General features: G+C 72.6%; 51 protein-coding genes. 22 read left to right on the top strand and 29 right to left on the bottom strand.

What is annotated here, in order from left to right; genetic code table 11:
• Positions 1-186 precede the first annotated feature (186 nt).
• Both Q7L65_RS27465 and Q7L65_RS27460 read left to right on the top strand, forming a co-directional pair.
• On the top strand, positions 187-2,226 hold the full coding sequence (locus tag Q7L65_RS27465; RefSeq protein ID WP_304726656.1) for a histidine kinase: 2,040 nt from the start codon (positions 187-189) through the stop codon (positions 2,224-2,226).
• 92 nt (positions 2,227-2,318) lie between these two features.
• Positions 2,319-3,020 (top strand): YaaA family protein, encoded by a 702-nt coding sequence (locus tag Q7L65_RS27460; protein WP_304726655.1) that lies wholly within the window; start codon positions 2,319-2,321, stop codon positions 3,018-3,020.
• 94 nt (positions 3,021-3,114) lie between these two features.
• Here Q7L65_RS27460 and Q7L65_RS27455 read toward each other — a convergent pair whose 3' ends face one another.
• Positions 3,115-3,399 (bottom strand): hypothetical protein, encoded by a 285-nt coding sequence (locus tag Q7L65_RS27455; protein WP_304726654.1) that lies wholly within the window; start codon positions 3,397-3,399, stop codon positions 3,115-3,117.
• Between the two features lie 106 nt (positions 3,400-3,505).
• Entirely contained in the window at positions 3,506-3,733 is a 228-nt protein-coding gene (locus Q7L65_RS27450) for a hypothetical protein (protein ID WP_304726653.1), read from the bottom strand.
• Between the two features lie 65 nt (positions 3,734-3,798).
• On the opposite strand from Q7L65_RS27450, the gene Q7L65_RS27445 reads away from it, so the two are divergent.
• Positions 3,799-4,239: a DUF488 family protein gene (locus Q7L65_RS27445; protein WP_304726652.1), complete on the top strand. Its 441-nt coding sequence runs from the start codon at positions 3,799-3,801 to the stop codon at positions 4,237-4,239.
• A 55-nt stretch (positions 4,240-4,294) separates the two neighbouring features.
• On the opposite strand, the gene Q7L65_RS27440 is transcribed toward Q7L65_RS27445, so the two are convergent.
• Positions 4,295-4,777 (bottom strand): hypothetical protein, encoded by a 483-nt coding sequence (locus tag Q7L65_RS27440; protein ID WP_304726651.1) that lies wholly within the window; start codon positions 4,775-4,777, stop codon positions 4,295-4,297.
• Positions 4,778-4,920: 143 nt separating this feature from the next.
• On the opposite strand from Q7L65_RS27440, the gene Q7L65_RS27435 reads away from it, so the two are divergent.
• Entirely contained in the window at positions 4,921-5,103 is a 183-nt protein-coding gene (locus Q7L65_RS27435; protein ID WP_304726650.1) for a hypothetical protein, read from the top strand.
• A gap of 16 nt (positions 5,104-5,119) precedes the next feature.
• Here Q7L65_RS27435 and Q7L65_RS27430 read toward each other — a convergent pair whose 3' ends face one another.
• Positions 5,120-5,626: a hypothetical protein gene (locus Q7L65_RS27430; RefSeq protein WP_304726649.1), complete on the bottom strand. Its 507-nt coding sequence runs from the start codon at positions 5,624-5,626 to the stop codon at positions 5,120-5,122.
• A gap of 115 nt (positions 5,627-5,741) precedes the next feature.
• Positions 5,742-6,401 carry a TetR/AcrR family transcriptional regulator gene (locus Q7L65_RS27425; RefSeq protein ID WP_304726648.1) on the bottom strand — a complete coding sequence of 220 codons (660 nt, stop codon included), beginning with the start codon at positions 6,399-6,401 and terminating at the stop codon, positions 5,742-5,744.
• A 165-nt stretch (positions 6,402-6,566) separates the two neighbouring features.
• Between Q7L65_RS27425 and Q7L65_RS27420 the strand changes: the two genes are divergently transcribed.
• Positions 6,567-6,926 carry a DUF2339 domain-containing protein gene (locus Q7L65_RS27420; protein ID WP_304726647.1) on the top strand — a complete coding sequence of 120 codons (360 nt, stop codon included), beginning with the start codon at positions 6,567-6,569 and terminating at the stop codon, positions 6,924-6,926.
• A 29-nt stretch (positions 6,927-6,955) separates the two neighbouring features.
• Here the strand turns inward: Q7L65_RS27420 and Q7L65_RS27415 are convergent, their stop codons facing one another.
• The 6 genes from Q7L65_RS27415 to gnd form a co-directional block, all read right to left on the bottom strand.
• Positions 6,956-7,537, bottom strand: coding sequence for a GNAT family N-acetyltransferase (locus Q7L65_RS27415; RefSeq protein WP_304726646.1), 582 nt, complete (start codon positions 7,535-7,537; stop codon positions 6,956-6,958).
• A 99-nt stretch (positions 7,538-7,636) separates the two neighbouring features.
• Positions 7,637-9,232: an FAD-binding oxidoreductase gene (locus Q7L65_RS27410; protein ID WP_304726645.1), complete on the bottom strand. Its 1,596-nt coding sequence runs from the start codon at positions 9,230-9,232 to the stop codon at positions 7,637-7,639.
• A gap of 106 nt (positions 9,233-9,338) precedes the next feature.
• The gene (gene pgi / locus Q7L65_RS27405) at positions 9,339-10,988 is read right to left on the bottom strand and encodes a glucose-6-phosphate isomerase (RefSeq protein ID WP_304726644.1); all 1,650 of its coding nucleotides are present in this window, start codon (positions 10,986-10,988) and stop codon (positions 9,339-9,341) included.
• A 16-nt stretch (positions 10,989-11,004) separates the two neighbouring features.
• Positions 11,005-12,084: a transaldolase gene (tal, locus tag Q7L65_RS27400; protein ID WP_304726643.1), complete on the bottom strand. Its 1,080-nt coding sequence runs from the start codon at positions 12,082-12,084 to the stop codon at positions 11,005-11,007.
• Entirely contained in the window at positions 12,081-13,472 is a 1,392-nt protein-coding gene (zwf, locus tag Q7L65_RS27395; protein WP_304726642.1) for a glucose-6-phosphate dehydrogenase, read from the bottom strand. Before zwf ends, tal begins: the two co-directional genes overlap by 4 nt.
• 2 nt (positions 13,473-13,474) lie before the next feature.
• A complete protein-coding gene (gnd, locus tag Q7L65_RS27390) occupies positions 13,475-14,488 on the bottom strand; it encodes a phosphogluconate dehydrogenase (NAD(+)-dependent, decarboxylating) (RefSeq protein ID WP_304726641.1) in 1,014 nt (337 codons plus the stop codon).
• A gap of 214 nt (positions 14,489-14,702) precedes the next feature.
• Here gnd and glsA point away from each other — a divergent pair, with 214 nt between their 5' ends.
• From glsA to Q7L65_RS27375, 3 genes are all read left to right on the top strand, one after another.
• Positions 14,703-16,550, top strand: a complete 1,848-nt coding sequence (gene glsA / locus Q7L65_RS27385) for a glutaminase A (protein ID WP_304726640.1) — start codon at positions 14,703-14,705, stop codon at positions 16,548-16,550.
• Positions 16,551-16,651: 101 nt separating this feature from the next.
• Entirely contained in the window at positions 16,652-17,131 is a 480-nt protein-coding gene (locus Q7L65_RS27380; RefSeq protein WP_304726639.1) for a MarR family winged helix-turn-helix transcriptional regulator, read from the top strand.
• Between the two features lie 57 nt (positions 17,132-17,188).
• The gene (locus tag Q7L65_RS27375; RefSeq protein WP_304726638.1) at positions 17,189-18,667 is read left to right on the top strand and encodes a DHA2 family efflux MFS transporter permease subunit; all 1,479 of its coding nucleotides are present in this window, start codon (positions 17,189-17,191) and stop codon (positions 18,665-18,667) included.
• A 130-nt stretch (positions 18,668-18,797) separates the two neighbouring features.
• Here the strand turns inward: Q7L65_RS27375 and Q7L65_RS27370 are convergent, their stop codons facing one another.
• The 5 genes from Q7L65_RS27370 to Q7L65_RS27350 all read right to left on the bottom strand — a co-directional run bounded on the left by Q7L65_RS27370 (position 18,798) and on the right by Q7L65_RS27350 (position 23,252).
• Entirely contained in the window at positions 18,798-19,841 is a 1,044-nt protein-coding gene (locus tag Q7L65_RS27370) for an LLM class flavin-dependent oxidoreductase (protein ID WP_304726637.1), read from the bottom strand.
• Between the two features lie 59 nt (positions 19,842-19,900).
• Complete coding sequence (locus Q7L65_RS27365; protein ID WP_304726636.1) at positions 19,901-21,268, bottom strand: NAD(P)/FAD-dependent oxidoreductase; 1,368 nt, start codon at positions 21,266-21,268, stop codon at positions 19,901-19,903.
• Between the two features lie 131 nt (positions 21,269-21,399).
• Entirely contained in the window at positions 21,400-21,645 is a 246-nt protein-coding gene (locus tag Q7L65_RS27360; RefSeq protein ID WP_304726635.1) for a hypothetical protein, read from the bottom strand.
• Positions 21,646-21,647: 2 nt separating this feature from the next.
• Positions 21,648-22,658 (bottom strand): hypothetical protein, encoded by a 1,011-nt coding sequence (locus Q7L65_RS27355; protein WP_304726634.1) that lies wholly within the window; start codon positions 22,656-22,658, stop codon positions 21,648-21,650.
• A gap of 198 nt (positions 22,659-22,856) precedes the next feature.
• Positions 22,857-23,252, bottom strand: coding sequence for a hypothetical protein (locus Q7L65_RS27350; RefSeq protein ID WP_304726633.1), 396 nt, complete (start codon positions 23,250-23,252; stop codon positions 22,857-22,859).
• Positions 23,253-23,361: 109 nt separating this feature from the next.
• Here Q7L65_RS27350 and Q7L65_RS27345 point away from each other — a divergent pair, with 109 nt between their 5' ends.
• A complete protein-coding gene (locus Q7L65_RS27345) occupies positions 23,362-24,285 on the top strand; it encodes an NADP-dependent oxidoreductase (protein WP_304726632.1) in 924 nt (307 codons plus the stop codon).
• An 8-nt stretch (positions 24,286-24,293) separates the two neighbouring features.
• Here Q7L65_RS27345 and Q7L65_RS27340 read toward each other — a convergent pair whose 3' ends face one another.
• Complete coding sequence (locus Q7L65_RS27340) at positions 24,294-24,635, bottom strand: luciferase family protein (RefSeq protein ID WP_304726631.1); 342 nt, start codon at positions 24,633-24,635, stop codon at positions 24,294-24,296.
• An 86-nt stretch (positions 24,636-24,721) separates the two neighbouring features.
• Between Q7L65_RS27340 and lspA the strand changes: the two genes are divergently transcribed.
• The 3 genes from lspA (at position 24,722) to Q7L65_RS27325 (ending at position 26,482) form a co-directional block, all read left to right on the top strand.
• Positions 24,722-25,276: a signal peptidase II gene (lspA, locus tag Q7L65_RS27335; protein ID WP_304726630.1), complete on the top strand. Its 555-nt coding sequence runs from the start codon at positions 24,722-24,724 to the stop codon at positions 25,274-25,276.
• Positions 25,277-25,350: 74 nt separating this feature from the next.
• A complete protein-coding gene (locus Q7L65_RS27330) occupies positions 25,351-26,028 on the top strand; it encodes a hypothetical protein (protein ID WP_304726629.1) in 678 nt (225 codons plus the stop codon).
• A gap of 61 nt (positions 26,029-26,089) precedes the next feature.
• Entirely contained in the window at positions 26,090-26,482 is a 393-nt protein-coding gene (locus Q7L65_RS27325; protein ID WP_370552637.1) for a DUF2237 family protein, read from the top strand.
• Positions 26,483-26,524: 42 nt separating this feature from the next.
• On the opposite strand, the gene ligA is transcribed toward Q7L65_RS27325, so the two are convergent.
• Positions 26,525-28,624: an NAD-dependent DNA ligase LigA gene (ligA, locus tag Q7L65_RS27320; RefSeq protein WP_304726627.1), complete on the bottom strand. Its 2,100-nt coding sequence runs from the start codon at positions 28,622-28,624 to the stop codon at positions 26,525-26,527.
• 96 nt (positions 28,625-28,720) lie between these two features.
• On the opposite strand from ligA, the gene Q7L65_RS27315 reads away from it, so the two are divergent.
• Entirely contained in the window at positions 28,721-29,509 is a 789-nt protein-coding gene (locus Q7L65_RS27315) for an SDR family NAD(P)-dependent oxidoreductase (protein WP_304726626.1), read from the top strand.
• 86 nt (positions 29,510-29,595) lie between these two features.
• On the opposite strand, the gene Q7L65_RS27310 is transcribed toward Q7L65_RS27315, so the two are convergent.
• The gene (locus Q7L65_RS27310; RefSeq protein WP_304726625.1) at positions 29,596-29,904 is read right to left on the bottom strand and encodes a hypothetical protein; all 309 of its coding nucleotides are present in this window, start codon (positions 29,902-29,904) and stop codon (positions 29,596-29,598) included.
• Between Q7L65_RS27310 and Q7L65_RS27305 the strand changes: the two genes are divergently transcribed.
• Positions 29,903-30,661 (top strand): alpha/beta family hydrolase, encoded by a 759-nt coding sequence (locus tag Q7L65_RS27305; RefSeq protein ID WP_304726624.1) that lies wholly within the window; start codon positions 29,903-29,905, stop codon positions 30,659-30,661. The genes Q7L65_RS27310 and Q7L65_RS27305 overlap by 2 nt on opposite strands.
• 109 nt (positions 30,662-30,770) lie before the next feature.
• Here the strand turns inward: Q7L65_RS27305 and Q7L65_RS27300 are convergent, their stop codons facing one another.
• The gene (locus Q7L65_RS27300; protein ID WP_304726623.1) at positions 30,771-31,934 is read right to left on the bottom strand and encodes an HD-GYP domain-containing protein; all 1,164 of its coding nucleotides are present in this window, start codon (positions 31,932-31,934) and stop codon (positions 30,771-30,773) included.
• Positions 31,935-32,050: 116 nt separating this feature from the next.
• Between Q7L65_RS27300 and Q7L65_RS27295 the strand changes: the two genes are divergently transcribed.
• Positions 32,051-32,488, top strand: a complete 438-nt coding sequence (locus tag Q7L65_RS27295; RefSeq protein ID WP_304726622.1) for a hypothetical protein — start codon at positions 32,051-32,053, stop codon at positions 32,486-32,488.
• 21 nt (positions 32,489-32,509) lie between these two features.
• Here Q7L65_RS27295 and Q7L65_RS27290 read toward each other — a convergent pair whose 3' ends face one another.
• Positions 32,510-32,716: a hypothetical protein gene (locus Q7L65_RS27290; protein WP_304726621.1), complete on the bottom strand. Its 207-nt coding sequence runs from the start codon at positions 32,714-32,716 to the stop codon at positions 32,510-32,512.
• A gap of 19 nt (positions 32,717-32,735) precedes the next feature.
• Entirely contained in the window at positions 32,736-33,683 is a 948-nt protein-coding gene (locus Q7L65_RS27285; protein ID WP_304726620.1) for a hypothetical protein, read from the bottom strand.
• 217 nt (positions 33,684-33,900) lie between these two features.
• On the opposite strand from Q7L65_RS27285, the gene Q7L65_RS27280 reads away from it, so the two are divergent.
• The 3 genes from Q7L65_RS27280 to Q7L65_RS27270 are packed head-to-tail and all read left to right on the top strand — an operon-like array spanning position 33,901 to position 34,569.
• The gene (locus Q7L65_RS27280) at positions 33,901-34,104 is read left to right on the top strand and encodes a cold-shock protein (RefSeq protein WP_304726619.1); all 204 of its coding nucleotides are present in this window, start codon (positions 33,901-33,903) and stop codon (positions 34,102-34,104) included.
• A 1-nt stretch (position 34,105) separates the two neighbouring features.
• A complete protein-coding gene (locus Q7L65_RS27275; protein ID WP_304726618.1) occupies positions 34,106-34,294 on the top strand; it encodes a hypothetical protein in 189 nt (62 codons plus the stop codon).
• A complete protein-coding gene (locus tag Q7L65_RS27270) occupies positions 34,291-34,569 on the top strand; it encodes a hypothetical protein (RefSeq protein WP_304726617.1) in 279 nt (92 codons plus the stop codon). Before Q7L65_RS27275 ends, Q7L65_RS27270 begins: the two co-directional genes overlap by 4 nt.
• Positions 34,570-34,659: 90 nt before the next feature.
• Here Q7L65_RS27270 and Q7L65_RS27265 read toward each other — a convergent pair whose 3' ends face one another.
• The 4 genes from Q7L65_RS27265 to Q7L65_RS27250 all read right to left on the bottom strand — a co-directional run bounded on the left by Q7L65_RS27265 (position 34,660) and on the right by Q7L65_RS27250 (position 38,925).
• Positions 34,660-35,034: a glyoxalase superfamily protein gene (locus Q7L65_RS27265; RefSeq protein WP_304726615.1), complete on the bottom strand. Its 375-nt coding sequence runs from the start codon at positions 35,032-35,034 to the stop codon at positions 34,660-34,662.
• A gap of 68 nt (positions 35,035-35,102) precedes the next feature.
• Positions 35,103-36,674, bottom strand: a complete 1,572-nt coding sequence (locus Q7L65_RS27260) for a GGDEF domain-containing phosphodiesterase (RefSeq protein WP_304726613.1) — start codon at positions 36,672-36,674, stop codon at positions 35,103-35,105.
• Positions 36,675-36,794: 120 nt separating this feature from the next.
• Entirely contained in the window at positions 36,795-37,883 is a 1,089-nt protein-coding gene (locus Q7L65_RS27255) for a diguanylate cyclase (RefSeq protein WP_304726611.1), read from the bottom strand.
• Positions 37,884-38,196: 313 nt separating this feature from the next.
• A complete protein-coding gene (locus tag Q7L65_RS27250; protein WP_304726609.1) occupies positions 38,197-38,925 on the bottom strand; it encodes a TetR/AcrR family transcriptional regulator in 729 nt (242 codons plus the stop codon).
• Between the two features lie 136 nt (positions 38,926-39,061).
• Between Q7L65_RS27250 and Q7L65_RS27245 the strand changes: the two genes are divergently transcribed.
• Entirely contained in the window at positions 39,062-39,862 is an 801-nt protein-coding gene (locus Q7L65_RS27245) for an SDR family oxidoreductase (protein WP_304726607.1), read from the top strand.
• Between the two features lie 120 nt (positions 39,863-39,982).
• On the top strand, positions 39,983-40,498 hold the full coding sequence (locus Q7L65_RS27240) for a cupin domain-containing protein (RefSeq protein WP_304726605.1): 516 nt from the start codon (positions 39,983-39,985) through the stop codon (positions 40,496-40,498).
• A 47-nt stretch (positions 40,499-40,545) separates the two neighbouring features.
• Here Q7L65_RS27240 and Q7L65_RS27235 read toward each other — a convergent pair whose 3' ends face one another.
• The 3 genes from Q7L65_RS27235 to Q7L65_RS27225 form a co-directional block, all read right to left on the bottom strand.
• On the bottom strand, positions 40,546-41,940 hold the full coding sequence (locus Q7L65_RS27235) for an MFS transporter (protein ID WP_304726603.1): 1,395 nt from the start codon (positions 41,938-41,940) through the stop codon (positions 40,546-40,548).
• A gap of 177 nt (positions 41,941-42,117) precedes the next feature.
• Positions 42,118-42,324 carry a hypothetical protein gene (locus tag Q7L65_RS27230; RefSeq protein WP_304726602.1) on the bottom strand — a complete coding sequence of 69 codons (207 nt, stop codon included), beginning with the start codon at positions 42,322-42,324 and terminating at the stop codon, positions 42,118-42,120.
• The gene (locus Q7L65_RS27225) at positions 42,324-42,749 is read right to left on the bottom strand and encodes a DUF6529 family protein (protein ID WP_304726599.1); all 426 of its coding nucleotides are present in this window, start codon (positions 42,747-42,749) and stop codon (positions 42,324-42,326) included. Before Q7L65_RS27225 ends, Q7L65_RS27230 begins: the two co-directional genes overlap by 1 nt.
• Before the next feature lie 151 nt (positions 42,750-42,900).
• On the opposite strand from Q7L65_RS27225, the gene Q7L65_RS27220 reads away from it, so the two are divergent.
• On the top strand, positions 42,901-44,658 hold the full coding sequence (locus Q7L65_RS27220; RefSeq protein ID WP_304726597.1) for a hypothetical protein: 1,758 nt from the start codon (positions 42,901-42,903) through the stop codon (positions 44,656-44,658).
• The coding region (locus Q7L65_RS27215; RefSeq protein ID WP_304726596.1) for a sigma-70 family RNA polymerase sigma factor at positions 44,655-45,537 on the top strand (883 nt) is incomplete at its 3' end. The genes Q7L65_RS27220 and Q7L65_RS27215, both read left to right, overlap by 4 nt.

Below are 45,537 nucleotides of genomic sequence, written 5' to 3'. Positions count from 1 at the left end.
GCAGCGGACCCGGTCCAGTGCCAGGCACCGCCGTCGTCGACGAGCGCGTCGAGCTGCGGGCGGGCGCGGGCGGGCGCGGGCGGGCGCGGGCGGGGGCGGGCGGGCGCGGGCGGGCGCGTGGGGGAACTCCCTCGCCCAGTCCCTCACGGGCTGGCGCGGGCGTTCGGCGCCGGTACCGTCGGTGCGGTGAAGCGGCTGCTCGGGTCGAGGCTGGAGGTTGCGTTCTCGGCCGGTCTGCTGGTATGGGCCGTCGCCGAGGCGTCGCTGATCCCGAGCACGTGGCCCGTCGGGGCGCGGCTCGCGTTCGCGCTCGCCGCGACCGCGCCGCTCGCGCTGCGCCACCGCTTCCCGTTCGCCGTCGCCGCCTGGGCGGCGGCCGCGTTCGTGCTCGACAGCCTCGTGACGTTCCTGCCGTTCCAGGCCGTGACGCCGCTGCAGGGGATCGCGGTCGCGGTCTTCGCGGTCGCGGCCTACGGGCAACCGCGCCATCGTGCGGTGCTCGCGGTCGCCGCGCTGATCTCCCTCACGCCGCTCTTCCCGCTGATCGAGCGCGAGGTGGCGGTCACGCCGCACGACATGATCGCGTTCCTCGTGATGCAACTGCTCGCGCTGAGCGCCGGGCTCGCGGTGCGGCTGCGGCGCGAGGAGGCCGAGCGCGCCGCGGCGCAGGCGAGCAGTTGCGGGAGCGAGCAGGCACACCGCCTGCGCATCGACCTCGCCGCCGAACGCCGCCGGATCGCGGGCGAGCTGCACGCGATCGTGACGCGCGACCTGAGCGAGATCGCCCAGCTCGCGTCGGCCGCGCGGGAGCGGCTCGGAGACGAGGTCGGCGGCGGAAACGCCGCGGACGCGGCCCGGGCACGGTCGCTGCTCGGCTCGATCGCAGGCGTGACGACGAGCGCGCTGGAGGAGCTGCGGCGGGTGCTCCAGCTCCTGCGCGCCGAGGAGCAGCCGCACGCTGTGTCGCCCGCTCACGCCGCATTCGTCACGCCCACGGCGCCGGCGGGCAGCCGAGCGGGTCGCACGCGGCTCCTCGCAGCGGGCGACGTGGCCGCCGCCGCGCTCGCGTCGGCGACGGTCGCGCTGGAGCAGCTGCTCAACGACGGCCGCGCGATCGGGTGGGTCAGCGGGATCGTGCTGATCGTGCTGCCGCTCCTGCTGCTGCGCAGCCGCGCCGGGTTCGCAACCGCGTGCGTGCTCGCGGGCGGCGGTCTGCTCGCGCGCGCCCTGCTCGGCTGGATGCCGAACGGCGGGCTGTCGCTGATGGCCGTGATCGTGTTCGCGTCCTATGCCGCGGCGACCTCCGCCGGGAGCGCGCGGCGCGCGGTCGCCGGCGGTGTCGTCGTGGCGGTCTGCTCGCTCGTCGCGGTCGGGTCGTGGGTCGCGGAGACGGGTGCGCCGACCGACCTGCCGTTGACCGCCTGCGTCGTCGCGATCGGCTGGATCGCCGGCTGGTACGTGCGCGGCAGCTCGCGGCTCGCACGCGGGCTGCGACGCGACCAACTGCTGCTCGTCGCCGCCGCGCCGCAACGGCTGCGCGCGGCGGTCGACGCCGAGCGCCGCAGCGTCGCGCGCGACCTGCACGACGTCGTCGCGCACGGCATCTCGCTGATCGGCCTGCTCGCGGCCGGCGCGCGCGTCACGCTCCCGCGCGACCCGGCCCGCGCCCGCCAAGCACTCGACGATCTCGACGACGCGGTCGCGGCGACGCGTGTCGAGCTGGCGCGCTTGGTCGCAACGCTGCGGGCCGGCGACGAGCCGGGGCCGAGCGAATCGCCGCTGGCGGACCTCGACGCCGTCGTCGCCGGCGCCCGCCGCGCCGGCCAGCGCGTCAGCCTCGTGCTCGATCGGGCCGAGTTGGACGGCGTCCCGCCCGACGTGCTTGCGTGCGCTTGCCGCATCGCCCAGGAGGCGCTGACGAACGCCCGCAAGCACGCCGCCGGCGCGGCGGTGGAGGTGCGGGTCGTGGTCGAAGAGATTGCGCTGGTTGTCGAAGTCCGCAATGCCCCGCTCGCGCGGTCGCGCGTTCGGGGCGCGGGCGCGCGGCGCGGGATCGACGGGATGCGCGAGCGAGCGCGCCTGCTCGGCGGCGCGCTGCGGGCCGAGCCGACGCCCGACGGTGGCTTCCGCGTGTGGGCGTCGCTGCCCTGCGGCGACCGATCGGCGCTCGAGGCGAGCGCGATCGTGGCGCTGGAGCCAGAGCAGCGGCACTTCTTGGTCGCCTGACGACCAAAAGGTGCCGGTGCTCGAGTGGGCGCGGCGCGGCGGTCCGCAGCGGACGGCATCGCGGCGCCGCGCGTGGCAGGCTGCGTGGTGCGATGCTGCTCCTGCTTCCGCCCTCCGAGGGCAAGACCGCTCCGTCCGCGCGGCGGTCGACCGTCGACCTCGCGGCGCTCTCCTTCGCCGAGACGCTCGGTCCGCTGCGCGGGCGGCTGATCGAGGCTGTCGATCCTGCGCTCGCCAGCGCTCCGACCGCTCCCGCCGCGGAGGTCTACAGCGGCGTGCTCTACGCCCGGCTGGACCATGGATCCCTGCCGGCCGCGGCGAAGCGGCGGGCGCGGGCGAACGTGCTCGTCGCGAGCGGGCTGTGGGGCATGACCGGGCTCGCCGACCGCATTCCGGCGTACAAGCTGCCGATCGATGCGCGCGTGGACGGGCTCGGCACGCTCGCCGCCGCATGGCGACCGCTGGTCGCGCAGGCGCTTGCGTCGCATGACCGTCGCGGCGAGCTGGTCGTCGACTGCCGCTCCGGCGGCTACGCGGCCGTCTGGCGCCCGGCGCACGCGCCGCGGGTGGAGGTGCGCGCGTTCAAGCTCAAGCCCGGCGGCAGCCGCCAGGTGATCTCGCACATGGCGAAGGACACGCGCGGCCGCGTCGCGCGCGAGCTGCTGCTGGCGGCCAGAGCACCGCGCCGCCCGGCCGACGTGCTCGCGATCGTGCTGTCCGCCGGCCTCGACGCGGAGCTGGCCGAGACGCCCGGCCGCGACGACGCGTGGACGCTCGACGTGCTGGAGCGCTGAGCGGCCCACCGCCCGCGCGACCTCACGTCAGCTTGCTCAGCGGCGGCCACTCGTTCGGCGTCGACGCGCGACGGCGAGCGAGCCGGCGCCCGCCTCAGCCCGCGTTGACCTTGTGCTCGCGCAGGTAGTCGAGGTAGAACGGGCGCAGCAGCTCGGCGACTTCGCCTCTGCCGGACTCGGTCACGTCGTCGATGTGGGAAACCATCGACTGCAGGTCGGCGTCCGCTTCCTCGAGCTCGCCGGCGGCCGCCTCGGCCGCGGGCAGCACCTTCAGCAGGCGCCAGAAGAAGGCGACGTCGAGGTGGTGGCGCGCGTGTCTGACGGCGAGGTCGTGGAGCTGCTCGGAGGAGAGCTGCTCGAGCGGATCGGTGTCGGTCATCGTCAGCCGGACAGTACCGGGCCGCCCGCGCGACGGCGACGACGAAGGGACATCGCGCCGCGGCGGATCAGCGGCGTGCTCACCGGAGCGCGGCGCGCCGGGCGCGTCAGCGGTAGTCGTCGGGGTTCTGCGACGGGCTCGGGAGCGCATCCCAGAGGCCGCTCAGCGTCGGGCGCGAGCGCGGCTCCAGGTCGGCCCAGACCGCCGACATGGCGACGAGCGCGAGCGACGCGGCCCACACGAGCGCGAGCGTCTCGGTCCGCTCCGAGGCCCAGACGATCCCCAGCACGACGAAGGCGACGATCGCGAAGAGGCGCAGCAGGAACGAGATCATGCGGGAATCGTACAAGCGCGGCGATAGACGCGGCAGCCTGGCCGGGATCGGATACGTTGGAACGGATGCCCACGATTTGGACGATCGGCTACGAGCGGATGGCGCCCGACGCGCTCGTCGCGGAGCTGCAGGCCGCCGGCGTCGAGCGGGTGATCGACGTGCGCTTCCGCGCGCAGTCACGCAAACCCGGGATGTCGAAGACGAAGCTCGGAGCGCGGCTCGGCGAGGGCGGCATCGCCTACGAGCACCGCCGCACGCTCGGCACGCCGCCGGAGATCCGCCCGCTCTTCCGCACCGGCGCGGTGCGCCAGGCGGCCGACGCGTTCCGCGCGCACGTCGAGCAGACCGCGGCGCAGGAGCTGGACGCGCTCGCCGAGGAGCTGAGCGGCAGCGCGCCGGCGACCGCGCTGCTGTGCCTCGAAGCCGAGCCGTCCGGCTGCCACCGCCGCGTCGTCGCGGAGCAGCTGCAGCAGCGCCGCCCCGAGCTGCGCGTCGTCGATCTCTGAGCGCGCGCGGCGGGAGCGGCGCGCGGCGGTCGGCGGGAACGCCCGCGCCGGCCGGTCAGCTCGCCGGGAACTGCTCCAGCGCCCACCCCGGTCCCAGCAACGGGCGCAGGTGAGAGCGGCCGTGGGTCGCCACGTACTCGCCCGTGCGGGGGTCGACCGGGAGGTTGCGCTCGACCGGATACCACTCGTTGTGCTGGCGGATCAGCGCGTTCAACTCGTGGAAGTCGCGGCTGTGGACGTGCTCGCGCCAGCGGCGCGCGAACTCGTCGGCGTCGTCGCCGCAGCTGTGGCGCAGCGCGCGATGCTCGGCCGCCAGCTCTCGCCTCACCCGCGCTATGCCGGCGTCGATCTCGCCGACGCGCTCCATCCAGCGCGGCGGGTTGCCGCCGGTCAGGTAGCCCTCGATCGTCCGCTGCGCCTGGCGCGCAGTCGACGAGAGCGCTCTGCCGCTGAGCGCGTCGGTACGGCGGCGCAGCACACGCTCGGCTGGCGTGAGGCGATCGTCGTCGTCGGCGATGTCGCGCGCGGGCGGGGACACGGTGGTCCCTCCACTGTAGGAAACCCGCCGAACCGCCACGCGTGCCACTGTCACACATCCATCGTGCGGCGACTCACACAGCGGGCGGTGGATCGTCCGTAGCTTGGGTGGTGCACCAGCACTCCTCGAACAAAGAAAGCAACATGGCTTCTCTCATCAAGTCCGCATTCACTCGTCTCTTCGAGAACAGCACGCGCCCGGAGCCGGTGCACTTCCATTCCGGCGTCGAAGGCACCGTCGTCTGCCATGACGAAGCCTGCGCCTCCCCGCGCCTGGACCTGCGCGACGCGCGCGAGCTCCAGAGCAGCACCGCCGACCTGCGCTAGCCGGCCGGTCCCCTCGCTAGCGGTCCTCGCGGGCCGCGAACGTCGAGCTGTACGGGATCCAACGGCCGATCCGGCGACGGACGGTCGCCGCAATTCGGCTCGTCACCTCCAGCTCGACGAAGACCGAGCTGACCGGCAGCTCCAGCCAGCCGCCGTCGCTGAGGTCGATCCGCAGCGCGTCGATCGCCGGGTAGTGGATGATCCCCAGCAGATCGACGGCCCTGTTCTCGAACGGGTCGCGCGAGCGCGGTCTGCCGGCGCCGTGCACGATCAGCCGGCAGGCCAGCAACGGCAGCTCGTACTCGTCGTACAGCCACGTGCGGCGCAGGTGTCTGGGCTCGATCCCGCCCGCCCCGAACGGCTCCTGGCTGAACGGCAGGATGACCGCGCGCGTGACCTGATCCCAGCGCAGCTCGCCGACGTCTGCGACGGCGTCGTGCAGCCATGTCGAGACGTCGCCGAGCGCCTCGCCGTCGGTCGCGAGCAGATGCTCCAGCAGTCTCGGGGTCGTCTCCGCGCTCACGGCCTCGATGCTACGCGGCATCGGGCCGCGCCGCGAGCGCGGCGAGGCCCGATCGCGCTTCCTCAGCGGCGCGGCCGCGTCGCCTGACCGTACGCCAGCAGGGTGACCGGCCCGATCAGGCCGTAGCTCTGCCGTCTGGAGCCGCCGAAGACGGCCGGGTCGGCGCTTGGAGAGGCTCCACCGGAAGCGACGCGCCCGCGCCCATCAGCGCGCCGCCGAGCGATCCCAGCAGGACGCCCTGCATCTCGGCCGGCGTCAGCGCCAACTCATCCTCGATCCAGGCGAGACAGGCGCCGTCGATCGACCACAGCCAGCCCTGCACGGCCGCGCGCGCGGCGGGGCGTTCTCCCCCGTTCGCTCTGCCGAGCCCGGAGAGGATCCGCCGGACCGTCTCCTCGCGCACGCTGTCGACCAGCTCGCGCACCTCCGCGACCGCGAGGCTGCGCAGGAGCTTCGCATACGCCGCGCGGCGGGCGTCGATCCATTCGAGGAAGCCGAGCAGGCTCGCCGCCAACTGCTCCGCGGGCGGCCTGGAGGGATCCGGCTCCGTCGCCAGTCGCAGCTCCTCCCCGGCGCTCTGCACGGCCGCCGCGAAGAGCGCCTTCTTGCCCGGGAAGTAGTGGTAGAGCAGCGGTTTCGAGATCCCCGCCTCGCGCGCGATGCGCGCCATCGACAGCTCTTCGTAGCCGTACTCGCCGAACAGCGCCGTGGCGCGCTCGACGAGCAGCCGGCGGCGTTCGTCGCTCTCCAACCGGCGATAGGCGCGGGGCGGCACGCGATCGATCCTACCAACCGTGTCGACCGTCGGTCGGCAGTTTCCCGACCGCCGGCAGCCAGACTGCTGACCAACGGCCGACAAGTTGTCGACCAATGGTCGACAACGATGCTAGCTTGCCCCGCCATGAGCTTGCTGACCAATGGTCGACAGATGGGGAGAGCCATGACGGGGAACGAGACGGAGCCTGGAGCGGAGGCGCTCGTCGGCGGACGGCTGATCGCGTGGACCGGTGGTGCGGCGCTCGTGCTCGCGCTCGCGCTGCTCGCCGGGATGGCGTTCTCCAACGGCTGGTTCGGGCCGCTCGCACGAACTGGGCTCGCCGCGGTGCTCTCGACCGGCCTGATGCTCGCCGCGCTGCGAATCCGCCACGCCGCGGCCGTACGGATCGGGCGGCCTCGCGGCCGGAATCGCGCTGCGCCGCCGCGAGACCCGCCTCGCCGCTTTCGCCCTGCTGGTCGGGGCGCTCGTGTGGGAGCGGTTTGCGCGGAGAATGGAGGTGGTGACGCCGCTGAGCGGCAGTGAGCAGCGCTGATGCCCGAGAGGCGCGCCCCCTACGGCAGCGCCGCCCACAAGCGCTGGTGCGGCGCTGGGATGGGCTGGCCGCTCGGTCCGGTCAGCCCGTCGGAGCGGCGCACGCCGTCGGGGGCAAAGCCGTAGCGTCTGTAGAAGGCGAGCGCGCGGGCGTTGCCCTCCAACATCCAAAGCGTCAGCGCCTCCCAGCGCCCGCGGCTGGCAACGAGCAGCTCCAGCGTCGCATGCATGAGGGCGTCGGCGATCCCCTCGCCCCAGCGGTCCGGGTCGACGTAGAGCGCTGCCAGCTCGGCGGTGCGCGGCCCGGCGTCGGCGTCGCGGCTGGGCGCGGCGATCGAGCAGAAGCCGACGATCCGCCCGCCCTGCAGCGCCGCGAGCGTCCGGACCCACTCGCGACTCGCACCGCTGAGCCGCTCGTACCACTGCCGCTCGCGCTCGCTGACGGAGAGCATGTCGAGCAGCTCGTCGGGCAGCAGCCCGCGGTACCCCTCCTGCCACGCCCGCACGTGCACCCCGGCGATCCCGCCGGCATCCCGCGCGCCCGCGACGCGTACGGACAGCGGTGGCCTCTGGGAGGACTGTTCGGATGCGCGCGTCAACACGCGCGCCAGCGTACCCCCGGACCAGCCGCCCTCAACCGTCGCTGGCCGGATGTCAGCGGCGAACCTTCGCTCTGCGCGGGCTGACGCGAGAGGCGACGACTACGTCAGCAGCTTCCCCGGATTCATGATCCCGGCCGGGTCGAGCTGGGCCTTGACGGCGCGCAGGAGGGCGACGCCGGTGTCGCCGACCTCGGCGGCAAGCCAGGGGGCGTGGTCGGCGCCGACGGCGTGGTGGTGGGTGATCGTGGCGTGCTGCTCGGCGAGCGCATCGGTGGCGGCGCGCTTGGCGGCCTGCCACTGGCCGACCGGGTCTTCCTTGTCGCGCCTGGCGAGAACCGAGAAGTAGAGCGAAGCGCCGGCGGGATAGAGGTGCGAGACATGACAGGCGACGACCGGGCGGGCGCCGTCGAGCGCCCCGCGCAGCCGATCCGCGACGACGTCGTGGACCCGTTCGAGGTCGCGCCACGAGGCCGCCGTCTCGAGCGTCTCGACCAGCAGGCCGAGGTCGATCAGCTCGTCGCGCATCCGCGGCGCTCTGAAACGCCCCGTGTGCCAGGACCCGGCAGCCTCCTCGCCGAGCGGGTGCGCGCCGGCCTCCTGCAGCAGCGCGGCGGTCGCGAACGCGCGGCCCGCGACGTCGGCCGCTCCCCCCTCCCAGCCGACCAGCAGCAGGCAGCCCTCGCCCTGCTCGCCCCCGGTCGCGACGCCCATCGCGGTCTCCGTCTCGTCGGACAGGCGCGCGAGGTCGGGCTTCGGGCCGTCCTGCACGAGCCGGCGCAGCAGCGCGGCGCCGGCCGCGAAGCTCTCGACGCGCCAGCCCTCGTGGCGGCGCGCCTGCGGCAGCGGCCGCACGCGCACGGTCACCTCGGTGATCACGCCGAACGCGCCCTCGGAGCCGAGCAGCAACTGGCGCAGGTCGGGCCCGGCGGCGCTGCCGGGCGCGCGCCCGAGCGCGAGCGTGCCGGTCGGCGTGACCGCGCGCAAACGCTCGACGAGCGCGTCGAAGCGGCCCCAGCCGGTCGACAGCTGGCCGGCGGAGCGGGTCGCGGCGTAGCCGCCGATCGTCGCGCGCTCGAAGCTCTGCGGCACGTGGCCGAGCGTGAAGCCGTGCGCCTGCAGCAGCTCCTCCGCGCGCGGGCCGGTCAGACCCGCCTGCAGCGTCGCGGTGCGCGAGATCTCGTCCAACTCGACGAGCGCGTCGAGCCGCGCGAGGTCGAGCGCGACGACGCCCGCGAGACCGCCGCGCGCGGGCGTGACGCCGCCGACGACGCTCGTCCCGCCGCCGAACGGCACGACCGCGATCCCAAACTCCGCGGCGACGCCCAGTGCTGCCGCGATCTGCGCCTCGTCGGCCGGCGCCAGCACGGCGTCCGGGAGGGCGACGGGCGCTGCGAGCCGCTGACGCACCAGATCGAGGTAGGACATTCCGTTGGCATGCGCCGCGCGCGAGGCCGCGTCGGTGCGGACGTGCTCGGCGCCGCCGAGGGCGGCGGCGAAGGCGTCGAGGACGGCGGTTGCGAGGTTCGTCGACGGAGCCGCCGGCTCGACGCCTTCGGAGACCTTGCCGTTCCCGTTCGCACCGACTTCGAAGATCTGCTCCATCAACGCGCGCAGCTGCGGGCCGACGAGCGGCTCCGCGGGCGCGGCCGCCCATGCGGACGCGGGCGCGGCCGGAAGTGCGAACTGTTCGAGCATGGCGACGATGTTACATCTACCGTCCCAGTGTCACAAGCTTGATCCGGACCACGCCGAGGAAGGCCTACGTCGCGAGCCCGGTGGTCCAGGCTCGCGAGTGGAAGCCTCAGCCCCCGCGCCGCGCGCGGTAGCGCGTGATCAGCGCGTTGGTCGAGCTGTCGTGCGCCAGCGACGGAGCCTCGGGAGACTCCAGCTCGGGGATGATCGCGTTGGCGAGCTTCTTGCCCAGCTCCACGCCCCACTGGTCGAACGAGTCGATCTGCCAGATCGTGCCCTGCACGAACACCTTGTGCTCGTACAACGCGACGAGCGAGCCGAGCGCGAACGGGGTCAGTCTGTCGGCGAGGATCGTCGTCGTCGGGCGGTTGCCCTTCGTGACACGGTGCGGGGTCTGCTCCGCCGAGCCGCCCTCGGCGGCGATCTCCTCGGTCGAGCGGCCGAACGCCATCGCCTCGGCCTGCGCGAACAGGTTCGCCATCAGCAGGTCGTGGTGGCGGCCCAGCACGTTCAGCGCCTGGTTGAAGCCGATGAAGTCGGCCGGGACGACCTTCGTGCCCTGGTGCATCAGCTGGTAGAAGGCGTGCTGGCCGTTGGTGCCCGGCTCGCCCCACACGATCGTCCCGGTGCCGTGCTCGACCGGCGTGCCGTCGAGCCGCACGTGCTTGCCGTTGGACTCCATCTCCAACTGCTGCAGGTACGCGGTGAAGCGCGACAGGTACTGGTCGTACGGCAGCACCGCGACCGTCTCGTGGCCGAGCAGGTCGCTGTTCCAGATCCCCACCAGCGCCATCAGCACCGGCAGGTTCTGCGCCAGCGGCGCGCTGCGGAAGTGCTCGTCGAGCGCGTGGAAGCCGGCGAGCATGTCGCGGAAGCTGTCGGGGCCGATCGCGACCATCACCGACAGGCCGATCGCCGACGGGTACGAGTAGCGCCCGCCGACCCAGTCCCAGAACTCGAACATGTTGTCGGTGTCGATGCCGAATCTCGACACCTCCGCCGCGTTCGTCGAGACCGCGACGAAGTGCTTGGCGACCGCGGACTCGTCGCCGCCGAACGCGGGACCCGACAGCAGCCACTCGCGCGCGGTGTGGGCGTTCGTCAAGGTCTCCAGCGTCGTGAACGTCTTCGACGCGACGATGAAGAGCGTCTCCTCCGGGTCGAGGTCGCGCGTCTTCTCGGCGAAGTCGTTGCCGTCGACGTTGGAGACGAAGCGCGCGACGATGTCGCGCTGCGCGTAGTGCGCCAGCGCCAGCGTCGCCATCGCCGGGCCGAGGTCGGAGCCGCCGATGCCGATGTTGACGATCGCCTTGATCGGCTTGCCGGTATGGCCCTTCCACTCGCCCGAGCGGATCCGCTCGGAGAACGCGGCCATCTTGTCGAGCACCGCGTGCACGGCCGGCACGACGTTCTCGCCGTCGACCTCGATCACCGCGTCGCGCGGCGCGCGCAGGGCGGTGTGCAACACCGCGCGCCCCTCGCTGACGTTGATCTTCTCGCCGCTGAACATCGCGTCGCGGCGGGCCTCGACCTCGGCCGCCTCGGCGAGCTGCAGCAGCAGTCTCAGCGTCTCGTCGGTGACGAGCTGCTTGGAGTAGTCGAGGTACAGCCCGGCGCCCTCGGCGGCGAGCCGCTCGCCGCGGCCGGGGTCGGCGTCGAACAGCGCGCGCAGGCTGATCTCGCCCTGCTCGTCGCGGTGGCGCTCCAGGGCGCTCCAGATCGGCGCGGTCTTGGCCGCGATCTCGCTGACGGTGCTCACGGTCGGTTCTCCCGGCTCAGGCGGTGAGCGCCTGGCTCTTGGTCGCAATCTGGTCGAGCAGGCTTCTCCACGACTTCACGAACGCGTCGGCGCCCTCCACCTGGAGGCGCAGCGCGAGCGCGTCCACATCGACGCCGGCCGCCTCGAACGCGGCCAGCACCTCGGCCGAGTCGGCGCCGTCGCGCGCCAGCGGCGCGCCGACCTTGCCGTGGTCGGCGAACGCCAGCAGCGTCTTCTCCGGCATCGTGTTGACCGTCAGCGGCGAGGCGAACGCCTCGATGTAGAGCGTGTCCGACGCCTCGGGATCCTTCGTCCCGGTCGACGCCCACAGCGCCCGCTGCGGCCGCGCGCCCTCGTTCAGCAGCCGCTGCATCCGCGGCGAGTCGAGCAGCTCGAGGTAGGCGACGTACGCCTGCTCGACGACCGCGATGCCGAGCTTGTTCTTCAGCTCGGCGCCGACCTGGTCCTTGACGGCGACGTCCCAGCGGCTGATGAAGATCGACGCGACCGACTCGACGCGCGGGTTCAGCCCGGCCTCGACGCGGCGCTCGATCCCTCTCAGGTACGCGTCCGCCGCCGCGAGGTACTGCTCGCGATCGAACAGCAGCGTGACGTTGATCGGTATGCCGGCGAAGATCGCCTCTTCGATCGCGGGCAGGCCCTCGGGCGTGCCGGGGATCTTGATGTAGAGGTTCGGGCGGTCGCCGCGCGCGTGCAGGTCCTTCGCCCACTTGATCGTCTCGGCGGCGTCGCGCGCCAGCAGCGGCGAGACCTCGAGCGAGACGAAGCCGTCGACGCCGTCGGTCTTGTCGTGGATCGGCCGGAACAGGTCGGCCGCGCGCGTGATGTCGTCGAGCGCGAGGTCGAAGAAGGCGCCCTCGCCGTCTCTGCCGGCCTCGATCGAGGCGCGGATCGAGTCGTCGTAGGCGGCGCCCGCGGAGACGGCGTGCTCGAAGATCGTCGGGTTGGAGGTGAGGCCCGTCACGTTGCGCTCGGAGATGTGCGCCGCGAGCGTGCCGTCGCCGAGCATGTCGCGCGTGATGTTGTCGAGCCAGAGGCTCTGCCCCAGGGCGTGAAGGTCGCTCGTGGCGCTCATGTCGTCGGTCCTCTCGGGTCGTGCCAGCAGTCGTCGTCGGTCAGGAGGCGGTCCGCCTCAGCCGGCCCCCATGTGCCCGGCGCGTATCTGTGCAAGGGGGTCGTGTCATCCAGGATGGCAGCGACGACCTTCCACGCGGCCTCGACCGTGTCCTCGCGCGCGAACAGGGTCGCGTCGCCGCGCATCGCGTCGCCCAGCAGCCGCTCGTACGGCGGCATCTCGTCGGCTCTTCTGTGGTGCGCGATCAGCTGCACGTCCTCGCCGACCATCTCCTCGCCGGGCAGCTTCGCGCGCGCCTGCAGCGCCAGCTCGACCTCGGGCGAGAGCGTGAAGCGGAACGTGTTGCGGCGCCTGTCGTCCTCGGCGTCGAAGATCGTCTCCGGCGGGTGGTGCAGCTCGACCAGCACCTCGGTCGCGGTCACCGGCAGCTGCTTGCCGGCGCGGATCAGGAACGGCACGCCCTCCCAGCGCCAGTTGTCGACCGCGACGCGCACGGCCGCGAACGTCTCGACCGTCGAGTCGGGCGCGACGCCCGGTTCGTCGTGGTAGCCGTCGAACTGGCCGCGCACGACGTCCTCGGGCGCGAGCGGGCGGATCGAGCTCATCAGGCGCGACTTCTCGTTGCGCAGCGCGTCCGGCTCGTTCGGGCTCGGCGGGTCGAGCGCGAGCAGGCACAGCACCTGCAGCATGTGGTTCTGCACGACGTCGCGGATCGCTCCGGCCGACTCGTAGAACGCACCGCGCCCGGCGACGCCGAAGTTCTCCGCCATCGTGATCTGCACGCTGCGGATGTGGTCGCGGTTCCAGATCGGCTCCAGGAACGAGTTCGCGAAGCGGAAGTAGATGAGGTTCTCGACCGGCTCCTTGCCGAGGTAGTGGTCGATCCGGAAGATGTGTCGCTCCGGGAAGACGCTCGCGAGCGTTCTGTTCAGCTCCAGCGCGCTCTCCAGATCGCGCCCGAACGGCTTCTCGATCACGACGCGCGCGCCCTCCTCGGCGCAGCCCGATCTGCCGAGCGCCTCGACGACCGTGCCGAACAGCACCGGCGGGATCGCCAGGTAGTGCAGCGGACGGCAGGCGTCGCCGAGCGTCTCGCGCAGCCGCACGAACGTCTGCGGGTCGGCGTAGTCGCCGTCGATGTATCTGAGCTGGGCGACGAGCTTGGCGTACGCGGCCTCGTCGACCCCGCCATGCTCGCTGAGCGAGTCGTGCGCGCGTCTGCGCAGGTCCTCCAGCGTCCAGCCGGCTTTCGCGACGCCCACGATCGGGACGTCGAGCCGGCCGTGGCGGATCATCGACTGCAGCGCCGGGAAGATCTGCTTGTACGCGAGGTCGCCGGTCGCGCCGAAGAAGACGAGCGCGTCGGCGGATTCAGCGGCTGCGCTCACCGTCACGCTCTCTTCTCGTGGTGGCCGCCGAACTGGCTGCGCATCGCGGACTGGACCTTGTTCGCGTAGAGGTCGAGGTCGCGCGAGGCGAAGCGGCTGTAGAGCGCGCTCGTGAGAACCGGCGCCGGGACGCCCTCCTCGACGGCGGCGAGCGCCGTCCAGCGGCCCTCGCCGGAGTCCGACACGCGGCCGGAGAACTCGGCCAGGTCGGGCGACTCGTGCAGTGCGATCGCGGTCAGGTCCAGCAGCCAGGAGGCGATCACCGAGCCGCGGCGCCAGACCTCGGTCACGGCCGGCAGGTCGATGTCGTACTGGTACGCCTCGGGATCGGTCAGCGGCGCCGTCTCGGCGTCCTTGTCGTGGTCGAGTCTGCCGATGTCGGCGTTCTTGATGATGTTGAGGCCCTCGGCGTAGGCGGCCATCATGCCGTACTCGATGCCGTTGTGGACCATCTTCACGAAGTGGCCGGCGCCGGACGGACCGCAATGCAGCCAGCCCTCCTCGCCCGCCTGCAGCTCGCCGTCCTTGCCGGGCGTGCGCGGTGCGGCGTCGACGCCCGGGGCGAGCGTCTTGAAGACCGGCGTGAGGCGCTCGACGGCAGCGTCGTCGCCGCCGATCATCAGCGAGTAGCCGCGCTCGAGGCCGAAGACGCCGCCGGAGGTGCCGACGTCGACGTAGTGCATGCCAGCTGAGGTCACCTGCTTGGCGCGGCGGATGTCGTCGCGGTAGTACGAGTTGCCGCCGTCGATCACGATGTCGCCCTCGTCCAGCAGCGGCAGCAGCTCTTCCAGCGACGAGTCGACGACGGCGGCCGGGACCATCAGCCAGACGGCGCGCGGCTGCTCCAGCTTGGCGACGAACTCCGCCAGCGTCGCGGCGCCCTCCGAACCCTCGCCGGCGAGCTGCTGCACGGCATCCTGGTTGCGGTCGTACGCGACGGTGGTGTGGCCGTCTCTCAAGAGGCGACGCACCATGTTCGCGCCCATCCGGCCCAGTCCGATCATGCCAAGCTGCATTCGCTCGCGCTCCTTTCCTGCCGGTCCGCGCCGGCGCATGTACGTACCGCAATGAGACGGGGGGACTGCTACCCCCACCCTACGCCGCGAAGCGGCCGCCGTGCTATCGCACGGTGAACCGATCGCCACTGCACGGGTTCATCGGCCGGAGCGCACAGAAGTCCACACGTTTGCGCGCGCACGGACGCCGCCTGACTTTGCGACGATGCCCGGCATGACCGCGGCCTCCCCGATCGACGACTACCTGCACGAGCTGCTGCGCCGCTGCCGCGCGCAGGACGGCGGCGCGGTTGCCGACTACATTCCGGAGTTGGCGCGCGCGGATCCCGAGCTGACCGGGATCTGCCTCGCGACGATCGACGGCCACGTCTACGAGGTCGGCGACACGCGCGTCCCGTTCACGATCCAGTCGACCTCGAAGCCGTTCGCCTACGCGATGGCGCTGGAGGACGCCGGCCCGGCGGCGGTCGCGGCGAAGATCGACGTCGAGCCGTCCGGCGACGCCTTCAACTCGATCAGCCTCGATCCGGTCAGCGGGAGGCCGCTGAACCCGATGATCAACGCGGGGGCGATCACGGCGACTTCGTTGGTGGGGACGGGCGGCGGGGCCGCTGGCGCGGCGGGAGGCGACGCGCGGCTCGCTCGGATCGTCGCCGGGCTGTCGCGCTTCGCCGGGCGGCCGCTGGCGGTCGACGAGGCGGTCGCTGCGTCGGAGTCGGCGACGGGGCATCGCAACCGCGCGATCGGCTGGATGCTGCGCTCGCGGGGGATCCTCGACGGCGATCCCGACACGACGCTGGAGACCTACTTCCGCCAGTGCGCGGTGGCGGTCGACTGCCGTGACATGAGCCTGATGGCCGCGACGCTCGCCAACGGCGGCGTGCACCCGCTGACGGGCGAGCGGGCGCTCGCGCGCGGGCTCGTGCAGCAGGTGCTGAGCGTGATGACGACGTGCGGGATGTACGACGCGGCCGGCAACTGGATGGTCAACGTCGGGCTGCCGGCGAAGAGCGGCGTCGCGGGCGGGATCCTCGCGCTGCTGCCCGGCCAGCTCGGCCTCGCGGTCTTCTCCCCGCGCCTGGACGCGTGGGGCAACAGCGTGCGCGGCGTGTTCGCCTGCAGGGAGCTGTCGCGCGACCTCGACCTGCACTTCCTGCGCGCGTCGCGCCCCGCGCACGTCGCGATCGCCGCGCGTCACGCCGTCGACACCGAGCCGTCGCGCCGCCGTCGTCCCGTCGCCGAGCGCGAGCTGCTCCAGCGCGTCGGCGCCCGCGGGATCGTCTTCGAGCTGCAGGGGGACGTCTTGGTGGCGAGTGCCGAGCGCGTCATCCGCGCCGTCGCCCACGAACCGCTCGACGCCGCCGCGATCGACCTGCGCGACGCCGAATACGTCGACACCCCCTCGATCCGCCTGCTGCAGGCCAGCGTCGAGCGGATGCGCGAACAGGGCCGCGAGCTGGCGTTCGTCGAGCGGCCAGGGCGCGATTCGCTGGGGGTGGTCGGGGCGGACGGCGCCAGACCGATCCTCGTCTTCCCCGACCGTGACGCCGCGAGCGAGTGGATCGAGGAGCGGTTGCTGGCGCTGCACGGCGACGGAGATCTGGCGCGCGGAGCGTGCGCGCTCGACGAGCACCGGCTGATGCGCGATCTCACCGGTGAGCAGCTCGCCCAGCTCGCCCCGCTGCTGCGCCCGCGTGCGTTCACGGCCGGTGAGCGGGTCGCGGCGCTCGGCGACGAGGCGAAGGAGGTCTTCCTCGTGATGCGCGGCGAGCTGAGCACGTCGTTGCCGCTGCCCGACGGCGGCCGCCGCCGGCTCTCGACGCTGACGCCGGGCTGGACCGTCGGCGAGATCGCGGTCCTGAGCGACGCCGCCCGCACCGCCGACACGTACGCCGACACCGACGGCGACCTGCTCGTCCTCACCGCCGCCGACTTCCACACGCTCGCCGACACCCACCCCGCCCTCCACGCGACGCTCCTGCGCAACATGCTCACGAGCGCCTACGACGTCGCCGCCCAGCTGATGCGAGAACTCGGCCGCCCGGGAGTGGCGGGCGCGTAGCCGGCGCAGATGGGCCGCTCCCCGCCGGATCACGGCTCATGCGATAGATCATCCCATACAAGATCATCCGTTCGGCGGACGACCTCGCTAGCATCGGATCCATGTCCGAACCGCTCAACACGAACCTCTGCTGGCTGCTCTCCCGCGCGTCGTACACGCTCACGACAGAGCTGACGGCGCAGTTGCAGCAGCTCGACCTCTCCCCTCGCACCCATCAGGTGCTCGTCGCCGCCGACACCGGCGAGCACACGCAGAGCGACCTCGTGAAGGCGGTCGGGATGGACAAGACGACGATGGTGGTGACCGTCGACGACCTGGAGGCTGCAGGGCTGGCGGAGCGGATCCCGTCGAAGACCGACCGCCGCGCGCGCGTGATCGCCGTCACGAGAGCCGGCAGAAGAAAGCTCAGAGCGGCCGACAGGATCATCCACGCGATCCACGACGACGTGCTCGACGTGCTGCCCAAGCCGCAGCGCGCGGTCTTCATGGAGTCGCTGATCACGCTCGTCGGCTCGCGTCTCGCGGATGCCGTCCCGACCGAGCAGCCGGTCCGGCGGCGTGCGCCACGCGTGTCGGCGTAGCGACATGTAGTTCCGAACAGAATAGTTCCGTAACAGACGATCTGGTACGGTCCGGCCATGTCCGAGACCGCAGCCGCCCCATCCGGCCAGCGCCCCGAGCTGCGCGGCGTCGCCCCGGAACTCGGCGCGCCCCGCACGCGCCGCGACGACCGCTCGCTCGCGCTCCTGACGTTGTGCGCCGGCTTTCTGATGATCATCCTCGACACGACGATCGTGTCCGTCGCGCAACCGTCGATCCAGGCCGACCTCGGCTTCTCGCAGTCGGGCCTCGCGTGGGTCGTCAACGCCTACCTGATCGCGTTCGGCGGCCTGCTGCTGCTGGCCGGGCGGCTCGGGGACCTGCTCGGCCGCAAGCGGATGTTCCTCGCCGGGCTGCTCGTCTTCACGCTCGCCTCGCTGCTGTGCGGCCTGGCGACGAGCCGGGAGCTGCTGGTCGCCGCCCGCTTCCTGCAGGGCGCCGGCGGCGCGATGACGTCCGCGGTGATCCTCGGGATGATCGTCGCGATGTACGAGCAGCCGCGCGAGCGCGCCCGCGCGATCGCGACGTACGCGTTCGTGGGCTCGGCCGGAGCATCGCTCGGAGTTCTGCTCGGCGGTGTGTTGACCGACGCGCTCTCGTGGCACTGGATCTTCTTCGTCAACGTGCCGATCGGCGCGGCGACCGCATTCGCCGCCGCACGCGTGCTGCGCGACGATGCAGGCCTCGGGCTGAGGCAAGGCGCCGACGTGCCCGGCGCGCTGCTCGTCGTCGCCGCGCTGATGCTCGCCGTCTACACGCTCGTCGAGGCCGGCGGGCGCGGCTGGGGCTCGCTGCACACGCTCGGGCTCGGGGCCGTCGCAGCCGGGCTGCTGGCGCTGTTCGCGCTGCGCGAGCAGCGCGCCGCGCATCCGCTCGTACCGCTGCGCCTCTTCCGCGTCCCGAACGTCTGCGCCGCCAACCTCGTGCAGACCCTGATGATCGCCGGCATGTTCGGCCAGCAGTTCTTCCTCGCGCTCTACCTGCAGCAGGTGCTCGGCTTCGACGCGACCGGCGTCGGCTTCGGGATGCTGCCGATCCCGCTCGCGATCGGCGTCCTCTCGCTCGGCTTCGCGACGCCGCTGATCATGCGGTTGGGCGCGAAGACGACGCTGCTGGACGGGCTGCTGCTGATGGTGGCCGGCCTGCTGCTGATGCAGCGCGCGCCGGCCGACGGCGTCTACTGGCTCGACGTCCTCCCAGCGATGATGATCATGGGGATCGGCGCCGGGATCGCGATGCCGGCGCTGCCGACGCTCGCGCTGGCGCGCGCGACGCCGCAGGATGCCGGACTCGCCTCCGGCCTCTTGAACACGACGCAGCAGGTCGGCGGCGCGATCGGCCTGTCGGTGCTGGCGACCCTGTCCGCAGCGCGCAGCGCGACGCTGCGCGACGGTGGCGACAACCTCGTCACCGCGCTGGCGGGCGGCTACTCGCTCGCGTTCGCGGTCGCGGCGGGATTCGTGTTGGCGGCGGGTGCGGCCGCGGTCGCGCTGCTGCGAACGGGAACCGCTCCCTAGCCGCCGAGCCGAAGGAGGTGCGGGAGGTGCTGGCGCGGGTCGAGGCAGTCGGCCAGGTCGTGACCGGCGCCGACCCGCGCTTCCTCGGACCAGAGATCCCGGTCGGCGGCGACGGGCGCGCGAGCCTCGGCTAGGCGGCGGCGGCCGCCCCCGTCCGCTTCTCGAGCTCGGCTCGCACCAGCGGCGCGACCTCGGTGCCGAACAGCTCCATCGACTTCAGCACGTCTCTGTGCGCGACCGCGCCGACGCTCATGTGGCCGAGATAGCGGTCCATCGAGAACAGGTCATGCTCCATCAGGATCTTCTCTGCGACCTGCTCCGGGGTGCCGACCGCGAGCGCGGCCTGCGGCGAGCGCAGCGCCTCGTACTCGCGCCGGCCCGAGGGCGGCCAGCCGCGCTCGCGCCCGATCCGGTTCATCATCTCGAGGTAGGTGTGCGCGAACGCGGAGTCGGCCTGCGCGAGCGTCTCGCCGACGAACGTGTGCGTGTTGATCGTCAGCTTCTCGGTGCCCGGCTCGTGCCCGGCGGCGGCCCACGCTTCGCGGTACAGCTCGGCGAGCGGGACGAAGCGCGCCGGCATCCCGCCGATGATCGCGATCGTCAGCGGCAGCCCGAGCGTCCCAGCGCGCACGACCGACTCCGGCGAGCCGCCGACGGCGACCTGCACGGGGATCGGCTCCTGCACCGGCAGCGGGTAGATCGCGGCGTCGGTGAGCGGCGCGCGGTGCTTGCCGGACCACGTGACGTGCTCCGGGTCGCGCGTGATCGCGACCAGCAGTCTCAGCTTCTCGTCGTACAGCTCGTCGTAGTCGTCGAGGTCGTAGCCGAACAGCGGGAACGACTCGATGAAGGAGCCGCGCCCGGCCATGATCTCGGCGCGGCCGCCGGAGATCAGGTCGATCTCGGCGAACTGCTGGAAGACGCGCACGGGGTCGTCGGAGCTGAGCACCGTGACGGCGCTCGAAAGGCGGATTCTCTCCGTCTGCGCGGCGGCCGCGGCGAGCGCGACGGTCGGCGAGGAGATCAGGTAGTCGGGACGGTGGTGCTCGCCGATCGCGAAGAGGTCGAGGCCGAGCTGGTCGGCCAGGCGCGCCTCCTCCAGCAGGTTGCGCATGCGCTCCTGCGGGCTGATGCCGGCACCGAGATCGGCGAAGGTGGCGAGTCCAAGTTCCATGGTCGGAAGATTAGCAGTTGTTGCGTGCGCAATCAACAACCTCTTCGGGGCGTGCGCGCCTACGCCGAGACGCGCTGCCGCTCGCGCTCGGCCTCGGCCTCGATCACGTCGTGGAGGTGGTCCCCGACGTGGAGCGAATCGGGGCTGATCAGCCGCTCGCGGCGGTTGCGCGCGACGATCGTCCACATCCAGCGCGCGACGGCCTCGAAGCGGTTGCCCCAGCCGACGAGGTACGCGATGTGCACGAAGGCCCAGATGTAGAAGGCGAGCAGCCCGGTCAGCTTGGCGCCGCCGACCTGCGCGACCGCGTGCGTGCGGCCGATCGTCGCCATCGTGCCCTTGTCCTTGTATCTGAACGGCGGCGGCGCGGGCTGCTGGCCGATCCGCGAGGCGATCACCTTCGCGACGTAGCGGCCCTCCTGGATCGCACCCTGCGCGACGCCGGGGACGCCGGGCCGCGAGACCATGTCGCCGATCGCGAAGACCTCAGGGTGGACCGGCAGCGTCAGGTCGTGGCGGACCAGCAGGCGGCCGGCGCGGTCGGTGCTGGTGCCCGACTCCTGCGCCAACAGCCTGGCGAGCGGCGAGGCCTGCACGCCAGCGGCCCACAGCACGGTGCGCGAGGCGATCCGGCGGCGCTGGCCGGCGTCGCGCGTGTCGGCGACCTGGATCCCGACGTCGTCGATGTCGACCGCCATCGCGTTCAGCTCGACCTCGACTCCGAGCTTCGTCAGGTCCTGCTCGGCGTGCGCGCGCAGCTTCTCGGGGAACGGCGGCAGCACGTGCGGGGCGGCGTCGAGCAGCAGCACGCGCGCCTCGGTCGGGTCGATCGCGCGGTGCTCCTTCTTGAGGATTCTGCGCGCGAGGATCGCGATCTGCCCGGCCAGCTCGACCCCGGTCGGACCGGCGCCGACGACGACGAAGGTCAGCAGCGCGGCGCGCTCCTCGGCGCTCTGCGCCTGCTCGGCCAGCTCGAACGCCCACAGGATGCGGCTGCGCACGCGGTTGGCGTCGTCGAGCGTCTTCATCCCGGGCGCGTCGGCGGCCCAGGCGTCGTTGCCGAAGTACGAGTGCGTCGCGCCAGCGGCGACGATCAACGTGTCGTACGGGATCTCCAGCTCGTGCTGGGCGACCGCATGGACGATCTTGCGCTCGAGGTCGAAGCGCTGGACCTCCCCCATCAGCACGCGCACGTTGTCCTGGCCGCGGAAGAGGCTGCGCAGCGCCGGCGCGACCTGCCCCGGCGACAGCACGCCGGTGGCGACCTGGTAGAGCAGCGGCTGAAAGAGGTGGTGGTTGTTGCGATCGATCAGCGTGACGTCGACCGGCAGCCGCTTCAGCGCCTTCGCCGCGCGGACACCGCCGAAGCCTCCGCCGACGATGACGACTCTATGCCGGGCATACGGCGAATTCGGCGTGTGACCCATGGCAACCCTCTCAGCGACGCTCGTGCGAACAGAACCGCACTCAATGTCCCACCCGCGAGTGGTCGGGTCTGTGAGATCCCTCGCACACAGGACGTTCACCAGTAGGTCGCGCGCGAGAGACCGCGCAGCGCTCAGGTCACAGCAGGCTCGGCCGCCTCGCCGGGATCGCGCGACTCCGGCGCGGTGAACGCCGGCGGGTCCGGTTGGGCGACCTCCTCCGACTCCTCGACTTCCACCTCGCGCAACCGCGGCGCCCGCGCCTGCCACGGCTTGAGGTTCTGCACCAGGTCGCCATAGAAGTCGACGATGTGGTTGCGCGTCTCGCGCACGAACGAACCCTCTTCCCGGCCCCGCTTCTGCCCCATCTTGCGCGCCATCGTCAGCGTGAACGAGCGCGGCTCTCGTTTCGGATCCGCCTCATACAGCAACCCTCTGGCTCTTCGGCGACGGCGCCGAGCAATCCCGCCGTCGTCTGCCGAGCGCTCGGGTAAGACACGTCGATCCGCAGATCCGCCGGAGCCTCTCTGAGCTGTCGCAACAGCCACGTGATGCGCGGCTTGGCTCGCATCTCCCCTGGCGCCGCGAAGCTGACGCGTGCCAGCGTCTGCCGCGTCCGCAGGTCGGCGCAGATCTCGATGTCGCCGACCGCCCCCGGGACGCGCAGCGTCGCGTCGAGACGCCCGTCCGCCGTCAAGGTCTTGACGACCTCGTCGAGTCGCATGCTGGTCGTCTGTCTGCGTGGACGGAGGACCGCGACGTTCTCGCCGAGGTCCTGCGAGAGCCCCATGCACAGGTATTGAGTGAACTGCTCCCAGCGCTCGGCCACCTCGCGTGCCTCGGGCGATGGGCGCAGCGTGCCGTCGTGCGCGCCCCTGCGCACCGAGACCCAGTGCTCGCCCATGTCGGTGAAGCCGCCGGCTCCGGATGCCTCGTGGTCCAGATAGGCGATCAACTCGTCGAGGATCCACGCCTGGTCCGGGTCCGAAACACCGCGGTAGCGGCTCTGGACGATCGCCTCGGTGATCACCCGCCACCACGAGAAGTGCCACAGCGCGACCTTCTTCAGCTTTCGACCGTCAACGCTCACAGGCGACTCCGCGGAGCTTGCCGTGATCTGATTGGAGATCGTCAGCACCGCGTCGAAGCCATTGTCACGCGCGACGTCGAGGTAAGTGGCGACCTGCTCGTCGCGCAGCGACGCCGTACCGGTCTTGACCTCGATCAGGCACGTCCAGGATCTCTTTCCGCGCTCGCACACGATCGCGCCGTCCGGGATCACGAGCTTGCCGTCCGCAGTTCTGAAGCGAACCTCCGCGGACGTCTGGGCCACCGACTTCGGCGCGCCCAACTCCTTCAGCAGCGCATGCCCGAACTCCGGTACGGCCCGCATGACGGCGAGCAGCGCGGAGGTCGCCCGCCGCTCCTGCTCCTCCTGGCCTCTGATCCCAACGGTCGGGAGAAGGCGTGCGGGATGCCATCCATCCCGCGGTGACGGCGCATCGCTCGGTCGCACGTGCGCACTCTAACCGTGATTCACCGCTCTATGCAGCAGTTTCCCGAGGCGCGGGCAGGTTCGCCTCGCCGCGGACTACTCCGCCTGCCGGCCCAGCAGCGCGACGAAGCGATCGATGCGGCGGCGCTCTTCGTCGGGGAGGACGCCGTCGGTCTCGATCAGGAGGGTCATCGGGCCGCGGTCGCGGGCCCAACTGCGGGCGCGGGGGCTGAACTCCTTGGCGACCCAGACGAGCGGCAGCGCGGCCGCGTGGGCGATCACGGTCTCGTCCTGCGCGGCCGCGTCGGGCTCGGTGCGGACGAGCGCGATCGTGCGCTGGTCGAGCGCGTGGGCGATCGCGTTGATGCCGTCGAGGCCGCTGCCGTCGATCAGCAGCGCCAGATCGCCGTCGCGCAGCAGCTCGGCCGCCCACGCCTCGGAGGACTCGAGCGCCGCGGGGACGCACACCATGTGGAAGAGCGGATCGGCCATGCGCGAAACGTACCTGAGTGGGGCGATCCGAAGCGAGCAGCTGCGCGACGCTGCGCCTATAGTTGCTTGCGCAAGCATCCTCTCCGTCGTCACCAGGGAGCCGAACCAGATGTCGCAGGCAGTGCAGTTCAGCGAGTACGGGACCCCCGAGAAGCTCTCCGTCGTCGACCTTCCCGCCCCGGCGCCGGGTCCCGGTCAGGTCCGGCTCGCGGTGCGGGCGGCGTCGGTCAACCCGATCGACTGGAAGATCCTGCGCGGACTGATGGCACAGGGCGCCGCGCTGGAGCAGCCGCGCGGCCTCGGCAGCGACGTCGCCGGCGTCGTCGAGGCACTCGGCGAGGGCGTCGAGGGGATCGCGGTCGGCGACGAGGTGCTCGGCGCGACGGTCACGGGCGCCTTCGCCGCCGAGGCGCTCGCCGACGCGGCGAGCCTCGTGCCGAAGCCCGCCGCGGTCGCCTGGGAGGTCGCAGGCAGCCTCGCGGGCGTCGGCGGCACCGCCTTCAAGACGCTGGAGCTGCTCGACGTCAAGCCCGGCGAGACGCTGCTCGTGCACGCGGCGGCCGGCGGCGTCGGGTCGATCTGGGTCCAGCTCGCGCTCGCGCGCGGAATCCGCGTGATCGGGACCGCGAGCGAGGCCAACCACGAGCGCCTGCACGGCTACGGCGCCGAGCCCGTCCTCTACGGCGACGGACTCGTCGAGCGCGTGCGCGCGCTCGCGCCCGACGGCGTCGACGCGGTCCTCGACGCCTCCGGCCGCGGCGAGCTGGCCGCATCGGTCGAACTGGCCGGCGGTCCCGAGCGGATCCTCTCGATCGCCGGCTTCGCCGAGGCGCCCGGGCTCGGCGTGCGCGTCCACGTCGGCGGCGGCGGCGCCGACACGCCGCGGGCGCTGCGCGAACTGCTGCCGCTGGTCGAGGCCGGCAAGCTCGACATACCGATCGCCCAGACCTACCCGCTCGCCGGCGTCGCCGACGCCCTGCGCGCCTCGGAGGCCGGCCACCTCACCGGCAAGCTGGTGATCGTTCCGGCGTGAGCCGTCGCTCAGTCCGGCAGCCCGTAGCGCCCCAGCAGGCGCTCGTAGTTCAGGCGCAGCAGCGCGATCACCTCGCGCACGTCCTCGGGGCCGTCGATCCGGCGCGCCCCGAGGCCGGGGGCGTCGGTGATCGGGTGCGCGACGACGCGGCCGGCGGCGCGCAGCTCGCTGCCGAGCTGGCGCTGGAAGGCGAAGTGCGCGACGTGGCTGCCGTGCAGATGGCCGATCTCGTGGCGGCCGAGCATGAACGAGAACTCGCCGCGCTCGCCCGGGCCGGCGGTCGTGACGCCCGGCCACGTCGTGACCTCGTCGGTGATCTGCTCTCTCGCGCTTGCGGTCGTGCTGGCCATGGTCATCTCCTGACGCTCGGTGATCGAGCCATCATCCGTCTTCAAGCGCACTTGAAGTCAAGGCCGCTCCCCTACTCTTTGTCACGGTGACCAGGCCGTCCGCGACCACCCGCTTCGCCCGCTGCCTGGCGCTGACCGCGCTCGTCGTGATCGCGATCGACCAGATCTCCAAGGCGATCGTCGTGCGGACGATCGGCCAGGGCGAGAGCGTGCCGGTGATCGACGGTCTGCTGCGGTTCGTCCACTACCGCAACCCCGGCATCGCGGGCGGGCACCTGGCGGACGCGCCGACGGCCGCGATCGTCGCGCTCACGACCGCGTCGCTCGTCGGGCTGCTGCTGCTCGTCCGCTCGCTCGGGCCGCGCAAGCTGCTGTGGCTGCCCGCCGGCCTGCTGCTCGGCGGCGGACTCGGCAACCTGCTCGACCGCGTGCGCACCGGAGCGGTGACCGACTTCATCGTCTTCCGCGACAGCGGACCCGCCAACCTCGCCGACCAGGCGATCACCGTCGGGATCGTCGGCCTGCTGATCGTCGCCTGGTTCACCCGGCCGGCACGCGCGCCGCAGGAGCCGGTACCAGCGGGCGCGACGGGAACAGCGGAGCCAGCGCCGGCGGGAGCCGTCGGACCGCCGGAGAGGTAGCGCCGCGCGCGTTCAACGACAGCGCGGCGGTCGCGCCCGCCGCGATCGCCGCCGCCCAGCTACCCTGGCCGGCGATGGCGGGCATCGGAGTGCTGAGGGAAGGGCCCCTGCACGCGGCGGTGAAGACGGCGCTCGTGCAACCCGGCGACCGCCTGGAGGTGCCCGTCGGCCGCTTCGTGATCGACCTCGTGCGCGCCGACGGCGAGTTGGTCGAGGTGCAGACGGGCGGCTTCGGGGGCCTGACAGCGAAGCTCGACGCGCTGCTGGACGACCATCGCATGCGAATCGTCCACCCTGTCGCGGCGGAGCGGCGGATCGTGCGCGTCGACGCCGACGGCGAGGTGCTCTCGGCGCGCAGATCGCCGCGCCGCTCGACGGTCGTCGAGCTGTTCGACAAGCTCGTCACGTTCCCGTCGCTGCTGGCGCACCCGAACCTGACGCTGGAGGTGCTGCTCGGCCGCGAGGACCACATCCGCGGCCCCGAGCCGGTCCGCGTGCGGCGCCGCACGCGCGATCCGGGCGAGCGCCGGCTGGTCGAGGTGATCGACCGCATAGAGATGAGAACGCCCGCCGACGTGCTGGCCGCGCTGCCGACGCTGCCGGACGAGCCGTTCAGCACGCGCGAGCTGGGCGCGCTGTTCGGCTGCCCGACCGTGCTCGCGCAGCGGACCGTCTACTGCCTGCGCCTGATGGAGCTGATCGAGCCGGCCGGCAAGCGCGCGCGGACGCCGCTGCACCGGCTGGTGGGATGAGTCGGCGCGGGCGCCCTCTCGCGCGTGCTGGATACTTCAGCGCGTGAGCGAGCGAAGCGGAGTGAGCGAGCGCAACGTGCTCGGTGGCGAGCTGGAGCCGTGCGGGACCGATCCGATGACCGGCTTCTTCCGCGACGGCTGCTGCAGCACCGGCCCCGCGGACGGCGGCAGCCACACGATCTGCGCGGTCGTGACCGAGGAGTTCCTGTCGCACCAGAGAGCGATCGGCAACGACCTCACGACGCCCGTCCCGGCCTACCGCTTCCCCGGCCTCAGGCCCGGCGACCGCTGGTGCGTCACGGCCGCCAACTGGCTGCGCGCCCACGCCGACGGCGCCGCCGCGTTCGTCGTGCTCGCCTCGACGCACGAACGCGCGCTGGAGATCGTCCCGCTGATCGCCCTGCGCGAGCACGCCGTCGACGTGCCGTCGGACGCCAGTGGGCTGAGCGACTGAGTGCGGGGCGGCCGGCGCGCGAGCCGCCGCGGCGAGCACGCCTCAGCGCACCCCCGCCGCGTCGAGCCACGCCCACGCCTGCGCCTGGTCGACGACCTGGACGCCGAGTCTCTCCGCTCTCGCCGTCTTCGAGGCGCCGACGTCGGCGCCGGCGATCAGGAACGTCGTCGCGGCGCTGACCGAGGAGGCGCTCGTCGCGCCCGCCTGCTCCAGCAGTCGCACGACCGCCGGGCGGGCGACCTTCGCGCCGTTGTCGGGGTCGGAGAAGGCGCCGGTCACGACGACCGTCGAGCCCTTCAGCGGCGTCTCAGCCGCCTCGGCGACGTCGACCGGGCGGTCCTCGTCGCGCACGTCGAGGTCGACGCCGGCCGCGCGCAGCGCCGCCAGCTCGGTCCGCACCTCCTCGCGCGCGAAGTACGCCACCAGCGACTGCGCGACCTTCGGGCCGATGTCGCGGATCGCCTCCAGCTGCTCGACCGTCGCGTCGGCGATCTGCTCGATGCGCTCGAAGCCGGCAAGGCAGAGCCGCTTGGCGACGCCCTCCGACGCCATCGGGATCGCGAGGCCGATCAGCGCGCGCCGCAGCCCGAGCCCGCGTGAGCGGTCGATCCCGGCGACGAACGCGGCGGCCGAGGTGTCGCCCATCCGCTCGTAGTCGATCAGCCGCTCCGCCGTCAGCGCATAGAAGTCCGACGGGCGCTCCAGCACGCCGTCCTCGGCGAGCTTCTCGATCCAGGTCGTGCCGACGCCCTCCATGTCGGAGGCGTGGCGCGAGGACCAGTGGATCAGCCGCCGCACCGCCTGCGCGGGACACTGCAGGTTCTCGCACCACAGCTCCTCGCCGGTCCCCTTCACGACCAGCGGCGTGCCGCATGACGGGCAGTGCGTCGGCAGCTCGATCGGCAGCTCGTCGCCGGTGCGCTGCTCCGGCACCGAGCCGGCGATGAACGGGATCACGTCGCCGCGGCGCATGATCCGGACGGTGTCGCCGACACGGATGTCGCGCTCTCGCACGAGCCGCGGATTGTGCAGCGAGGCGTACGTGACGGTCGTGCCGCCGACGAAGACCGGCTCGACCTGCGCGCGCGGGACGACGCGGCCGATCTTGCCGACCGGCCAGGTCACCTCCAGCAGTCTCGTCGTGCGCTCCTGCGCCGGGTACTTCCACGCGATCGCGCCGCGCGGGGCGTTCGCCGACGCGCCCGCGGCGGCGAACGCGCGCGGCGACGCCAGCCGCACGACCGCGCCGTCGATCCCGAAGTCGTATCTCGGCCGGCGCGCGGCGATCACCGCGATCGCCCCGCGCACGCCGCCGCCGTCGGCCGCCGGGAAGAGGTCCGGGACGTCGAAGCCGAGCGCGCTCATGCGGTCGAAGACGTCGGTGACGACGGGCGCCGGCGCCGCAGCCGCCGCGCCCGCCTGCGCCGCGGATGACGTGGCGCCGGCGGCCGCGCCCGGCGCCGGCGGCGCGCTCTCAGCCGTCTCCTCGACGAGGTCGAACGCGAAGAAGCGCAGCGTGCGCCCTTCCGCCACGCACGCCTGCGGGGACTTGTGCACGAGCGTCCCAGCCGCGGCGTTGCGCGGATTCGTCAGCGGTCTGTCGGGGTGCGTGTCGTTATAGGCCACCCAGACCGAGTTCAGCATCACAGCCTCGCCGCGGACCTCGACGCGCCCCTGCGCCGGCACGGTCAGCGGCAGACCCAGCACGACGTGGCGCGCCTTCTCCGTCACGCGCTCGCCGTCGCGCCCGTCGCCGCGCGTGGCGACGTATTCCAGTTCGCCATCCTGGAAGGCGATCGCCAAGCTGATCCCGTCGAGCTTCGGCATCACGCGAAAGGCCTGGCCGGGGAAGCGGGCGCAGAACGCGTCGAGCTGCTCGTCGGCGGTCGCCTTCTCCAGCGACAGCATCGGACGGCTGTGGTGGATCGTCTGGCCGGGCACCAGCTGCGGCGACCAGGGGCGGTCGAGCGGGTTGTCGTCGAGGCCCACCTCGGGGTGCTCGGCGAGCAGCGCCCGCAGCCGCTCCTCGAGCGCGTCGTAGTCCGCGTCGACCAGCTCCGGCACCCCGCGCGCGTACAGCGCCCGATGGTGCTCCACCTGCGCGGCCAGCTCCCGCGCCTCCTGCTCCACGTCTTCGGTCACGCCGGCACCTTAATCCACATGGATGTCAGGACCGGGCCTGGGCCCCGAACTCATCGCGCAGTACGCTCGACGCCCATCCGAACCCGAGGGAGCAACATGGACCTGGAGCTGAACGGCAAGGTCGCGATCGTGACCGGCGCCGGGAAGGGAATCGGGCTCGCAATCGTCCGCGGGCTCGCCGACGAGGGCGCGCTCGTCGTCGCCGGCTCGCGCTCGACCGACACGCTCACGGGGATCGAGCGCGTGACGCCCGTCGCGCTCGACCTCGCGGCGCCTGACGCTCCCGCACAGCTCGTCCAGCGCGCGCTCGACGAGCACGGCCGCGTGGACGTGCTCGTCAACAACGTCGGCGCCGTGCGGATGCGCCTCGACGGGTTCCTCGGCACCAGCGACGCCGAGTTCGAATGGGCGCTGCAGATGAACTTCTTCATCGCGCTGCGGACGATCCGCGCCGCGATCCCGGCGATGGTCGACAACGGCGGCGGCGCGATCGTCAACGTCGCCTCCGTCAACGCCTTCTTCCAGCCGGACGCCGGCACGATCGACTACGGCGCCGCGAAGGCGGCGCTCGTCAACCTCAGCAAGTCGCTGGCGCAGGAGTTCGGGGCGAGAGGGATCCACGTCAACTGCGTCTCCCCCGGCCCCGTCGCGACCGACCTGTGGCTCGGCGAGCACGGCGTCGCGGAGACGGTCGCGGCCGCGACCGGCGTCGACGCCGACACCGCCCGCGAGCGCGTGATCGCCGGCATCGGCGGCTTCGCCACCGGCCGCTTCACCACTCCGGAAGAGGTCGCGACGCTGGTCGTGATGCTCGCCTCCGCGCGCACGGCGAACGTGACCGGCGCCAACTACGTGATCGACGGCGGGCTGATCAAGACGGTCTGAGCGCCGCCCGCCGCCCGCCGCTGCGCCGCTGCGCCGCGCGAGCGTGCCCGGCGACCGACCGGTGGGAGCGGCCGGCTGGCCGGCAGTCAGCTCGGCCGCGGGCCCGCTCTGGCGCGCCAGTGCTCGGGCAGGTCCGGGTGCTCGGCGAAGGCGAGCTGGTCGTCGGCACCGGCGGCGGCGACGCCGTCCCAGACCTTCGTGAGGGCGTCGTCGAACGACGGCGCGTCGACCGTCACCTCGAGGATGCCGTTGTCGTCGGGGCGCCCGACGCGGCCCTCGCCGAGCGCGCTCTGCAGGTCGCCCAGCGCCTGCTCCAGCGGGATCCCGCCCTCGAGCGTGTACATCGCGACTCTGAACTGCGGCACCGCGCCACCTTCCGTCTCAGGTTCGGCCATGACGAGGAGCGAAAGTTTACTACCGCTCTACGGCAGCAGACCGTCGGTCCTCCCCTCGGACCGGCGTGCGTGGGAGGATCGGCGGGTGCTCGAACTGGACACCCCGCACGGACCGGCCCGCGCCCACCTCCACCTCGCGGACGAGCCGCGTGCGGCGCTCGTGCTCGGCCATGGCGCGGGCGGCGGCGTCACCGCGCCCGACCTCGTCGCGGCGACCGCGGCCGCGCAGGCGAGCGGCGTCAGCGTCGCGCTGATCGAGCAGCCCTACCGCGTCGCCGGCCGCCGCTCCGCCGCCCCGGCCGGACAGCTCGACGCGGCATGGATCGCGGTCGTGGAGCAGCTGTTCGCGCCGGCCGGCGGGGCCGCTCGCGGCCCGAGCGCGGCCGGCTCGCCCGCCGCCCGCAGCGCCGCCGGCCCCCTCCACCCCCTCCCCCTGATCGCCGGCGGCCGCTCCTCCGGCGCCCGCGTCGCCTGCCGCACCGCCGCCGCGACGAACGCGATCGGCGTGCTCTGCCTCGCGTTTCCGCTCCAGCCGCCGCAACGCGCGAGCGCCGCCGCGCCGCCGCCGGACCGGCTGCACGAACTGGACGCCGTGACCGTGCCGACGCTCGTCGTGCAGGGGATCAGAGATCGCTTCGGGATGCCGCCGGCCGCACCGAACCGGACCGTCGTCGAGGTCGCCGGCGACCACGCGCTGCGCACGAACGTCGCCTCGATCGGCGCCACCGTCAGGAGGTGGCTCGACGCGCTGCCGTGATCGGCAGTCGGATCCTCCAGCGACGCTCGTGCGGATGATCCTCGTGCCGGCCGTGATGAAGCTGCTGGGCGAGCGGGCCTGCTGGACGCCGCGACGGCTGCGGCGCCTCTCACCCGCCGCCGCTGACTGACGCCGGCGGCTGGCTGAGGTCGATCTCGACCTCGGTCAGCACGCCCGTGCCGCCGCCGTCGACGTTTCCGCTGCGATCGTCTCCGTCGGCCCTCTCCAGCTCCGCGATCCGAACGCGCGGGCTGTAGGGGCGGGTGGGGTCGACCGCGACCACGACGCCGCGACGACCGTCGGGGAGGTCGATCTCGTGGCCGGCCGGGTAGGGCATCACGACCTCCTTGAACGTCTCCACGATCTTCGGGTCGAAGGCCGTCCCGGAACCCTCCAGCACCACGTCGACGCCGACGTGCGACGGTTGCGCGGGCTTGTAGGGACGCTCGGAGCGGACCGCGTCGTAGACGTCGGCGACCGCGGCGATGCGGGCCAGCTCGGAGATGCTGGCGCCGTCGAGGCCGCGCGGGTAGCCGCCGCCGTCCCAGCGCTCGTGGTGGTAGCGCACGACCGAGATCGCCAGCATCGACGTCGTCGTGTGGTTGAGCATGCCGGCGCCCAGCTCGGGATGCTGGCGCACGAGATCCCATTCGTCGGCGTCGAGCTTGCCCGGTCTGTCGAGCACCTCGCGTGGGATCGCGAGCTTGCCGATGTCGTGCACCAGCAGTCCGAAGCCGAGCTGCGTCATCCGCTGCGTGATGTTGTCGTGGCGGCGCTCGCCACGGTGGTCTATCCAGCCGTTTCTCTTCCAGTGCCGGGCGGCGAGCAGGAGGCCGAGGGTGGTGACGCGGACGGAGTGCTCGTGCGTGTAGGCGTCGGCGCTGCGCATCTCCGACAGCGCGATCACGGCCTCCGGCAGCCCGGAGACCTCCTGCGCGATCGCCGCGGCGACGTCGCGCAGCCGCATCACGTCGATCGACGCCAGCTGCTGTCCGCCGGCGAGCGCGTCGCGCGCCTGCGCGAGCGTCGAGGTGACCTCGCGCTCGGCCTCGTCGCGCGTCTCCTCGCTGAGCGCCTCCAGCGGCTCTATGCCCTCGCCCAGCTCGTCGTCGACCCAGACCGCGGCCACGTCGAGCTCGCACAGCCGCAGGCACATCTTGGGCGTCAGACGCGTTCCCGCGTGGACGAGCGGCGCTGTGCCCGCTATCCCGGGTCGCACATCACGTGCGACGACGGTGCCGGGGACGAGCCGTTGAGAAGAGATCAGGCGCATATGGGCCGCACGTTCTGCACCGCTGACCCGGTCATCGGTCCCGGCTTCCAGGTATTGAGCTCGCTATGGAACTTGGCACCGCGAGCGTGCGGCGCGGAGCACGCCAGACTCCTCTCATGCGCCTTCACAGATCCGCCTCGAACCACCTCGCCGAGGCCGCCGTCCTCGGCGTGACCGCCGGCCTGCGCTCGATGACGCCGCTCGCCGCGCTCGCGCTGCGCGGCCGCGTCCCCGGACCGCCCGCGCTGAAATGGGTCCTGCTCGCCGCCGCGGCCGGCGAGCTGGTCGGCGACAAGCTGCCGATGACGCCCGCCCGCACGTCGCCGCCGGCGCTCGGCGGGCGGCTCGCGAGCGGCGCGATCGCCGGCGCGCTCGTCGCCGGGCCGGCCGGTGCGGCGGTCGGTGCGCTCGCCGCCGGGCTCGGCGCCTACGCGGGCCAGTACGGCCGCGCGGCGCTGAGCGGCAAGACCGGCTGGCCGGACCCCGTGATCGCGATCGGCGAGGACAAGCTCGCGCTCGGGCTCGCGTACGTGGGGACGCGCGGGCTGGACTGAGGATCGGCCGCGCGCGGCGGCCTACACGACGTACAGGAACTCGTACTGCGCCGAGTGACCGCCCTGCGGGTGGTCGGCGAGGCAGTAGCGGCAGGTGCCTTCTCTGCCGCCTGGCACGTCGATGACCTTCGGGGCGCGGCCTTCGACGATCTGCGTCTCCAGGCTCTTGCCCTTCAGCGGACCGTCGGACAGCCGCGCGGTGATCATCGGACCGGAATCGGTGGGCATGCGCGGGACACTACTCCCCTCAGACCTGCCCGCCGTGAAGCGGTCGTGCACGTCGCAGCCGCACGGCGCCGCGCCAGCGCGACCAGAGGTGGTCGGCGCCGGCCCAGCCGGCGAAGCAGAGCCCGCCGACCGTGCCCGTCACCGTCGCCAACAGGCCGGCCGCCGCCGCGGCCGCGACGCCGTCGCTGCCGAGGATCAGGACCGCCGCAGCCGCGCCGACGCTGGGACCGAGCGGCAGCTGCCCGAGCGTGACGACCGCGATCAGGACCGCGATCGCGTCGAAGAACGAGGCGTCGACGCCGACCGCGTGCAACAGCAGCCAGTTGCGGAAGATCTGCGCGAAGACGGCGACCAGCACGAGCGCGACGAGCCGGCTCGCGCCGCCGAGGCTGCGCACGACGATCAGCCCGCGCCACAGTTCGCGGCCCTTGCGCACCGCGAGGTGCCGCAGTCCCGCGCTGACCCCGCCCATCACCGCGATCGCGATCAGCGGCAGCCACCACGGCAGTCCGAGCGGGCCGATCAGCGTGAACGACGTCAGCGCGACCAGCGCGGCCTCGACGGCGAGGATCGGGAACTCGGCCGCGATCAGCGTCGGCACCTGCGGGCTGACCTCCGGCGAGGAGCGGCGCAGCGCCGCGATCCGCGCCGCCACGCCGAGCTGGCCGTTGATGACGCTGCCGAGCACCTGCATGCTCGATGCGCGGTAGAGGATGCGGCGCTCGACGGTGCCGCCGGCCGCCTCGATCGTGCGGTGCCACGCCTCGGTGCGCGACAGCAGCGCGACGACCTGCAGCAGCGCCGCGACGAACAGGATCCAGATCGAGGCGCTCGTGAGGGCGGTCGCGAACTCGTCGCGGCGCTGGGCGAGCACGAACGCCAGCGCCGCGGCTGTCGCGAGCGAGCCGATGATCGTGATCGGCACACGGTGGCGGCGACCGCAGTCCGCGATTGAGGCGGGGTTCACCGAACCCTCTTTCAGATCGTCGTGGGCGGTCATCCGCGACCGCTCGCTTCCGTCGAGAGTACTCCTCGCGCTGACCCGGGCCTAGTGGCTCTGGCCGAAACACAGTAGAGTCGCGGTAGATCTGGAATTTCTCCAGACTAAAGCTGTGCCCAGCGCCCGCAGTCGTTGCCTTCAGGACCTCGGCGTCACGCAGTGCACAAAACGCAGGAGGAACATGATGGCTACAGGAACCGTGAAGTGGTTCAACGACGACAAGGGCTTTGGCTTCATCACGCCCGACGACCAGGGCAAGGACCTGTTCGTGCACCACAGCGCGATCGGCGGCGAAGGCTTCAAGTCGCTCGCCGAGGGCGCGAAGGTCTCGTACGACGCGGAGAACGGCCCCAAGGGCCCGAACGCCGCGAACGTGCAAGTGATCTGAGATGGCCTCCAGATCGTCGGAGCCCACGCCACGGCAGGTGACCGCGGCCGCCAAGCTCGCCTCGTACAGAGCTGAGCAGGTGCGGCTGAAGGAGGCCGCCGCCGAGCGGCGCGCAGCAGCTGCTGCGCGCGCGCAGGACGGCACGCCGAAGGGTCAGGGCGGCTCCGGCGATCAGAAGGACCAGGGATGATCGACGAACCCGCGATCCAGAAGATCGTCGCCCGCCTCGCGCGTACCAACGCCACGGGCGGGAAGACGATCGAGCGGGCCGCGCTGCTCGCCGAGGGTTCGAACTTCGGCGAGATCGAGGCTTGGATCCTCGCGCGCGGCGGCGAGCCGGAGATTCCGGGCGCCAGAGCCGGCGCGACCGGCGGACTCCACGGGGTCCGCATCGACGCCAGCAGAAGACGCGCCTCCAGTGGCGCGCCGGTCCGGTATCTGCTGCCCGCGGGTGCGTTGAGCTGAACTGAGCTGACGAGCGGGGCGACCCGCTCGTCAGTCGTCATACCGCGGCGCGCGCTCGGCGCCGTGCTGCTCCCGGCTCGCCGACAGGCGCTACTGACGCGGCGGCGACAGCTCCTGCACCGCCCAGCCATTGCCGTCGGGGTCGCTGAAGAAGACGAAGCGCCCCCACGGGAACTCCTGCACCTCGCCGACCTCGACGCCGTTGCCCAGCAGCTGCTCGCGCGCCGCGTCGACGTTCTCGACGACGACCTGCAGGCCCTGCAGCGTGCCCGGCTGCATCGGCGAGATCCCCTTGCCGAACGCGATCGAGCAGCCGGAGCCCGGCGGCGTGATCTGGACGAAGCGGATCTCGTCGCTGACGGTGTGGTCGTGGTCGGCGACGAAGCCGAGCTGCTCGACGTAGAAGCGCTTGGCGCGGTCCACGTCGGTGACGGGGACGCCCACCAGTTCGAGTCTCCAGTCCATCGCTCCAGCTCCTTCACTCGGGGTCAGGAACCAGCTTCCCAATCCTTGAGGTCAACTTTTGACCTCAATCACACTCCGGGCGGCGTCCACGGCGCCGGGCGCCCGAGGTGGTAGCCCTGCACGTAGTCGGCGCCGAGCTGTCTGAGCAGTTGCAGCGTCTCCTCGTCCTCGACGCCCTCGGCGATCGTCTTGAGGCCGAACTCGCGCGCGATCCCGATGATGCTCAGCACGACGCGGCGGTCGTCGCGCGAGCGCGGCAGCTCGCGCACGAAGCTGAGGTCGATCTTGATGTAGCTGATCGGCAGCGAGCGCAGGTAGGTGAACGAGCCGAAGCCGACGCCGAAGTCGTCGAGCGCGAGCTTGCAGCCCAGCTCGGTTATCTCGTCGGCGAACGCGCGCGCCGCCTCCAGGTGCGCGGCCGCCGCGGTCTCGGTGATCTCGAAGACGAGCCGGCGCGCGGCCTCCGGCGCGCGCGACAGCAGGCCGACGATCTCGCGGCGCGCGGCCGCGTCGCCCATCGTCACCGCGGAGAGGTTGACGTGCGGCGGCACGATCCCGGCGCCCGTGCGGCTCAGCGCCTGCTCCACCATCCACACGTCGATCGACTGGATCAGGCCGAAGCGCTCGGCCGCCGGCAGGAAGCGCGCGGGCGCCAGCACCTCGCCGTCCTCGCCGCGCGTGCGCATCCGCACCAGCAGCTCGTCGGAGCAGTGCTCACCGGTGCTCAGCTCGATCACCGGCTGCGCGTAGACGAGCATCCGCCGCTCCGCGAGCGTCGCGGCGATCCGCTGCTTCCAGGCGGCGCGCTCGCGCCGCTCGCTCTCCAGCTCCTTGCGCTCGGTCACGTCCGTCGCGATCGTGCACATCTCCGCCGGGAAGCCGTCCGCGTCGGGCAGCATGAACGTGACGGAGACGTAGGTGCGCGGCTCGCCGTCGCGCTTGAGCACGGTCTCGCCGTAGACGGGGCCCTCGCCGCTGGCCGCGCGGCGGTCCGCGACGCGCTGCGCCTCCGCGATCTCCGGCGGGAAGACGTCGTGGCACTCCCTGCCGACCAGCTCGGCGGTCGGGATCCCGGTCACGTGCGTGAACTCGCTGTTGCTCATCAGGTAGTGGCCGTCGAGGTCCTTCACCGTGATCAGCGACGGCGTGTTGTCGATCACCGCGCGCATCCGCCGCTCGCTCGCGCCGAGCGCCTGCTCGACCCTCGCGCGGTCGGTGACGTCGTGGCAGACACCGACCAGCGCCCGCGCCGTGCCGTCCTCGTCGACCAGCACCCGCCCCTGCGACAGCAGCATCCGCTCCTCGCCGTCGCCGCGCACTATCCGCTCCTCGAACACGAACGGTTCGAGCGTTTCGACGGAGCGTGAGATATTGGCCCATACACGCTCGCGATCGTCGGGGTGCAGCCGCTCGACGAACGCCTCGACGGTGCCGCCGAACTCGCCCGGCCGCAGCCCGTAGATCCGATGCAGCTCGTCGGACCAGCGCACCCGCCCGCGCGCGATCTCCCACTCCCAGACGCCGTAGCCGACGATCCGCTCGGCCTCCGCGCCCAGCTCGACGCGGTTGCGCAGGGAATCGTCGTCGTCGGCGCGCCGCGCGTAGCTCCAGACCGCTCCAGCTCCCTCTGCGTCCGTCATCCGAACAGTCACCCTCGATCTCCGCCGGCCCCGGCGATTCTGGAAGTCCAGCCTATACCGATTCGGCGGTGGTGCTCGGATCCCTGGAGCAGTCAGCCGCCCGACGCGAGCGCAGCCCGGTCACACGACACGTTGCGACTTGCGCCGATAGAGCGCGGCGTCGGCGCGCGCGATCACCGACTCGAGCGTGTCGTCCGCGCGCAACTGGGCGCGCCCGATGCTGATCGTCGCGCCCGGCCGGCGGCGATCGAGCGCTCGCCGGATCTCCGACAGGCGCAGCGCGGCGATCGCGGGGGTCACGCCGGCTATCGCGCAGACGAACTCGTCGCCGCCCCAGCGGACCGTCACGTCGTAGGCGCGCAGCGTCTCGGTGATCGCCGCGGCCACGTCGCGCAGCAACTCGTCGCCGGCCGCGTGCCCGTGGCGGTCGTTGATCGCCTTCAGCGAGTCGACGTCGAGCATCGCCACGACCAGCGAGGCACCCGAGCGGCGCGAACGGCGGATCTCGTGCGACAGCGCCAGCTCGCCCGTGCCGCGGCGGAAGATGCCGGTCAGCTCGTCGAGGCCGGCCTGGCGACGCTCCTCGTCGGCGGCGTGGCGGTCGTGCGCGGCGGCGACGCGATCGGCCGCCGCCTGCTCGCGCTCCAGCGCCGCCTTGTGCCGTGCCGCGGAGCTCGAGCGACGCAGCTCCTCCAGGCGCGCGACGACGAACTCCAGATCGCCGGCCTCGGCGGCGCGACGGGCCCGCTCGGCGGCCTTCGCCTCGCCTCGCTCGGCGGCGTCGTCACGCGCCTGCGCCACGCGGTCGCGGGCGGCGGCAGTGAGGTCGCGCGAGCGCGCCATCTCGTCGCGCAGCGACGCCGTGCGCAGCCGCTGCGAAGTCGTCCGACCACGCGTGAGGGCCGTCGTCTCGCGTTCGGCGCTGCTCGCCTCGCGCTCGCGCGTCGAGGTCTCGTGCGCCTCCTCGGCGACCGCGTCGTCACCGGGGTGCGCGCGCTCCCAGTCCGCCGCCGCCTGGTCGCGGTCGGCGGCGTGCTGGTCGCGATCCGCCGCCTGCTGGTCGCGATCCGCCGCCTGCTGGTCGCGATCGGCGAGCTCCTGCTCGGCGTCGGCGAGCTGCTGGTCCGCCGTCGACTCCGTTTCAACCAGTGCGTCGCGAGCCTGGTCGAAGCCGGCGCCCGTCTGGTCGCTGTCGATTCCTTCGGACATCCGATTCCCTCGATTCGCAACACGAGCGAGCCTGGAAGTCGCACGCCACTGCGAATGCCGTTCACCCCGTCGCAGATGCCCTCCGGAACTTAGGGTATAGGGATCCTGAGGTTTGCGCAAGAAACCTCACCTGTCCGGAGAGCGGCGTCCGGGCGCGAGGACGCAGGCGAGCAGGTCGTCGCCCATCGTCTGGCTCTTCGTGGTGACCGTGAAACGGCCGTGGCAGCGCTTCTGCAGCGCGCTCATCGATGCACCGACAGCTGCCAGAGCCGTGCGTCGTGCGTGGCGCGTGCGATCCCGGCGTGCGCCGTGCTCAGCGCGAGCCGAGGCGGCCGAGCCAGTCGCGCAGCAGCGCGGTCTCGCTCGCGCTGAGCGGCGTCGGCGCGTCGTCCAGCGCCGCGGCCAGCGCGATCGCAGCGCTCGCGACCGTCGGTTCGTCGCGCGGCCGTGCAGCGGCAGCGTCGCCCGGATCGGTCGTGACCGCGTCGAGCACGGCGTCGCGCACGCGCTGGGAGAGGCCGAGGTCGGCGCTCCCGCGCGGTCTCGTGATCAGCGTCAGGATCACGCCGCTGCTGGCGGCGAGGATCTCCGCGGCGGCGTCGGCGGGCGACACCGTCAGCCGCCCGCGGCGCGCGGCCGGCTCCAGCGTCTGCAGGATCATCGCCTCGACCTCGGAGACGACGCCGCACGGCTCCCCGGGGCGGACGCTGCCGTAGATCTGCGCGTAGAACGCCGGGTGCTCGAGGCCGAACTGCACGTGGCTGTCCCAGCCCTCGCGGATGTCGGCGATCGGGTCGCCGTCGCCGCCCACGGCGAACGCGCGGCGGGCGCTGAGGAACTGGCGGAAGCCGTGGCTGACGACCGCGTCCAGCAGCCCCTGCTTGCTGTCGAAGTGGTGGTACAGCGTCGGCGCCTGCACGCCGGCCAGCTCGCAGATCGCCCGTGTCGAGACCTCGCCGCCGCCCGACTCGTCCAGCAGATGCGCGCCGGCGAGCAGCAGGCGATCGCGTGCCGAGGTCGTGCTGCGGAGCTCTGCGGACATCGGGCTAGCGTAGCGCGTATAGCGTCGGTATAGCTTCCTCTCAACCACTCGCCCGGCCTCAGGCTGGATCGCTATAGCAATTTCTATATCGCTGCTATGGTCGCCGACTCGAACCCGAACTTCGAGGAGCACCAGCATGAGCAGCACGATCGAGACGACCGGCGGCGACACCGAGCTGGCCGGCAGGCGGGCGCTCGTCACCGGCGCCACGCGCGGCATCGGCGCAGCCGTCGCGGCGCGCCTCGCGACCGCCGGAGCGACCGTCGTGACCGCGGCTCGCAGCGCAAGCGGCGAACGCGCCCACGACGACCTCTTCGTCGCCGCCGACGTCGCGACGCGCGACGGCGTCGCGGCGGTGATCGAGACCGTCGAGCAGCGGCTCGGCGGCGTCGACCTGCTCGTCCACGTCGTCGGCGGCGGCCCCAGCGTCGAGGCCGGCGCGGTCGGGTTCGACGACGACGCGTGGCAGGCCGGCCTCGACCTCAACCTGCTCGCCGCGGTGCGACTGGACCGCGCGTTCCTGCCCGGCATGGTCGAGCGCGGCGACGGCGCGATCGTCCACATCACCTCCGTGCAGAACCGCCTGCCGCTGCCGTCGATGCCGCCCTACGCCGCCGCCAAGGCGGCGCTGCGCAACTACAGCAAGGGGCTCGCGAGCCAGGTCGGGCCGCAGGGCATCCGCGTCAACACGGTCTCCCCCGGCTTCATCGAGACCGACGGCGCCGCCGGGATGATCGCCGAGGTGGCAGAGTCGCTCGGGAGCGACCTCGACCGCGCCCGTGCCGAGATCGTCAAGAGCATCGGCGGGATCCCGCTCGGCCGCCCCGGCCGGCCCGAGGAGGTCGCCGAGCTGGTCACGTTCCTGCTGTCGGACCGCGCGTCGTGGATCGCCGGCGCGGAGTACGTGATCGACGGGGGCAGCAGCCGCTTCATCTAGGTCGAGGCGCGTCCGCGGGGCGGCGCAAGCGTTCGGCCGCCGGCGGTCCGCGGCGGGCGCGAGCGTCCGCTCCGCGCGGGTCCGGTGGCGGCCGGACGGCCGTGATGCTTCACTTCCCAGATGGCCCTGCAACCGCTCCGGCCGACCCCGGCCGACAACCGGCCCGTCTACGCCGTGGCGGGCGGCAACCACGTGACGATGCTGCTCGACCGCTCCGAGAGCGGTGGCACGCTCGACGTGATCGAGGTGCTCGCCCAGCCGGGCGGCGGCCCACCGCCGCACAGGCACGAGTTCGGCGAGTTCTTCGAGGTGTTGGAGGGCGAGCTCACGCTGTCGGAGGAACGCGCCGGGGTCATCGTCTGCACGCGCGTGCTGGGCGTCGGCGACACGGTCTGGATCGCGCCCGGCACGTTCCACGGGACGCTCAACCTGTCCGACGCGATCACGCGCTTCACCGTCGTCGGGCAGCCCGGACTGATGAGCGGCTACTTCGCCGAAGCCGGGGTGCCGGTGCCCGACCCGCTGACGCAGCCGGAGCGCCGCCCGGCCGGCCCCGACAGGCTGGGCGCGATCGCCGCCAGGTGGGGGATCGAGTTCTGGAGAGGTCCCGTCGACGTGACGCCGCCGCCGCTGTAGGCGGGCACTGCGGCGTCACGCGACGCCGCACCGCCCGCCGCCCGACCTCACGGCGGCGAGACGCGCGGGGCGATCGCCGCCAGCTCGTCGCCGGAGACCTCTTCCAGCGACTGGCCGAGCGGCTCGATCTGGAAGACGAGCGTGACGAGGAAGGCGAGCACGCAGGCGCCGGCGACGACGAACAGCAGCGCGCTCGTGCCGATGTCGTCGATCAGCAGCGGAAAGAGGAAGACGCCGAGCGCCGCGCCGAGCTTCGCGCAGGCGGCCGCGAAGCCGTGGCCGGCGGCGCGCACCTCGGACGGGAAGACCTCGGCCGGGAGCGCGAACGTCGTCGCGTTCGGCCCCAGGTTCATGAACGTGTTGAAGAGCGCGAAGCCGATCAGCACGAGCGCGATGTGCTGGTCGCCGCCGCCGTCGAGGCCCTCCGCGAAGCCGAGGATGCAGAGCGCGACCGCCATCACGGCGAAGCCGATCAGCTGCAGCCGCACGCGCCCGAGCCGGTCGACGAGCAGGATCGCGCAGGCGAAGCCGATCACGAGGAAGACGTCGAGCGCGGCGGTCCCCTTCGTCGAGGCGATGTCGTCGGACAGGAAGGTCGCGTCGGGGCCGGCGAGCGCCATCGCCGCCAGCAGCGTCGGCGTGAAGATCCCGACGCCGTAGGTGGCGATGTCCATCAGGAACCACGGCACCGCGGTGAAGATCGTGCGACGGCGGTAGCGGCGCGAGAACAGCTGCGGCTGCAGGAACGCTCTGAGCCCCTCCGGCGGCGGTTCGGCGCGGTCGCGGTCGGCGGAGGTGACGCTGACGGGATGGCCGCAGAGCGTCTCGGCGACCTCGCAGGCCTCTTCCTCGCGGCCGTTCTGCGCCAGCCAGCGCGGGCTCTCCGGCACCTCGCGCCGCAGCCAGATGATCAGCAGCGCCGGCACGACGCCGAAGCCGAGCATCAGCCGCCACGAGCCGACGTCGGGCAGCGCGACCAGCACGAGCACGCCGACGATCGCGCCGAGCAGGATGCCGCCGGCCTGGAGGCTGAAGGCGCCGACGAGCCAGCGGCCGCGCGTCTTCGACGGCAGGATCTCGGCGAGGTAGCTGGCGGCGATCGGATAGTCGAGCCCGATCGCGATTCCGAGCACGAAGCGAAACGCGATCAGCGACCAGACGTCCCACGCGAAGATGCACAGCAGCGAGAAGACGACGAACAGCCAGAGGTCGAACTTGAAGATGCGGCGGCGGCCGATCTTGTCGCCGAGCGGGCCCAGCAGGCCGGCGCCGAAGACCGCGCCGACGATCGCCGCCGCCGACACGAGCCCCTTCTCCGCCGAGCTGATGCCGAAGTCGTCGGCGATCAGCGGGTTGGCGACGCCGATGATGAAGAAGTCGAACCCGTCGAGCAGGATCCCGAGTCCGGCGAGCAGCCAGAAGCGGACGTGCAGGCGGGACATCGGCGCATCGTCGAGCGAGCTGCCGAGCGGAGGAGGGGCGGCGGTGGCGGACACGATCGATCACAGTGATCGGCAGCGCCACCGCAGTCGTCAAGCACCTGTGAACGAATTGAAACAACTCCGACGCGCGGCTCCCGTGCAGCGGCGCGCGGGGTGCGTCAGCGGCGCCGTGACGGGTCAGTCGCGGCCGTCCTGCGCGTCCTTCAGTGCGTCCTCGCGGTCCTTGCGCAGCTGCTCGCGCGCGTCGATGCGCTGGTCGAGGCGCTCCTCGCGCGCCTCCTGCTCGGCCGCGCTGGTGGGGCCGAACTGCGCGGTCACGACGACGATCGCGATCGCGACGAGCGCGAGCGCCACCAGCAGCGAGCCGATCACCTGACGCGCCATCAGGTCGCCCCCAGGAACTCGCCGGCGGAGGTCGCCCACGTGAGCGCGAGCAGCGCGAAGACGCCGAAGCCGAGCGGCGGCAGCGCGCGGCTGGAGCCGCGCGTCGCGCGCACGACGAGCACTTTCACGACCAGCACGACGATCAGTGCGCTGCCGGCGACGACGTGCAGGGTCGCGTCGTCCTCGAAGCCGAACAGCGTCACGCACATCAGCGCCACGATCACCAGCACGACCGCGAGCGCGTCGCCGACGGCGCGATGTGAGAACGACGCCGCCCGTCCGCTGAGGAAGCCCGGCCGCAGCTTGCCGTAGCCGACCGCGATCAGCAGCAACTGGTAGCAGCCGAGCGCGAGCGCGACGGAGGCCAGCACGACCTTCACCTCGGTCGGGTTGCCGCGCGTGACGCTCTGGAAAAAGTCCTCCATCACTGCGCAACGCTACCCCGGGTTGGCGCTCTGCCATGCACGATGCGCGCGTTCCAGTCCTGAAACACCCGTCGCGCTTGGCGTTCTGGTCGCTCGTCGGACCCGGGCCGCGTCCTGGCGCCGTGCCGTTGCACGCGATACGGTCCTGGCCTTGCTTGAAGGACTTCGTGCATTCGTTCGCCGGTCGGGGGACTCGCGCGCGCACTGTCGCGGCGCGGGGCTGGGCGCTGCCGCGGCGCTGCTGATCGGCCCCGCGCTCGCCCTGCCCGCGGCCGCCGACGCGGCCGGCAGCTACACCGTCTGGAGCTGCCGCGGACCGGACGGGCAGCCCGTCTCGGCGCGCGCGTGGCAGAGCGGCGGCAGCTCGATCGCGACGATGAGCGACACGTGCGCCAGAGGGGGCGACCTCGCGGTCGTCGCGGCCGGCAGAAGAGGCAGTTACCTCGACGACGCCGGCGCGCGCTTCCAGTCGTTCGGCGGCAGCGCGATCGTCGGCTACAGACTCTGGCGCTGGACGGTGACCGGCGGCTCCGGCACGGCCGGCGCGGGCTTCTACAGCGACGTGCTGGAGGACGACTTCGGCTTCGCGAGCGTAGGCGTCGACAGCTGCCGCGCCCCCGGCTGCGCAGGGCGCGGCGACGCCAGAGATCCGCTCGGCGCCGCGAGCCTGGTGCAGAGATCCGGCACGAGACTGCACAGCGTCAGCATCGCCGCCGGCTGCAGCGCGCCGATCGACCCGCCCGGCACGTGCATCGACGGCGGCGGCGTCAACGCCGCCTTCCATCTCCAGCGCGCCGCGATCGAGATCGCCGACGCGGTCGCGCCCGCGCTGGTCGGCGAGCCGAGCGGCCCGCTGCTCGACGGCGGCGACGCCGTCGGCGGGCCGCAGACGATCGCGCTGAGCGCCGACGACGACGGCGCCGGCGTGGCCTCCCTCAGCGCGACGGTCGACGGTGCGCCGGCCGGCTCGACGACGACCGGCGGCGAATGCCGCGAGCCGTACTCGCGCCCCGGCCCGTGTCCCTCCTCGGCGACGCTCGCGTTGACGTTGGACACGAACAGATTTCCTGACGGTGAGCACACGTTGCAGCTGACGCTGCGCGACGGCGCCGGCAACGCGACCGTCCTGCCGTCGAGAACGATCGTGCTCGACAACGCGCCGTTGGTCGTGGACCCGCCCGGCGCTGGCGACGACGACAGACCGCCCGTGGTGGTGCCGCCCGTGCCGCCGGTCGTGCTGCCGCCCGCCCCGCCGGTCGTCGTCGTGCAGCCACCCGCGCCGCCGGCGGTCAGAGGCGACTACGTGCTGACGGTCAACCGCAGAAGCGTCGCGGCGGGCTCCAGAGCCGTGCTCAGCGGACGCGTGCGCGAGCGCGGCGGCGCGGCCGAGGGGGACGCGTCGCTCGTCGTCGAGCGGCGGCTGTACGGGCCGTTCGGCGGTGACTGGACCGAACTGCGGACGCGTCGCGCCGACGCAGCGGGCCGCTTCCAGTTCCCGGTCCCCGCCCGCGCACAGCAGCTGCGCGTGCGGCTGCTGCCGACGCGCGCCGCCAACACGACGTTCGTGTCGCCGAGCGTCGACGTGCTGACGAAGCTGTCGCTGCGCGTCGCGCCGCGCCCGCGCGCGCTGCGCAACGGGCAGACGCTGACGCTGTCCGGCGCGATCGTGAACGCGGGCGAGTCCGCGCGCGGCAAGGAGGCGCTCGTGCAGGCGATCGTCGGCGACCACTGGCAGACGCTCGACCGCATACGCGCCGAGCGCAACGGCAGCTTCCGCTGGCGCTACCGCTTCCAGCGCACCCGCAGCGAGGCGCTCTACAGCTTCCGCGTCGTGATCGCCACCGACGACGAGCGTTGGCCGTGGCCGGCGATGACGTCGAGACTGCTGCGGGTCCGCGTGCGCCCATGAGCGCCGCGGACACGACGCAGCGCGCGGTCGCCGAGCGGGCGCTCGCGCGCGACTACGAGCGGCTGCGCGGCGAGATCCTGCGGCCGCTCGCGGCGAAGCTCGCGGCGCAGCGGCTGCGGCTGGACCCGCTCGACCTCGACGCCGTCTACAACCAGGCCTGGCACGCGCTCTACGACCGGCTCGCGGCCGGCGAGCAGATCGACAACCGCGCGGCCTTCCTGACGACCGTCGCCTACCGCCGCGCGATCGAGGAGATCCGCCGCCAGCGGCCCGACCAGCACGCGGACGAGGCGACGCCGGAGACGCTGCCGGCGACGATCGACATCGCCGGCCAGCTCGACGACACCGCGACGTTGGCGCACGTGCTGGAGGGGATGAAGGACCGCCTCGACCCGCGCGAGCAACGCGCGGCGGCGCTCTGCCTGATCCACGGCTACACCCGTCCGGAGGCGGCCGACCTGCTCGGCGAGCCGCCGCGGCGGATGGAGAAGGTGATGGACGCCGTCACGCGCAAGCTCGCGCAGATCGTCGGCGAGGTCAGAGACGACTGGTGCCGCAGCCGCAGATCGCTCGTCACCGCCTACGCGCTCGGGCTGCTGGAGGAGGGCGGCGAGCGCCACCGGATCGCGCAGGAGCACCTCGACGACTGCTCCGCCTGCCGCCGCTTCGTCAACGTCAGCCGCGGCCTCGCCGGCGTGCTGCCGCCGATCGAGCTGCCGCTGCTGCTGGGCGCGGGAGCGATCGGCGTCGCGGGGGTCGCGGGCGGTGCGGCGGGGGTCGCCGGCGGCGCGGCTGCAGGCGCGGGCACAGGCGGCGGCGGTGCGGGCGCGGGCACAGGCGGCGGCGGTGCGGGCGCGGGCACAGGCGGCGGCGGTGCGG

Origin of the sequence: Conexibacter sp. CPCC 206217, assembly GCF_030646165.1 — a bacterium.
Classification (GTDB): domain Bacteria; phylum Actinomycetota; class Thermoleophilia; order Solirubrobacterales; family Solirubrobacteraceae; genus Conexibacter.
Note: the sequence above shows the minus strand (reverse complement) of the source record. Positions and strands in the feature narration are given on the sequence as shown.

Coding starts and splice junctions, on each gene's coding strand:
- Q7L65_RS27340 (WP_304726631.1), bottom strand. CDS start 24,635: ATGGCCAGCACGACCGCAAGCGCGAGAGAGCAGATCACCGACGAGGTC.
- Q7L65_RS27420 (WP_304726647.1), top strand. CDS start 6,567: ATGACGGGGAACGAGACGGAGCCTGGAGCGGAGGCGCTCGTCGGCGGA.
- Q7L65_RS27345 (WP_304726632.1), top strand. CDS start 23,362: ATGTCGCAGGCAGTGCAGTTCAGCGAGTACGGGACCCCCGAGAAGCTC.
- tal (WP_304726643.1), bottom strand. CDS start 12,084: ATGAGCGCCACGAGCGACCTTCACGCCCTGGGGCAGAGCCTCTGGCTC.
- Q7L65_RS27355 (WP_304726634.1), bottom strand. CDS start 22,658: ATGCGGGCCGTACCGGAGTTCGGGCATGCGCTGCTGAAGGAGTTGGGC.
- Q7L65_RS27310 (WP_304726625.1), bottom strand. CDS start 29,904: ATGGCCGAACCTGAGACGGAAGGTGGCGCGGTGCCGCAGTTCAGAGTC.
- Q7L65_RS27315 (WP_304726626.1), top strand. CDS start 28,721: ATGGACCTGGAGCTGAACGGCAAGGTCGCGATCGTGACCGGCGCCGGG.
- Q7L65_RS27460 (WP_304726655.1), top strand. CDS start 2,319: ATGCTGCTCCTGCTTCCGCCCTCCGAGGGCAAGACCGCTCCGTCCGCG.
- Q7L65_RS27240 (WP_304726605.1), top strand. CDS start 39,983: ATGGCCCTGCAACCGCTCCGGCCGACCCCGGCCGACAACCGGCCCGTC.
- Q7L65_RS27290 (WP_304726621.1), bottom strand. CDS start 32,716: ATGCCCACCGATTCCGGTCCGATGATCACCGCGCGGCTGTCCGACGGT.
- Q7L65_RS27435 (WP_304726650.1), top strand. CDS start 4,921: ATGGCTTCTCTCATCAAGTCCGCATTCACTCGTCTCTTCGAGAACAGC.
- Q7L65_RS27375 (WP_304726638.1), top strand. CDS start 17,189: ATGTCCGAGACCGCAGCCGCCCCATCCGGCCAGCGCCCCGAGCTGCGC.
- Q7L65_RS27305 (WP_304726624.1), top strand. CDS start 29,903: ATGACGAGGAGCGAAAGTTTACTACCGCTCTACGGCAGCAGACCGTCG.
- Q7L65_RS27245 (WP_304726607.1), top strand. CDS start 39,062: ATGAGCAGCACGATCGAGACGACCGGCGGCGACACCGAGCTGGCCGGC.
- Q7L65_RS27410 (WP_304726645.1), bottom strand. CDS start 9,232: ATGCTCGAACAGTTCGCACTTCCGGCCGCGCCCGCGTCCGCATGGGCG.
- Q7L65_RS27260 (WP_304726613.1), bottom strand. CDS start 36,674: ATGACGGACGCAGAGGGAGCTGGAGCGGTCTGGAGCTACGCGCGGCGC.
- Q7L65_RS27255 (WP_304726611.1), bottom strand. CDS start 37,883: ATGTCCGAAGGAATCGACAGCGACCAGACGGGCGCCGGCTTCGACCAG.
- Q7L65_RS27350 (WP_304726633.1), bottom strand. CDS start 23,252: ATGGCCGATCCGCTCTTCCACATGGTGTGCGTCCCCGCGGCGCTCGAG.
- Q7L65_RS27450 (WP_304726653.1), bottom strand. CDS start 3,733: ATGATCTCGTTCCTGCTGCGCCTCTTCGCGATCGTCGCCTTCGTCGTG.
- Q7L65_RS27360 (WP_304726635.1), bottom strand. CDS start 21,645: ATGGCGCGCAAGATGGGGCAGAAGCGGGGCCGGGAAGAGGGTTCGTTC.
- Q7L65_RS27235 (WP_304726603.1), bottom strand. CDS start 41,940: ATGTCCCGCCTGCACGTCCGCTTCTGGCTGCTCGCCGGACTCGGGATC.
- Q7L65_RS27330 (WP_304726629.1), top strand. CDS start 25,351: ATGGCGGGCATCGGAGTGCTGAGGGAAGGGCCCCTGCACGCGGCGGTG.
- Q7L65_RS27365 (WP_304726636.1), bottom strand. CDS start 21,268: ATGGGTCACACGCCGAATTCGCCGTATGCCCGGCATAGAGTCGTCATC.
- Q7L65_RS27380 (WP_304726639.1), top strand. CDS start 16,652: ATGTCCGAACCGCTCAACACGAACCTCTGCTGGCTGCTCTCCCGCGCG.
- Q7L65_RS27270 (WP_304726617.1), top strand. CDS start 34,291: ATGATCGACGAACCCGCGATCCAGAAGATCGTCGCCCGCCTCGCGCGT.
- Q7L65_RS27225 (WP_304726599.1), bottom strand. CDS start 42,749: ATGGAGGACTTTTTCCAGAGCGTCACGCGCGGCAACCCGACCGAGGTG.
- Q7L65_RS27250 (WP_304726609.1), bottom strand. CDS start 38,925: ATGTCCGCAGAGCTCCGCAGCACGACCTCGGCACGCGATCGCCTGCTG.
- Q7L65_RS27265 (WP_304726615.1), bottom strand. CDS start 35,034: ATGGACTGGAGACTCGAACTGGTGGGCGTCCCCGTCACCGACGTGGAC.
- Q7L65_RS27455 (WP_304726654.1), bottom strand. CDS start 3,399: ATGACCGACACCGATCCGCTCGAGCAGCTCTCCTCCGAGCAGCTCCAC.
- gnd (WP_304726641.1), bottom strand. CDS start 14,488: ATGCAGCTTGGCATGATCGGACTGGGCCGGATGGGCGCGAACATGGTG.
- Q7L65_RS27280 (WP_304726619.1), top strand. CDS start 33,901: ATGGCTACAGGAACCGTGAAGTGGTTCAACGACGACAAGGGCTTTGGC.
- Q7L65_RS27445 (WP_304726652.1), top strand. CDS start 3,799: ATGCCCACGATTTGGACGATCGGCTACGAGCGGATGGCGCCCGACGCG.
- Q7L65_RS27370 (WP_304726637.1), bottom strand. CDS start 19,841: ATGGAACTTGGACTCGCCACCTTCGCCGATCTCGGTGCCGGCATCAGC.
- Q7L65_RS27300 (WP_304726623.1), bottom strand. CDS start 31,934: ATGCGCCTGATCTCTTCTCAACGGCTCGTCCCCGGCACCGTCGTCGCA.
- glsA (WP_304726640.1), top strand. CDS start 14,703: ATGACCGCGGCCTCCCCGATCGACGACTACCTGCACGAGCTGCTGCGC.
- Q7L65_RS27295 (WP_304726622.1), top strand. CDS start 32,051: ATGCGCCTTCACAGATCCGCCTCGAACCACCTCGCCGAGGCCGCCGTC.
- Q7L65_RS27275 (WP_304726618.1), top strand. CDS start 34,106: ATGGCCTCCAGATCGTCGGAGCCCACGCCACGGCAGGTGACCGCGGCC.
- Q7L65_RS27230 (WP_304726602.1), bottom strand. CDS start 42,324: ATGGCGCGTCAGGTGATCGGCTCGCTGCTGGTGGCGCTCGCGCTCGTC.